Raw genomic sequence first — 43,379 nt, forward strand, 5'->3', positions numbered from 1 at the left:
CCATTAGAAGAGAAACCCCTGGCCCCCTCCCTCCCTTTTTAGGGGGGAAAAAAAAAAAAAAACCCCCCCCCCCCCCCCCCCCCCCCCCCAAACCCCCCCCCCCCCCCCCCCCCCGCGGCTGAGTTACGTCAACGCATACGCGCAGTGTGTCAGCGCGACGTCGCCGCCCGCAGACGGACGTCGGCGCGTCGCTCGGCAGTGGCATCGCCCTCCGCCTTCGCGCGCTCCAGCTCCCGCTCCGCGCGCTGGACGTCGATCTCGTCCGAGAGCTCGGCGATCTCGGCCAGCAGCGACAGTTTGTTGTCCGCGAACGAGATGAAACCGCCGTGCACCGCGGCGACGACCGTTCCACCTTCACTCGTACGGATGGTCACCGGGCCCGACTCCAGCACACCCAGCAGCGGCTGGTGACCGGGCATGACGCCGATGTCGCCGGACGTGGTGCGCGCGACGACCAGGGTCGCCTCGCCGGACCAGACCTGACGGTCGGCGGCGACCAGCTCGACATGCAGCTCAGCAGCCAAAGGTGGCTCCTCGGGTCACCACCCGGTGGGATCACCGGGTGTTGGATACAAGTCTAATGGGCGTGAGTGAGGGGGCGGGACGCGCCCGCCCCCTCACACGAACTCAGGCGAGTTCAGGAGACGCCCAGCTCCTTGGCGTTGGCCTTGAGGTCCTCGATGCCACCGCACAGGAAGAACGCCTGCTCCGGGAAGTGGTCGTACTCGCCGTCGATGATCGCGTTGAAGGCCACGATCGACTCGTCCAGCGGCACGTCCGACCCGTCGACGCCGGTGAACTGCTTGGCGACGTGGGTGTTCTGGGACAGGAAGCGCTCCACGCGACGGGCCCGGTGGACGACGAGCTTGTCCTCCTCGCCGAGCTCGTCGATACCGAGGATCGCGATGATGTCCTGGAGGTCCTTGTACTTCTGGAGGACCGTCTTCACGCGCATGGCGGTGTTGTAGTGGTCCGCCGCGATGTAGCGCGGGTCAAGGATCCGGGACGTGGAGTCCAGCGGGTCCACGGCCGGGTAAATGCCCTTCTCGGAGATCGGACGGGACAGAACCGTCGTCGCGTCGAGGTGGGCGAAGGTGGTGGCCGGGGCCGGGTCGGTCAGGTCGTCCGCGGGGACGTAGATCGCCTGCATCGAGGTGATCGAGTGACCGCGGGTCGAGGTGATGCGCTCCTGGAGGAGACCCATCTCGTCGGCCAGGTTCGGCTGGTAGCCCACCGCGGAGGGCATCCGGCCGAGCAGGGTCGAGACCTCTGAACCGGCCTGCGTGAAGCGGAAGATGTTGTCGATGAAGAACAGCACGTCCTGCTTCTGCACATCGCGGAAGTACTCCGCCATGGTCAGACCCGCGAGGGCCACGCGCAGACGGGTGCCCGGGGGCTCGTCCATCTGGCCGAAGACCAGGGCGGTCTTGTCGATGACGCCCGAGTCCGCCATCTCCTCGATGAGGTCGTTGCCCTCACGCGTGCGCTCGCCGACACCGGCGAACACGGAGACACCGTCGTGGTTGTTGGCGACGCGGTAGATCATCTCCTGGATGAGCACCGTCTTGCCGACGCCGGCACCGCCGAACAGACCGATCTTGCCGCCCTTGACGTACGGGGTCAGCAGGTCGATGACCTTGACGCCGGTCTCGAACATCTCGGTCTTCGACTCGAGCTCGTCGAAGTTGGGGGCCTTGCGGTGGATGGACCAGCGCTCGCCCGTGTACTGCTCGTCGACGTTCAGCACCTCACCGAGGGTGTTGAACACCTTGCCCTTGGTGAAGTCGCCGACCGGGACGGTGATGCCGTCGCCGGTGTCGGTGACCGGGGCCTGGCGGACCAGACCGTCGGTGGGCTGCATGGAGATCGTGCGGACCAGGCCGTCACCCAGGTGCTGGGCGACCTCCAGGGTCAGGATCTTCTTCTCGCCGGCGTTGGCCGGGTCGGCCACCTCGACGTGCAGCGCGTTGTAGATCTCCGGCATCGCGTCGACGGGGAACTCCACGTCGACGACCGGGCCGATGACCCGGGCGACGCGGCCCGTGGCCGTCGCGGTCTCAACAGTGGTGGTCATTAGCGGTCACTCCCCGCGGTCGCGTCGGCCAGGGCGCTGGCGCCACCGACGATCTCGCTGATTTCCTGGGTGATTTCGGCCTGGCGGGCCGCGTTGGCAAGCCGGGAGAGCGTGTTGATCAGCTCGCCCGCGTTGTCGGTCGCCGACTTCATCGCGCGCCGCGTGGCGGCGTGCTTCGAAGCGGCCGACTGGAGGAGCGCGTTGTAGATACGGCTCTCCACATAGCGCGGCAGGAGGGCGTCGAGGACGTCCTCCGCCGAGGGCTCGAAGTCGTACAGCGGAAGGATCTCGCCCGGGGGCCTCTCCTCCGCGACCTCTTCGAGGCGCAACGGCAGCAGTCGGGCGTCGAGCGCCGTCTGCGTCATCATCGAGACGAACTCGGTGTAGACGATGTGGAGTTCGTCCACGCCGCCGTCCGCCGTCTCCTTCTCGATGGCCTCGATCAGGGGCGCCGCGACCTTCTTGGCGTCCGCGTACGAGGGCTCGTCGGTGAAGCCCGACCACGACTCCACGACCTTGCGCTCGCGGAAGTTGTAGTGGGCCAGACCACGGCGGCCGACGATGTACGTGTCGACCTCCTTGCCCTCCGCCTCAAGACGCGCCGTCAGCTGCTCGGCGGTCTTGATGGCGTTGGAGTTGAAGGCGCCGGCCAGACCGCGGTCGCTCGTGAGGAGCAGGACCGCGGCACGGGTCGGGTTCTCCGCCTCCGTGGTGAGCGGGTGCTTGGTGTTCGAACCCGTACCGACCGCCGTGACCGCGCGGGTGAGCTCGGTCGCGTACGGCGCGGAGGCCCGCACCTTGCGCTGCGCCTTGACCACGCGTGAGGCGGCGATCATCTCCATCGCCTTGGTGATCTTCTTGGTCGCGGTGACGGATCGGATGCGACGCTTGTAGACCCGGAGCTGGGCTCCCATGAGTCAGGTCCCTTCCTTACGTCACTTGGCCGCGGCCGGGGCGTCCTCGCCGAGAAGCTTGCCGTCCGAGGTCTCGAACTGCTTCTTGAACTCGGCGATCGCGTCGGCAACAGCGGTGAGGGTGTCGTCCGACATCTTGCCGCCCTCCTTGATGGAGGTCATGAGGCCCTGCTCCTTGCGGTGCAGGTACTCCAGGAGCTCCTTCTCGAAGCGGCGGATGTCGGAGACCGGGACGTCGTCCATCTTGCCGGTGGTGCCGGCCCACACGGAGACGACCTGGTCCTCGGTCGGCATCGGCTGGTACTGAGCCTGCTTGAGCAGCTCGACCAGTCGGGAACCACGCTCCAGCTGCGACTTCGACGCGGCGTCCAGGTCGGAACCGAAGGCGGCGAACGCCTCCAGCTCGCGGTACTGGGCGAGGTCCAGACGGAGGCGGCCGGAGACCTGCTTCATCGCCTTGTGCTGCGCGGAACCACCGACTCGGGAGACGGAGATACCGACGTTCAGCGCGGGGCGCTGACCGGCGTTGAACAGGTCCGACTCCAGGAAGCACTGGCCGTCGGTGATGGAGATGACGTTGGTCGGGATGAACGCCGAGACGTCGTTGGCCTTGGTCTCGACGATCGGCAGACCGGTCATCGAACCGGCGCCCATCTCGTCGGACAGCTTGGCGCAGCGCTCCAGCAGACGGGAGTGCAGGTAGAAGACGTCACCCGGGTAGGCCTCACGGCCCGGCGGGCGGCGCAGCAGCAGCGACACGGCGCGGTAGGCGTCGGCCTGCTTCGAGAGGTCGTCGAAGATGATGAGGACGTGCTTGCCGTCGTACATCCAGTGCTGGCCGATGGCCGAACCGGTGTACGGCGCCAGGTACTTGAAGCCGGCCGGGTCGGACGCCGGGGCGGCGACGATGGTCGTGTACTCCAGCGCGCCGGCCTCTTCGAGGGCGCCACGCACGGAGGCGATGGTCGAGCCCTTCTGGCCGATGGCGACGTAGACGCAGCGGACCTGCTTCTTCGGGTCGCCCGAGCGCCAGTTGTCACGCTGGTTGATGATCGTGTCGACGGCCAGGGCGGTCTTGCCGGTCTGGCGGTCACCGATGATCAGCTGGCGCTGGCCGCGGCCGACCGGGGTCATCGCGTCGACGGCCTTGTAGCCGGTCTCCATCGGCTCGTGCACCGACTTACGGGCCATGACGCCCGGAGCCTGCAGCTCCAGGGCGCGGCGGCCGGACGTCTCGATCTCGCCGAGGCCGTCGATCGGGTTGCCGAGCGGGTCGACGACGCGGCCGAGGTAGCCCTCGCCCACCGCGACGGAGAGGACCTCACCGGTGCGCTGCACCGGCTGACCCTCCTCGATGCCGCTGAACTCACCGAGGACGATGGCGCCGATCTCGCGCTCTTCCAGGTTGAGCGCGAGGCCGAGGGTGCCGTCCTCGAACTTCAGCAGTTCGTTGGCCATGGCCGAGGGCAGGCCCTCGACCTTCGCGATGCCGTCGCCGGCAAGGGTGACCGTACCGACCTCCTCGCGCGAGGCCGCGTCCGGCTTGTACGACTGGACGAAGTTCTCCAGCGCGTCCCGGATCTCCTCCGGCCGGATCGTGAGCTCCGCCATCTGGGTTCCCTGCTCTCCTTGTTGGGCCCGAAGTTTCACTTGGGGGGTCTGGGGGCGACCCCCAGGATTCTTCATGTACGGCCCAACCCGGGCCGTCGTAAGGACGTACTGCTTGTTCTCGACTACCGAGGTGCTAGCTCGCCATGCGGCGGGCCGCGTCCTCCAGCCGGTCCGCGATCGAACCGTTGATGACCTCGTCACCGACCTGCACCCGGATCCCGCCGACGACCTCGGGGTCGACGTCGAGGTTGAGGTGCATCGTGCGGCCGTAGAGCTTCGCGAGGGCTGCGCCCAGGCGCCGCTTCTGCGGCTCGCTCAGCGGAACCGCCGAGGTGACGATGGCGACGACGCGGCTGCGGCGCTCGGCGGCGAGCTTGGAGAGGGCCTCCAGGCCCGCTTCCAGGCTACGTCCCCGCGGCGCGGTCACAAGGCGCGTGACCAGACGCTCGGTGACCGGCTTGGCACGGCCGCCGAGCAGCCGGTGCAGCAGCTCGGTCTTGGCCGGGGTGCCGGCCTTGCGGTCGGTGAGCGCGGCGCGCAGCTCGGTGCTGGAGGAGACGATCCGGCCGAAGCGGAACAGCTCGTCCTCGACGTCGTCCAGCGTGCCGGACTTCTCCGCGGCCGTGAGGTCGGCGGTGTTCGCCAGCTCCTCCAGCGCGTCCACCAGGTCGCGGGGCTGCGACCAGCGGGAACGGACCAAGCCGGACACCACGTCGACGGTGGACTCGCCGACCTGGCCGCCGATCAGGCGCCGGACCAGCTCGGCCTTGGCCTCGCCGGACTGCGCCGGGTCGGTGAGGACCCGGCGCAGGCCACCCTCGCGGTCGAGCAGCGTGGTGACGGCCGCCAGCTCGTCCGCGAGCCGCGTCGCGTCCACGGACGTCGAGTCCGTCAGCGCGTCGAGACGCTCACGTGCGGCTGCCAGTGCGTCGCGGCTCGCTCCGTTCATCGGGCCGCCTCGGCCTTCTCCTCAAGCTCGTCGAGGAAGCGGTCGATCACGCGGCTCTGCCGGGCGTGGTCCTCCAGGGACTCGCCGACGAGCTTGCCGGCCAGGTCGGTGGCCAGCTGGCCCACGTCCTGACGCAGCGCCTGCGCGGCGGACTTGCGGTCGGCCTCGATCTGGGCGTGACCGGCGGCGACGATCTCCTCACGCTGCCGCTGGCCCTCGGCGCGCATCTCGGCGATGAGGGTGGCGCCCTGCTCCTGAGCCTCCTGGCGCAGGCGCGCGGCCTCGTGCCGGGCCTCGGCCAGCTGCGCCTTGTACTGCTCAAGGACGCTCTGGGCCTCGGTCTGCGCGGCCTCGGCCTTCTCGATACCGCCCTCGATCGCCTCGCGGCGCTGCTCCAGAACCTTGTTGATGTTCGGAAGGAGCTTCTTGGCGAGGAAGCCGAAGACGATGACGAAGGCGATGAGGCCGATGACGAGCTCTGGGATCGGCGGGATGAGGGGGTTCTCGGCCTCCTCCGCCGCCAGCTGAACCAGGGGGCTCATATCAGTGCCTTTCGTCTAAACGTGCGCTGCGGTCGGGTCAGGAGGCCGGGTAGACGAACGGCATGACCAGACCGATCAGGGCGAGCGCCTCACAGAAGGCGAAGCCGAGGATCTGGTTGGCGCGGATCAGGCCGGCCGCCTCGGGCTGGCGGGCGAGGGCCTGGGTGCCGTTACCGAAGATGATGCCGACGCCGACGCCCGGGCCGATCGCGGCGAGGCCGTAACCGATGGAGCCGAGGTTGCCCTTGATCTGGACAGCGGCCAGGGTCTCGTGCAGAACGGACATGCCGGTTCTTCCTTCTCTTTCAATGACCGGTGGGGGTTGGCCACCGGATGCCTGGAGTGGGTGGTCGGGTTGGCGCTCAGTGGGACTCGGCGAGCGCGCCCTGGATGAAGCTGCAGGTCAGCAGTACGAAGACGTATGCCTGGACAGCCTGGATGAAGAGCTCGAAGGCGGTCATCACGAGGACCATCACGAACGAGACACCGGAGTAGGCGATGCCGACGCCGTTGAGCATGTACCAGCTGGCAACCGTGAAGAGCAGCAGCAGGGTGTGGCCGGCGAACATGTTCGCGAAGAGCCGGACGGCGTGGGTGAAGGGCCGCACGAGCAGGTTCGAGAAGAGTTCGATCGTCATCGAGAGCGGAAGGACCGCGCCGAGCGACTTGTCGTAGCCGGTGAAGTTCTTGAAGGCGCCGACGAAGCCGTGCCGCTTGAAGGTCAGCGAGACCCACAGGATGTAGACGATCGCTGCCAGGGCGGCGGGGTACGAGATGATCGCGGTCACCGGGAACTGGGCGATCGGGATGATCGACCAGAGGTTCATCATCCAGATGAAGAAGAAGAGCGAGACGACGAGCGGGACGTACTTCTCGCCTTCCTTCTTGCCGATGGTCTCGTAGACGACACCGCGGCGGACGAAGTCGTATCCGGCCTCGGCCACCATCTGGAGCTTGCCCGGGACGACCTTCGGCTTGGCGAAGGCGGCCCAGAAGAAGCCGATGACGATGATCGACCCGAGCAGCGCCAGCAGCATCGTCTTGTTGAAGTACACGTCGCTGTCCGCGCCGCCCCAAAGCGGCTTGAACAGGAACGAGTGCAGGCCCGGAGCGACCGTGTCGAAACCGCACCCGTCGTTTCCGAACAGGTGACAGCTCGTGTCGAAAGCGAGCGTCTGCGTCGGGTCAGCACTCACCGCGGGCTCCTTCAGCGTGGCGCATAGGTACGGCAACCTCGTTGTGTCGGCGCGGCGCATGGCCGCGGTTCGGCACGGGACTGGTGTTACGGATATGGGGGCGGCTGGGGGGCATCTCGCCTCGCGATTGAGCAGGCGTCAGCTCAGATGCCCGCGCCCGCGATGCCGCAGTTGGCACCGGACGATAGCAGCATCTCTCGTGCGCCTTTATCCCGGGCCTACCTCTCACGACGAATGCCCGGCCTTCTCGGACTTCTCGGACTTCTCCGGCTCGACATAGAGGATCTTGGCCTTCATGTGGGCGCGGGTCTGTGCGGCGATCCACACGAGCGTGGCGACCACCAGCACGAGGGCGAAGGCCCGGGGATTGAACAGCGTCGTGTTCTTGAACGCGGCCATGAAGATGAACAGCAGCAGAAGCTGGGCCGCGTAGAGCATCAGGCCCATCATCTGGAAGAGCTGCGGCATGGATTTGGCCGTGCGCTGCAGGACGTAGAGACCGGCCCCCATGAAGAGGATCACGAGCACCGTCGCGACGACGGCCCCGATCGCCCCCTTGCCGCCCGCGACCACTGCGCTGACGACGGCAGCGAGCACGCCGACGGCGGCCGTGGGTACGGCGGCCTGGGCCAGGATCCGGGCGTCATTGGACGGCATGGCGGCAACTCCGCTTTCACAGGGGGGCAGGTGTCGTCATGGACGAGCGTAGTCCCGGTCGGAGGGTCGAAGACCTCACGCTGACGGACCGACGCAGTCGGCTCCGTCGACTCTGTCCCGGGTTCTCGTGAACCGTATCACAAACTATTTGATGAGGTCTTTACCTGGTAGGTGTGGTCGCTGTCACACATGAGAGTGAACATGCCCGTCTGAGCGAAAACCGAGTCGTTGTGTCTGGTATTAGGGGTCTTTGCTCCCCCACGACTTGGCAATGCTCTAGTCAGATTCTTACCTTGCGAGGGTCGGCACAGGGTCAGCGCGAGGTTTCGGAGGTGTGCCGGTCCAGGATGCGCGACCGGGGGCCGATGGCCGTCGCGCCGTTGACCCGGGCCACCCCGGCGGTCACCGCGGGGCGGTGCCCGTCACACGGTTCCCCGGCCTCCTCCGGCACATCGGGGACGGCTGCCTGGAGATCCTCGGCAGCAGTCGCGGCCGTCGGCTCGGCGGCCTCCGGGGCGCGCCCGCGGCGCCGGTAGCGCGGCGGCACGAACCGCTGGGCCCACACCGGCACGCGCGGGGTGAACCGCGGCAGCAGAAGCAGCCCCAGGCCGATCGCGCTGAGGAAGACCACGCCGAGCACGATCCACATGGACGCGGAGTTCACCGAGTACGCCAGCGCCCCGAAGCCGATCAGCGCCGACCAGAAGTACATGATCAGGACGGCCCTGCTGTGCGAATGGCCGATCTCCAGCAGCCGGTGGTGCAGGTGCCCCCGGTCCGCGGCGAACGGCGACTGGCCGCGCCAGGTGCGCCGCACGATCGCCAGCACCAGGTCGGCGGCCGGCACCGCGATGATGGTCAGCGGCAGCAGCAGCGGGATGTAGACGGGCACCATCTGGTGCACCGCGTTGCGCTCGGACCCGGCGAACAGGTTCATGACGTCCGGGTCGAGCTGGCCCGTGATCGAGATCGCACCGGCGGCCAGCACCAGGCCGATCAGCATCGAGCCGGAGTCGCCCATGAAGATCCGCGCCGGATGGATGTTGTGCGGCAGGAAGCCCAGGCACATGCCCATCAGGATCGCCGAGAACAGCGTGGCCGGGGCGGCGGCCTCGATGCCGTACGAGTACCAGATGCGGTACGCGTACATGAAGAACGCCGCGGCCGCGATGCACACCATGCCGGAGGCCAGGCCGTCCAGGCCGTCGACGAAGTTGACCGCGTTGATGGTGATGACCACCAGGGCCACCGTCAGCAGAGTGCCCTGCCACGGGGTCAGGGCGACCGTGCCGACGCCCGGGATGGGCAGCCACAGGATCGTCAGACCCTGCATGACCATGACGCCCGCGGCGATCATCTGACCGCCCAGCTTGATCAGGGCGTCGATCTCGAACTTGTCGTCGAGCACGCCGATCAGCCAGATCAGCGCGGCCCCGGAGAGCAGCGCTCGCGGCTCGTTCGACTTCGCGAAGACCTCGTTGAGGTTGGTCAGGTGGTCGGCGACCAGCAGACCCGCGCACAGCCCGAAGAACATCGCGATCCCGCCGAGCCGCGGAGTGGGCTCCCGGTGCACGTCACGGGCCCGGATCTCCGGCATGGCCCCGGCCACGATCGCGAACTTCCGCACCGGCCCTGTCAGCAGATACGTCACCGCGGCCGTGATGCAGAGCGTCAGCAGGTATTCACGCACAGGCTTCCCCACAGGTCTCGCTGGCCATCACAGCCCCACACCCTAGCGACGCTCGCATATGTATGGGGACTTCCGGGTAGCGACGATGGTTGCACGCATGGCTGTGAGGCGGGCGTACAACGGCTCTACGACGCTGCGCCTACCCCGTCTCCACCGGGATACGGCGGAAATCTACCGGTGAGCTCGCGCACCTCGTCACGCACCCTCCCCGGGTCCGTCGTACCGCGCAGCACCTCCGCCAGCATCTCCGCGATCCGGGTCATCTCCCCCGCCTCCATGCCCTGTGTGGTCACGGCGGCGGTGCCCAGCCGCAGGCCGCGCGCCTCACCGTGCGGCAGGGCGCAGCTGTCCAGGACGATCCCGGCGGCGCCGAGCCGGCCCCGGGCGGTACGTCCGTCGACGCCGAGGGGTGCGGGGTCGGCGGTGATCAGATGGGTGTCCGTGCCCCCCGTCGTGACCACCAGCCCCTGGTCCGCGAGGCCGGCCGCGAGAACCCTCGCATTGGCGACCACCTGATGGGCGTACACGGTGAACGCCGGCGTTGCCGCCTCCCCGAACGCGACCGCCTTGGCGGCGATGGTGTGCATCTGCGCACCGCCCTGTGTGAAAGGGAACACAGCCCGGTCGAGACGCTCGGCCAGCTCGGGCGCACCGCACAGCAGCATCCCGCCGCGCGGCCCGCGCAGCACCTTGTGTGTGGTCGCGCACACCACGTCGGCGTACGGCACCGGGTTCGGCGCCGCTCCCCCGGCGACCAGCCCGATGGGATGGGCCGCGTCCGCGATCAGGTACGCGCCCACCTCGTCGGCGACCTCGCGGAAGAAGGCGTAGTCGATGTGCCGGGGATAGGCGATGGACCCGCACACGATCGCCTTGGGCCGGTGGGACCGGGCCAGCGCCCGCACCTGGTCGTGGTCGATGAGCCCGCTCTCCGGGTCGACCCCGTACCCGACGAAGTCGAACCAGCGGCCGGAGAAGTTGGCCGGCGAGCCGTGCGTGAGATGACCGCCGTAGGGCAGCCCGAGGGCGAGCACGGTGTCGCCGGGGCGCAGCAGGGCGGCGTAGGCGGCCAGGACGGCGGAGGACCCGGAATGGGACTGCACATTGGCGTGCGCCGCGCCGAACAGGGCTTTGGCACGGTCGACGGCGAGCCGCTCGGCGACGTCCACGATCTCGCAGCCGCCGTGGTGCCGGGCGCCCGGATACCCCTCGGCGTACTTGTTGGCGAGCGGCGAGCCGAGGGCGGCCAGCACGGCCGGGGAGGAGAAGTTCTCGGCGGCGATCAGCTGCAACGACGTCGACTGCCGCGCCAGCTCCCCCAGCAGGATCTCCGCCAGCTCCGGATCCTGCCGCCGCAGCGGATCGGCCTCGACGAGGGTAGGGCTGACCGGCATGACGGGCTCCGGGCGGTCGACGGTGACGTACGTCCAATGTAGGCCCGGGGTGGGTGGGGTGCGCGGTGTGTACGGCGCCTCGGGTTACATCCGCGCCGGGACGCCCGTCAGCGCCGTGACCACGGGGTCCAGGGCCTCGTGTATCTCGTCGCCGATGGAACGGAAGAACGGCAGCGGGGCGCCGTACGGGTCGTAGACCTCGTCCGCCTCCGCCGTGGGGGCCAGCAGCCATCCGCGCAGCGCGGCCGCCGCACGGACCAGCGCACGGGCACGGATGACCACGCCCTCGTGCAGCGGGGGCAGCGTCGCCGGGTCGATCGCGCGGACCAGGCGGGTGAACTCCTTCAGCGTGAAGGTACGCAGGCCCGCCGAGTGGCCCATGGAGATGACCTGGGCACGGTGGTCACGGGTGGCGGTCAGCACCAGGTCGGCGCGGATGACGTGCTCGTCGAGCAGCTCCCGCCCCACGAACCCGGTCGCGTCCGCGCCGAAGTCGGCCAGGACCGCCTCCGCGTTGGCCTCCATGGGCGCGCCCTCATGGCCCCAGGTGCCCGCGCTCTCCACGATCAGGCCGCCGCCCAGAAAGGTGCCGAGCCGGTCCGTCACGAGATGGCGGGTCAGCCGCTCGGTGATCGGCGAGCGGCACACGTTGCCGGTGCTGACGTGGAGGATGCGGAAGCTGTCGCGCGGAAGCCCCACGAACGTGGTCGTGATCTCCGATGCGCGCTCCCCGTTGCCTATGCCACGCCCCGCGTCAGGGGCTGTCAATTCGCCACCTCGAGGTCGGGTACGACCTTGCGCAGCTCCTCTGCCGAGATCGCGCCGGCACGCAGCAGCAACGGCACCTCACGGCTGACGTCGACGATCGACGAGGGGACGTTGCCCGGGGTCGGACCGCCGTCGAGGTAGACGGAGACGGAGTCGCCGAGCATCTCCTGCGCGGCGTCACAGGTCTCCGGGGACGGGTGGCCGGTGAGGTTGGCGGAGGAGACGGCCATCGGGCCGACCTCGGTGAGCAGCTCGATGGCGACCGGGTGCAGGGGCATGCGCACGGCGACCGTGCCCCGGGTGTCGCCGAGGTCCCACTGCAGGGACGGCTGATGCCTGGCGACCAGGGTGAGGGCGCCCGGCCAGAACGCGTCGACCAGCTCCCAGGCCAGCTCGGAGAAGTCGGTGACGAGCCCGTGCAGCGTGTTCGGGGACCCGATCAGCACCGGAGTGGGCATGTTGCGGCCCCGGCCCTTGGCGTCGAGCAGGTCGGAGACCGCCTCCGCGGTGAACGCGTCGGCGCCGATGCCGTACACCGTGTCCGTGGGCAGCACCACCAGTTCGCCCCGGCGGACGGCGGACGCGGCTTCGCGCAGACCCGTCGCGCGGTCGGTCGCGTCGTTGGTGTCGTATCGCCGTGCCATGTCTAGCGGGCCTCCTCGTACACGAAGTACACGTACGTCCGGGACTCCCGGGACTTCCGGGGATCAGTCTGGGGGGTGCTCACGGCAGCGCCTTGCGGGCGGTCGCGAAGCGGGGGCGGTTGTTGAGGTCGGGGTGGTCGGCCGCGTCGGCCCAGCCCCGCTCCTCGGTGAAGATCCACGGCACCTGGCCGCCCTGGGTGTCCGCGTGCTCGATGACGACGACACCGCCGGGGCGCAGCAGCCGGTGCGCGGTGCGTTCGATGCCCCGGATGAGGTCGAGGCCGTCCTCGCCGGAGAACAGGGCCAGCTCCGGGTCGTAGTCGCGGGCCTCGGGGGCGACGTACTCCCACTCGGTGAGCGGGATGTACGGCGGGTTGGAGATGACCAGGTCGACATGGCCGTCGAGGTCGTGGAAGGCGTCCAGGGCGTCTCCCTGGCGCAGGTCGACCCGGGAGCCCGCCATGTTCTTGCGGGTCCACTGGAGCGCCTCCTCGGACAGCTCCACGGCGTGTACGCGCGAGCGCGGGACCTCCTGGGCGAGGGCCAGCGCGATGGCGCCGGAGCCGGTGCACAGGTCGACGATGCACGGCTCGACCACGTCCATGGCGCGTACGGCGTCTATGGCCCAGCCGACGACGGACTCGGTCTCCGGGCGCGGTACGAAGACGCCCGGCCCCACCTGGAGTTCGAGGTAGCGGAAGTAGGCCCGCCCGGTGATGTGCTGGAGCGGCTCGCGCTGCTCCCGCCGGGCGATGACCTCCCAGTAGCGGGCGTCGAAGTCGGAGTCCTTGACGGAGTGCAGCGCGCCCCGCTTCACGCCGTGCACGAACGCGGCGAGCTCCTCCGCGTCGTTGCGCGGCGAGGGCACGCCGGCGTCGGCCAGCCGCTGGGTGGCCTGGGCCACCTCGGCGAGCAGCAGGTTCACGCTGGTCCTCCGTGTCGTACTCAGTCGTGCATGCCTTACGCGGCCGCGAGCTTCGCGGCCGAGTCCGCGTCGACGCAGGCCTGGATCACCGCGTCGAGTTCGCCGTCCAGGACCTGGTCCAAGTTGTACGCCTTGAAGCCGACGCGGTGGTCCGAGATGCGATTCTCCGGGAAGTTGTACGTGCGGATCTTCTCGGAGCGGTCGACGGTACGGACCTGGCTGCGGCGGGCGTCGGCGGCTTCCTTCTCCGCCTCCTCCTGCGCCGCGGCGAGCAGCCTGGAGCGCAGGATACGCAAGGCCTGCTCCTTGTTCTGCAGTTGGCTCTTCTCGTTCTGGCAGGAGGCGACGACTCCGGTGGGCAGGTGCGTGATGCGCACGGCGGAGTCGGTGGTGTTGACGGACTGCCCGCCGGGTCCCGAGGACCGGTAGACGTCGATCCGGAGGTCGTTCGGATTGATCTCGACGTCGACCTCCTCGGCCTCGGGGGTCACCAGCACACCCGCCGCCGACGTGTGGATACGGCCCTGCGACTCGGTCGCCGGGACGCGCTGCACGCGGTGCACGCCGCCCTCGTACTTCAGCCGCGCCCAGACGCCCTGGCCGGGCTCGGTCGCGCCGTTGCCGCCCTTGGTCTTCACCGCGACCTGGACGTCCTTGTAGCCGCCCAGCTCGGACTCGGTGGAGTCGATGATCTCGGTCTTCCAGCCGACGCGCTCGGCGTACCGCAGATACATCCGCAGCAGGTCACCGGCGAACAGCGCCGACTCGTCACCGCCGGCCCCCGCCTTGATCTCCAGGATCACGTCCTTGTCGTCGGACGGGTCCCGGGGCACCAGCAGCAGCCGCAGCTTCTCGGTCAGCTCGTCGCGCTGCTTGTCCAGCTCCTTGACCTCGGCGGCGAAGTCGGGGTCGTCGGCGGCCAGTTCACGCGCGGTCTCGATGTCGTCGCCGGTCTGCTTCCAGGAGCGGTACGTGCCGACGATCGGGGTGAGTTCGGCGTAGCGCTTGTTCAGCTTGCGCGCGTTGGCCTGGTCGGCGTGGACCGACGGGTCGGCGAGCTTCTTCTCCAGGTCGGCGTGCTCGACGACGAGTTCCTCGACGGCCTCGAACATTTTTGGGCTCCTGATACTGCGTACGGAAGGGAAGGCGGGCGACCAAAAACGCCGGTCCCGGGCGTGCCCCCGCAGGGACACGGCCGTGGACCGGCGAAATGGGGCTCGCTACTTCTTGGAGCCGGCGGCAGCCTTGCCGAAGCGGGCCTCGAAGCGGGCCACACGGCCACCGGTGTCGAGGATCTTCTGCTTGCCCGTGTAGAACGGGTGGCACTCGGAGCAGACCTCAGCCCGGATGGTGCCGGACTGGATGGTGCTGCGGGTGGTGAACGACGCGCCACAGGTGCAGCTGACCTGCGTCTCGACGTACTCGGGGTGGATCTCGCGCTTCAAGGTGTCTCCTAGATTTCGGGAGGGCGCCGGGTCGCTGCCGCGGGCTGCGGAGCGTGAACCGGGGCCGACGTACCAGTCTGCCAGGGCTGGGCGCATAGCCCAAAACCGGGGGGAGCGGTCCGGTATTCCCAAGGGTGCGGGGGATGGTCGCGCCGAAGGGGGTGCGCCAGATTCGTCGTGCGCGAGTGCGGGTGCGTGGGGGCTTGTCGCGCAGTTCCCCGCGCCCCTTTAGGTGGGACCGGCGCAGTTACCTGGAGGCGCGGGAAACTGCGCGAGCAACGCCAACGCACCCGCGGCCGGGCTACGACGTCACGACCCCCTTGGCCTGCCCCGTCGCCGTGCCCTTCGTGGCGCTCGCCGGGATCGGCCTGTCGTTCTTCAGGGCCGTCCAGACCTGCTTGGCCTTGGCCTTGGCCACGATCACCCGGTTCGGGTTCGCCGGGTCGTACTCGACCGGCATCGTGACCATGTGCATGTTCTTGGCGCCGATGGACTTCAGACCGTTCGCGAAGTCGATCAGGGAGTTCACCGAGCCCAGGTCGGAGTCGGTGGTGACCGTCTTCGTCGCGGTGTCGGCCAGGTCGTACAGCTTCTTGGGGCTGGTGAAGACGCCCACCTGCTTGACCTGGTTGATCAGGGCCTTGACGAACGCCTGCTGGAGCTGGATACGACCCAGGTCGGAGCCGTCGCCGACGCCGTGCCGGGTGCGGACCAGGCCGAGCGCCTGCTCACCGTCGAGCGTGTGCCTGCCGGCCTTGAGGTCGAGGTGGCTCTGCGGGTCGTCGATGCTCTTGGTCGTGGTGACCGTGACCCCGCCCAGCTCGTCGACGAGCTTCTGGAAGCCCGAGAAGTCGACCTCCAGGTAGTGGTCCATGCGGATGCCGGTGACCGACTCGACGGTCTTGACCGCGCAGCTGGCACCGCCCGTGGAGTACGCGGAGTTGAACATCACGTCGGTGGCCGCGTCGTGTCTGACACCGTTCGCGTCGGTGCAGGACGGGCGGTCGATCAGGGTGTCCCGGGGGATGGAGACCACGGCGGCCCGCTTGTGGCCCTCGTAGACGTGGACGATCATCGCCGTGTCGGATCGGGCGCTGCCGTCGTCCGCGCCGCCGCCGAGCTTCTTGTTGGCACCGGAGCGCGTGTCCGAGCCGAGGACCAGGATGTTCTCGGAGCCGTTGTCGACCTTGGTGGGCCGGTCGCTGCCGAGCGCCTGGTTGATGTCGACGGTCTTGAGGTTGCCGTTGAGCTTGAAGTACACGTAGCCGAGTCCGGTGCCGCCGAGGACGAGGATGCCGGCCGCCGTCCAGGCCGTGACGCGGAGCGCCCTGCGGCCCGTACCGGGGGCCTTGCGGCGGCGGCCCTTGCTCCGGCGGCCCGGGACCTTCGGTCCGGCCTCGGGTATGGCGGGCTCCGGCGTGCTCTCGGCAGACATGGGCTCCTCTGTTCTCCTACGACTGCTCGGTTACCCCCTGCTTTCAGGGTCAGGCCCGGCGTACCAGGATCATCAGCACGTACCGGACCATCGTCGCTCCGCCTGGTCAGACGGCGAAACTCGGGAAAGGGTTGCACAACGCAGAGTGCCCACCGCGTAGGGCGATGGGCACACTGTGTAGTCGGGCGCGCGGGGCGAACCCCGCTCACCAGGTATTTCAGCCGAAGATGTCGTACTGCTGGAAACCGGTACCGAGCGACTTCCTTGTGCCGAAGATCTCACTGGTCGCCTTGCCGGTACCCGGGTAGAGGTACAGCGTGCCCCCGGTCGTACGGGCCAGCAGGTCGGCCTTGCCGTCGCCGGTCAGGTCGCCGACCGCGGCCAGGGTGTTGAAGCCGGTCCAGCCGGAACGGACCTTCACCCGGGCCGAGAAGAGGCCGGTGCCGGACTTGCCGGTGCCCTTGTACAGGTAGAGGTCGCCGCCGCTGCTCTTGCGGGCCAGCAGATCGGCCTTGCCGTCGCCGTTGAAGTCGCCGACGCCGCGCAGCTGGTTGTACTGGCTCCAGCCGCCGCCGATCCGGACGCGGGTGCCGAAGGTGCCGTTGCCCTTGCCCGGGTACAGCCACAGGACACCGCCGGAGTCCTCGGAGAGCACGTCGGGCAGGTAGTCGCCGGTGAGGTCACCGGGGATGATGGTGGCCTTGCGGGTCTTCCAGTTGGTGAAGAGCTTCGTGGTGACCCAGGAGCCGTCGGTCTGGGCGCTGTTCAGCGCGAAGTGGTACCAGTAGACGTTGCCGTTGGAGGCCAGCCGGTAGACCAGGTCCTGGAAGCCGTCCCGGTTGAGGTCGGCCTGCAGGACGAGGTTGACGCCGGTGAAGTCGCCCCAGGAGGCGCTGGAGGTGGGGGCGGTGAGCGAGGTGCCCTTCGAGTCCAGCTCGTAGCCGACGTGGGTCGACGACTTGCGGGCGAACAGGTCGGCCTTGCCGTCGTTGCGCCCGTTGAACAGGCTCAGGTTGGAGTCGGCGATCTGCGCGTAGGCGGCACCGACGTAGGTGCTGACCTTCGTGAAGACGCTGTAGGCGCCCTTGGCGACACAGTCCTCGACGCCCCAGGAGACCACGCCTACGATCCGGCCGCCGACGACCAGCGGGCCGCCGGAGTCGCCGTTGCAGGCCGAGGTGGTGCCGGTGTCGGAGCCGGTGGCGGGCTTGCCGGCGCAGACCATGTGGCCCTTGACGAAGTCCGTGCTGCCGTAGGCGGCGGTGCAGGTGGTGTCCGAGTCGATCGGCAGCGTGGCCGTCTTCAGCGTCTCGGAGATGTCCTGCGTGGTGGAGCTGGTGCGGCCCCAGCCGTAGACCTTGGCGCTGGTGTTCGTCTTGTAGGAGGTCGTGTCGGTGTTGGTCGTCATCCGGATCGGCGTGGCCTTGACCGGGGCGGCCAGGGTGAGCACGGCGATGTCGTTGTTGGGGGCGCCATGGCTCGACACGGTGTACGACGGGTGGTTCCACTGGCGCAGGACGGCGGAGACGGTGCCGTCAGTGTTGGTGGTGGGCAGCGAGGCGGTGCCGGTGATCACCACGGACTTGGTGGTGCTCCACTTGAAGCCCTTGACACAGTGTGCGGCAGTGAGGATCTTCGTGGGCGAGATCACCGAGCCGCCGCAGAAGAAGGCGACGTCGTCACTGGTGCTGGTGGTGCCCTTGGTGTCGTCGTACCAGAGCTGGGCCATCCAGGGCGCCGAGGAGATGGTGGTCGTACCGCCACCGATGATCTTCGGTGAGACGGCGGAACCACTGCTCGACGTCTTCGTCGTGGTGGTCTTGCCGTTGACGGCGGCGACGGCGTCGGCCGCGCGCTGCCTCAGCGTGGCCTGCGACGGCGAGCTGGCGACCGGCTTGACCGTGGGCGTCGGCTGGGTGGCCGCGCTGGCGGACGTCGAGATCAGCGCGGCGGTGACGGCCGCCGCGACACCGGCCGCGGCGACGGGCAGCGCGAACCGTATCCGGCGTCTGTGCCGACCGCTCCCGGACGTGGGTGTACCCACCTAAGTCCCCCCTCGGGATCAGGATTTCGAGATTCGGACAACCGACCGAAGAGCGAGATCGTACACCGGCACGGACAACGCCAGCAGGAGTGCCTCCGGGTGGGGAGCCGCCCCCTCACAGGAGGGGGCGGCCGTGCTCATCGGGCGGACATGCCGAAACGCAGCCCGGCGGCCGGGAGGCCACCTGTGCCCGGTGCGTAGGTGGTGACCGGCTGTGCCGTGCCTCCGGTCACGTTCGCCCACGGCATCACGTACAGGGAGCCATAGGCCCCCGGTCCGTAGGGCATTCCGATGTAGAGGCTGGACCGAGTGCCGTACAGGCTGGTCCCCGTGCTCTGCGCGGCCGTCGGGGTGCCCGGCATGCCAGAGGCGTTGCCCGCCTCGATCCACCGGTCGGTGACACCCGGCGCGCTGCGCAGACCGAAGACCATCACGGCGCCCGCGTCGGCGACCGTGCCGATGTCCTCGCCCGGCACGCCGACGGCCATCACCAGGCTGGAGTCGGTCGCGGTCGTCCCCGGGTCCCGGTTGACGACGGACACCTGGGCACCCATGCGGTCACCGGCCTCGGGTGCTCCGGTGACGTCGTCGGGGGCCTGGTCGTAGCCACTGTTGATCTCCAGGATCGCCGGAGAGGCGTTCTTCTCCACCCTGACCACGACGGCCCGTCCGGCGTCGGCCTTGACCGCTCCCCCGTAGGTGACGTCCTTGCCGGGTATGCCGATGGCGATGTAGGTGGCGCGCCTGGGCCACGGCAAGCCCTGGAGGAACAGCGCCTGGGTGGCCGACACTGATGCACCGAACTGGTCCCCCGCCTCGGCCGCACCGCTCACTGCCGGGCTGGCCTCGTCGACGGTTCCCACCTGGGCCGGGACTCCGCTGTCGTTCAGTGCATGGGTCATCACGTCGACCTGACCCGCCGCCACCTCGGACGGGTTCGGGCTCGGGCCGGGCACAACGCCCTCGCCAGGTATGCCGACCACCACGTACTCGGGGCTCGCGGCGACGGAGGAACCGAACTTGTCGCCCGCCTCCAGAGTTCCCGCCACACCCGAACTGCCCTGGACCAAAGTCCGGTTGATGCTGCCGCGCAGATAGAAGACGGCTCCTGCGTCCGTCTTGCCGTCGATGTCCTCACCCGGGACACCGATGACCAGGTACGGCTCCTGGTCGAGCGTGAGGCCGGCGGCGACGGCGGCGCCCATGCGGTCCCCGGACTCCGAGGCGGCGGCGAGGATGCCCTCCGCACCCGTGCCCTGCTCGAGGTGGAGTGCCGCCTTTCCGGTGCCGAGGCCGCCGGAGGCTCCGTAGATCACGTCCACGGTGCCGGCGTCCGTGGCACTGCCGATGTCCTCCCGTGACGTGCCGACGACGAGGTCGGTGCAGCCGTCCATGTTGTAGTCGACGGTGGCGAGGGAGTCACCGAAGTAGTCGTTCGGCTCGGCGTCGCCGGGCACCGAAGCCAGATCCTGGTTCAGCTCGGACGTGCCCTTGGCACCGCCGTAGACGACCCGCACGAGGCCGGCCTTGGCGTCACCGCCGACCGCCGCCTCGGGGTCGGCAACGGCGATATCCTCCTTCTTGTCGCAGTTGAAGTCATTACCGGTGGTCGCCGGCTGAACGGTCGCGCCAAGCGCCTGGGCGACGTTGATGCGGGGTGTGTCGGCGCCCGTGTAGGTGATGGACTTTCCGCTGCCTTCGAGCCGCGACTCCAGGTTCGCGACGCTGTCGTTCGGGAACGCCTGCCGCAGGATCGCGAGGGAGCCGGCCACGTGCGGCGCGGCCATGGACGTACCGCTCTTCGAGGCGTACCCGCCGCCCGGGACCGAGGAGACGATGCTGGTGCCAGGGGCGAGGAGGTCCAGCAGCGGGCCCCGGTTGGTGAACGCGGACAGCTGGTCGTCGTCGGTGGTGGCACCGACCGTGACCGCTGAGGTGACGCAGCCGGGGGCGCTCACCGCGTCGGTGTACCCGTTGTTGCCGGCCGCTACCACGGTGGCGACCCCGGCGGCGAGCAGGTTGTCGATGGCCGACTTGCGCGCGTCGTTGTCGCAGGCGGTGGCGTACCGGCCGGATCCAAGGCTCAGGTTCGCTGCCACCACGGGTGTCCCGGATTGTCGCAGTTGCAGCACCTTCTCCAGGGCGGCCAGCTGGGCGCTGGTGAAACTGCCCACGCAAGGTGTGGCGCCGGCGCCGCAGTAGTCCTCGGAGTCGAACTTACTGAACACCTGGAGGGCGATAATGTTCGCGCCGGGGGCGACACCCCGCTTAGGGGCCCCGGTGATGCCCTCGCCGTTTCCGGCGATGATGCCGGCCACGTGAGTCCCGTGATCGCATTCGGCGATGGTCGCGCAGGGGCCGGTCCCGGAGTCGGCCGTGCCCGTCCCCTCCTGGTGGTCAGTCCCGTCAGGACAAAGGCTGGTGGCGTTGAGGTCGGGGTCGGTCGTCGAGAAGCATGCCTCGGAGATGACCCGGTCCTTGAGGAACGGGTGGTGGGTGGCGATCCCCGTGTCCAGGACGGCCACCACACTGCCCGCACCGGTCATGCCCTGTGCGTAGGCTTGGTCGGCACCGATGATGGGGACGCTCTCGTCCAGCGACGGCCGCGCCGGGACGTCCTCCGTGACGCTGACCACGCCCGGCTGGGCGGCCAGCTGGTCCAGCCCGCCGCGGTCGACCTTGAGGGTGACGACCGGCAGGGTCGTGAACGACTGCACCGTCTGACCGGCCGACGCCGCGGCGGAGAGGTCCGTGCGGTTCTCGGTGACGACGTTGACGCGGGCGATGCCGCCGGACGAAGTCGCGTCGTACAGTGGCGGATCAATCGGATCACCGGTCGTCGCGGCCGCCGCGGCGGCGCTGTGCGGCACAGCGGCCTGGGCCGGCACGGCGCCGAGCGTCGCGGCCGCCACCACGGTGACGACCGTGATCCATAGGGGTTTTTTCACTGAAACTCCGGTGGGAAGCGGGCATGGCTGAGCCCGCTGACGCGTATGTGAGGAAGAGCCGAGCGCGAAAAGGCCGGACGGCGAAAGGTTCCGTCGTCCGGCCAGACCGCTCGTAGGCGTGATCGGTCAGAAGGCGGTGCCGGGGATCAGGTGGCGTTGGCGCCGTTCTTCGGGTTGCCCTTCAAACCCACAGCCTTGTAGTAGATGTACGCGTAGCTGTAGCAATCAGGCCTTGACAGGATGAAGTAGGCCTTGCAGCTGTATGTCTTCATCGTGGTGTGGAAGGCGTTGTCGACGTTCGACTTCTTGCTGCGGTCGAGGTAGTACTTGTAGCCCTTGTATGTGTTGCCGATCAGGCCGTAGCCGTAGTCGTGCATGTCGCACGCGCTCCGGAAGTTGAAGCCGCCCGGCTTGCTGATGTTGGGACCCGGGGTGCTGCAACCGTCGTTGTTGATGCCCACCACCCAGTTGCCGGTCGGCGTCTGCTTCCAGAGCGGCTTGTGCCAGCCGTAGTGCGCGGCCCACGCGGCGCAGCCGTCCTCGAGGTACCACAGCCAGTCCGTCGCGCGGTTGCAGTGGCGGGGGTAGGCCTCCGGGTCGGAGATCTCCCCGCTGGTGAAGTCCGCCGCCGGCGGGGCGGTGGCGGCCGGGTTGGTGATGTCGGCCGCGCCCACGAAGGCCGACTCGGCGGTCGGACGCGCGGGGCCGTCGGCCTCGACGTTCGGGGCGGCCGAATCGCCCGGGAACGTCAGCTCCCAGGCGCCGTTGGACGGCGAAGTGACGTCGGAGACCCGGCCGGTGGAGTCGTAGGCGTACGAAGCGACCGGCTCGGTGGCCTCGACCGGGTTGACCACTGAGCGCAGCAGACCCGAGGCGTCGTAGGAGTACCGCGCGAGCGTCTGCGTGGTGGTACCGACAGTGAGGCTGATCTCCTTGGCGCGGCCCGCGAACTCACCGGGGGTCGTGCCCGTGGCGGTGGTAGCGGTCGAGTACTTGACCGACAGCGACTGCGCGGGAGTGTCCCCGGCGGCGGCCTCGTTGACGGTGGAGATCCGGCCCTGGGCGTCGTAGCCGGCGGTGGAGAGGCTGCCGTCGGCAACGTTGCCAACGCCGGTGACGCGCCAGGTGTCGGTGGCCCCGGCGACCTGCTTCCAGGTGTAGGCGGGGGTCAGCGTGGCGATGCCGACGGGAGCGCTGCCGTCGGTGTCGGCGGACTGATCCGCGTCCACAGCCGACGCCGGCGCGCCGATGACCTCGGAGGCGGTGGACACCAGGGTGCCGGTCGCCTCGTCGAACTTGGTGGTCACGGTGAGCTTGCCGCCCGCGGTGGTCGCGTACTTCTGGACTCCGCCACCGCTCGGGAAGTCGACACTGCTCGTCAGGGTGTAGGTGATCGGAACGTTCGCGTTGAGGTCGGTGACGACGACGGAGTCGGCCTTCTGCTCCAGCTTGCGGTTGAGCTGGCCCCCCATGAACTCGGCTTCCCAGCCTGGGCCGAAGACGCCCATGTCCGGGCGGGTCGCGGGTGCGGACTCCGGCTTGGCGACACCACCCGCCTGGGCGTTGACCGTGTGGCTGCGGCTCATGAGGCCTTCTGCCACATCTGTCTCGTAGATCTCGAAGGACTTGTCCGCGGTCGAGTAGACCCCGGGACCGACCTGCTCGGTTTCGCCCTCCGCCAGCGGCGGATCGACAACTGTGGCCGTCAGACCGAGCGATGAGCCCGTGGGTGCCGCCCCCGCAATCCCCTGTGGAATCAGCAGCGACAAGGACAGCGCGGCGAATACGGGTACCGCAATTCTGCGCACGAGTTCCCCCCTCGTGTAGCAAAGCGTGAATGATCTGAATGATCGCTGCGGACACTAGATCAACTCTGATCACTTTCACAAGCACCAGAAACGGAATACACAATCCCGCTTCCTTTGGGCAGGCAAAGCCGGCCTGTGTAAATGAGTACGCGTACTCATGCGCGGCGCGGGGCGGCGGCCGGAGACTGCGCGCATGACACCCATCGCTGCCCCCATCAGCGCGTTCGCCCACCTTCGGCGCGCCCTCGCGGCCGCCGCCCTCGCCGCGTTGGCACTTACCGGCTGCGGAAACAACGGGTCGGGTGACAGCGGGAGTGCCACGCAGTCGACCTCCGAGCAGGCGGCGTTCGCGGTGATGCTCGACAAGGTCGCGCAGCCGTGCGCTTCGACCACCGGGTCCGCGTCCGGACCTGCGGGCACGGAACCGAGCGGTCCGGAAGGGGAGCAGAGCCTCGCCCCCGGCGAGACTCCCCCGGCTGAACCGATCGAGCCCGGCGCCCCCACGGGGCCGCAGTTGAGCGAACGGGATCGGTGTGCGAGCGTCCAGCACGAACAGCGCATCATCCAGGCGCTACAGGCAGTCTCGGAACCTACCCCCGCCAAAGTTCGCAAGAGCTTGAACGGCCTCGGCTACATCGACGAGCGCATCCACGGCCTCAAGCAGGACGGCAAGGTCACGCGCTTCTACCTCGACCTGCGCGAGAAGGGCGGCCGACTCTGCGAGGCGGGTACGGCGGCGGGCGAGGAATCGGACGTCACCCCGTGCGTAGCTCCCGCCACAGGGTCGTTCGCAGTCAGGAAGCTGTTGTCCGACGGGACGTGATCACCCGCCTTCCGCCGAGACCGGTTTTCGGCCGCACCGGCGGACCGGAGACCGCTTCACGCGAGTGGAGCCCGGCGCCGGATGCGGGGACCACGGGTGCGGACCGCCCGGGCGGCACCGATCAAAATGAGCCCATCCACGTTCGCCGCTCCCGCGGCCAACCCCTTTACCTTGGTAAAGTGAAGGTAAAGGGGTCGGATTGATTTGACTGGCATTCACGGTAAAGGACGGACCAGGGCCCTTCCGGGCACCACAGCACAAAAGGGCCGCCCCCTGCGGCTTGCAGGGGGCGGCCCTTTTCTTTGTTCTACGACAACGCTCAGTCGCCGTTGCCGGGGGTGGGCGTCGTCTTCTGAATCTGCATCAGGAACTCGGCGTTCGACTTCGTCTGCTTCATCTTGTCGAGCAGCAGCTCGACCGCCTGCTGCTGGTCGAGGGCGTGCAGCACCCGGCGCAGCTTCCAGACGATGGCGAGCTCGTCCGGAGCGAGCAGGATCTCTTCCTTACGGGTGCCGGACGCGTCGACGTCCACCGCCGGGAAGATGCGCTTGTCGGCGAGCTTCCGGTCGAGCTTGAGCTCCGCGTTGCCGGTGCCCTTGAACTCCTCGAAGATCACCTCGTCCATGCGGGACCCGGTGTCCACCAGGGCGGTGGCGAGGATCGTGAGAGATCCGCCGTCCTCGATGTTGCGGGCCGCACCGAAGAAGCGCTTCGGCGGGTACAGGGCGGTCGAGTCGACACCACCGGACAGGATGCGGCCGGAGGCCGGCGCTGCGAGGTTGTACGCACGGCCCAGACGCGTGATCGAGTCGAGCAGCACGACCACGTCGTGGCCCAGCTCCACCAGACGCTTGGCGCGCTCGATGGCCAGCTCGGCGACCGTGGTGTGGTCCTCGGCCGGGCGGTCGAAGGTCGAGGAGATGACCTCGCCCTTCACCGACCGCTGCATGTCGGTGACCTCTTCCGGACGCTCGTCGACGAGGACGACCATCAGGTGGCACTCGGGGTTGTTGTGCGTGATCGCGTTGGCGATCGCCTGCATGATCATGGTCTTGCCGGTCTTCGGCGGGGCCACGATCAGACCGCGCTGGCCCTTACCGATCGGCGCGACGAGGTCGATGATGCGGGTGGTCAGCACGCCCGGGTCGGTCTCCAGACGGAGCCGGTCCTGCGGGTACAGCGGCGTCAGCTTGTTGAACTCCGGGCGGCCACGGCCCTGTTCGGGCGCCATGCCGTTGACGGAGTCCAGGCGCACGAGCGCGTTGAACTTCTCGCGGCGCTCGCCCTCCTTGGGCTGGCGGACCGCACCGGTGACGTGGTCACCCTTGCGCAGACCGCTCTTGCGGACCTGGGCGAGGGAGACGTACACGTCGTTCGGTCCCGGCAGGTAGCCGGAGGTCCGGATGAACGCGTAGTTGTCGAGGATGTCCAGGATGCCCGCGACGGGGATCAGGACGTCGTCGTCGGTGAGCTGCGGCTCGGCGCCGCCGATCTCGTCGCGGCCACGACGGCCCCGGCGGTCCCGGTAACGGCCGCGACGGCCACGGCGGCCGCCGTCGAAGTCGTCGTCGTCCTGCGGGCCGGCGTTGCGGTCCTGACGGCCGCCGCTCTGCTGCTGCGGCTGCTGCTGACGGTCCCGGTCCTGGCGGTCGCGGTCCTGACGGTCCTGACGGCCGCCCTGGCCGGCGCCCTGCTGCTCGTCGCCCTTGTTCCGGCGGTCACGGTCCCGGCCGCGCTCACGGCGGTCACGGCGGCCACGGCCCTCGCCGTCGGCGTCGCCCTGCGGCTGCCCGGCGGGCGTCTCGGCCTTCGGCTCGCTCTTCGCCTCGGCGACGACGGTCTCGGCGCCGCCGGCGGTGGGGCTGCCGGCCTCGGCGGTGGCCCGGCGACGGCGGCGCTCGGCCGGCGCGTCCTCGCCGCCACGCTCGGCGTCACGGGCGGTGCCGCCGGCGGGCTGGCCGGGGATCTCGATCTGCTGCTGGGCCACGGCCTGCTCGGCGGGGGCCTCGGCGGCCTGCTCCGCCTGCTTCTCGGCGACCTCGCCGCCCGTACGGGCCTTGGAGGTGGCCCGGCGCTTCGGCTTGGTCTCGGTGGCGCTCTCGGTGGCCTTGGGGGCGGTGCCCCCACCGGCCTGCGCCTCCTTGATGACCTCGATCAGCTGGCTCTTGCGCATCCGCGCCGTGCCCCTGATACCGAGGCCGGACGCGACCTGCTGAAGCTCTGCCAGCACCATGCCCTCGAGGCCGGTACCGCGGCGCCGCCGGGAGCCGGCACCGGTGGCAGGCGCGGAGGCGTCCGTGGCGGGCGCGGCAGCGGTCTCCTCGACACGTGCGCCCATCAGATCGGTGGTGTCGCTCACGAAGGGTCCTTCCCTGGAGCGGACGTCGGCCTGTCTGGCTCGGCGACCGGTTGTGCTGTCCGGCTGCGGTCCTTGCTGTGTGGACCGTGCCGGGGCGGTGGTCCGCCAAAGCGGCGGAGAGAATTTCTGGTGACGGCGCTTCCTCAGCCGTGGCACCCGGTGTCACGTGGCGTGGTAGCACCAATTCCGGAGCGTGCCCAGCGGCCCGCCCAGTGCCCGCGTACGACGTACTGCCCAGGTACGACATACGAAACGCTGAGTGGCTTGGGAGACTCCCGGAAGAATGTCTGTCCCGGACGGGGACGTGAAGCACCTCGCCATGGTGGGGTCGGGTGCAGACTTGAGGTTAACACTACCGGATCCAACAAACATTCCCCCTCTCCAAATCCGGCAACCGTGCGCAGTTAAATGTCACCGGCGGGCGCAAGCGGTAGGACGCTCGCTCCCTGGACATCGAGTTTCAGCCGGTTGGCGGCCCAGTCCGAGCCCGCCAGGGCTTCGATCTTGTCGGCGCTCGCGGCGTCGGCGAGCGCCATGACGGTGGGTCCGGCCCCGGAGATCACGGCCGGGATGCCGTCGGCGCGCAGCCGCTCCACCAGTGCCGCGCTCTCCGGCATGGCCGGTGCGCGGTACTCCTGGTGCAGACGGTCCTCGGTGGCGGGCAGCAGCAGCTCGGGGCGCCTGGTGAGGGCCTCGACGAGCAGGGCGGCACGGCCCGCGTTGGCGGCGGCGTCGACGTGCGGCACGGTGCGCGGGAGCAGTCCGCGCGCGGTCTCGGTGAGGACCGGCTTCCCGGGCACGAAAACCACCGGAACGATGGAATCGGCGGGCTCCATCCTGATCGCCCGGGCGGCGCCGGACTCCATCCAGGAGAGCGTGAAGCCGCCCAGCAGACAGGCCGCGACGTTGTCGGGGTGGCCCTCGATCTCGGTGGCCAGTTCGAGGAGCGCGGCGTCGTCGAGCCTGGCCTCGCCGCCTATGGTCACGGCACGCGCGGCGACGATGCCGGCGCAGATGGCGGCGGAGGAGGAGCCCAGGCCACGGCCGTGCGGGATGCGGTTGGCGCACACGATCTCCAGGCCGCGGGGCTGTCCGCCCAGCAGGTCGAAGGCGGTGCGCAGGGAGCGTACGAGGAGGTGGCTCTCGTCACGCGGCAGCGTCTCGCTGCCCTCACCCGCGATGTCGATGTGCAGCCCGGAGTCGGCCACCCGTACGACGACATCGTCGTAGAGCCCCAGCGCGAGGCCCAGGGCGTCGAAGCCCGGACCGAGGTTGGCGCTGGTGGCGGGGGTGCGCACCCGGACGGCGGCGGCGCGGAACGCTGGACCGGCCATCGCTCGATGACTCTCCTTGAGCTGCGTGATGGTCGAATGACACTCGATAGGTACCTGAGGGAACCTCGGGCCGCGGAGGCGGCACGGCACCGCGCCATATGCGGAGGCATATGCAGCGGGCGGGTTCGGTACAGCCTATCGAAGGAAGGTTCTGTCGCGACATAGGGCGCACAGGAGGCGCACGATGCGTGTCGTAAGCCCCCCGTGCCCCTTCCTTAGGGAGTCCCCCGTTTAGGACGCCGCGGTCTGTTCACCGGTTGCCCGCCGGGGGTTGGCCGAGCGTTGCCCGGGCGCCGCTCGTGCGGTTCCCGGGCGCCGCTCGTGCGGTTCCCGGGCGCCGCTCGTGCGGTTCCCGGGTGCCGCTCTAGTGGTTCCCGGGCGCCGCACGAGCGGTTCTCTAGGCGAGCCCGAGCCGCTCGGCCGCGGCGGCCGCGTCGACGGGCACGGTGACCGGCTGCGGAGCGCCGGCGACGGCCCAGTCGGGGTCCTTCAGGCCGTTGCCGGTGACCGTGCAGACGATGCGCTGGCCCGGGTCGACCTTGCCCTGCTCGGCGGCCTTGAGCAGACCGGCCACGGAGGCGGCGGAGGCGGGCTCCACGAAGACACCCTCCTGAGCGGCCAACAGCCGGTAGGCGCGCAGGATCTCACGGTCCGTCACCTCGTCGATGAAGCCCTCGGACTCGTCCCGGGCGGCGAGCGCGAACTGCCAGGAGGCGGGGTTGCCGATCCGGATCGCGGTGGCGATGGTCGAGGGGTCCTTGACGATCTCGCCGCGCACGATGGGCGCGGAACCGGAGGCCTGGAATCCCCACATCCGGGGGGTCCCGGCGGCGATCCCGTCCGCGGCGTACTCCTTGTAGCCCTTCCAGTACGCGGTGATGTTGCCCGCGTTGCCGACCGGCAGGACGTGGATGTCGGGCGCGTCGCCGAGCATGTCCACGATCTCGAAGGCGGCGGTCTTCTGCCCCTCGATGCGCACCGGGTTGACCGAATTGACCAGCGCCACCGGGTAGTTCTCGCTCAGCTTGCGGGCGAGGGTGAGGCAGTCGTCGAAGTTGCCGTCGACCTGGAGGATCTTCGCGCCGTGCACGAGGGCCTGGCCCATCTTGCCGAGCGCGATCTTGCCCTGCGGCACGAGCACGGCCGAGACCATGCCGGCGCGTACGGCGTAGGCCGCGGCGGAGGCGGAGGTGTTGCCGGTGGAGGCGCAGATGACCGCCTGCGCACCCTCCTCCTTGGCCTTGGAGATGGCCATGGTCATACCGCGGTCCTTGAAGGACCCGGTGGGGTTGGCGCCCTCCACCTTCAGGTGGACCTCGCACCCCGTGCGCTCGGAGAGCACCTGCGCGGGCACGAGGGGCGTGCCGCCCTCGCGGAGCGTCACGACCGGCGTGGTGTCGGAGACGGGCAGCCGGTCCCGGTACTCCTCGATGATTCCGCGCCATTGGTGGGTCATTGCTGGTTACTCTCCTTCAACCCGCATGATGCTGGCGACACCCCGCACGGTGTCGAGCTTGCGCAGCGCCTCGACGGTCCCGGACAGGGAGGCGTCGGAGGCCCGATGGGTGACGACGACGAGGGAGGCCTCGCCGTCCTTGCCCGTCTGCCGAACCGTATCGATGGAAACCCCGTGCTCGGCGAACACGGTGGCGACCTGGGCGAGAACACCCGGTTTGTCGGCGACGTCGAGGCTGATGTGATAGCGCGTGACGACATCGCCCATCGGCGACACGGGCAGGGCGGCGTACGCCGACTCGCCGGGCCCCGTTGCCCCGCTGAGCCGGTTGCGGCAGACGGCGACCAGGTCGCCGAGGACCGCGGAGGCGGTCGGGGCGCCGCCGGCGCCGGGACCGTAGAACATCAACTGGCCGGACGCGTCGGACTCGACGAAGACGGCGTTGTACGCGCCGCGCACGGAGGCGAGCGGGTGGGTCAGCGGAATCATCGCGGGGTGCACACGCGCGGTGACCGAGCCGCCGTCCGCCGCCCGCTCGCAGATGGCGAGCAGCTTGATGGTGCAGCCCATGTTCTTGGCGGAGGCGAAGTCGGCGGCGGTGACCTCGGCCATGCCCTCGCGATAGACGTCGTCGAGACGCACCCGCGAGTGGAAGGCGATCCCGGCGAGGATGGCGGCCTTGGCGGCGGCGTCGAAGCCCTCGACATCGGCGGTGGGATCGGCTTCCGCGTACCCGAGCGCGGTGGCCTCGTCGAGGGCCTCCTGATAGCCGGCCCCCGTCGAGTCCATCTTGTCGAGGATGAAGTTGGTGGTCCCGTTGACGATCCCCAGCACCCGGTTGACCTTGTCGCCGGCGAGGGACTCGCGCAGCGGCCGGATCAGCGGGATGGCACCGGCGACGGCGGCCTCGTAGTAGAGGTCCTTGCCGTTCTGCTCGGCGACCGCGTGCAGGGCGGCACCGTCCTGGGCCAGCAGCGCCTTGTTGGCGGAGACGACGGAGGCGCCGTGCTCGAAGGCGGTGGTGATGAGCGTACGGGCGGGCTCGATGCCCCCGATGACCTCGACGACCACGTCGATGTCCCCCCGCTTGACCAGCGCGGTCGCGTCCGTGGTGACCAGATCCGGGTCGATGCCCTCACGCACCTTGGAGGGCCGCCGTACGGCGACCCCGGCCAGTTCGATCGGGGCACCGATCCGCTGTGCGAGGTCGTCGGCGTGCGTCGTCATGATGCGCGCCACCTCTGAGCCGACAACCCCACAGCCCAGCAGCGCCACCTTCAGCGGACGCGTACGCATCATCCGACCTCGTTTCCTCATACCGTCTACGGTTGGACCAGTCTCACTCACCGGACGGGAGTTTCTACCCTTCGTCCGGATCGTGAGACATCTATTTCATTGTGCGGAGGCGGCAGACAGGAGATCTTCCGTCTCCGCCATCCGGTTCATCGGATGCCATCCGAGAATGCCGTCCGATCGCCGCCGAATGCCCTCGGATGCCGTTGAAGTGCCGACGGATTCCCATCGGATTCACGCCGGATTCACGCCGGATTGCCGTCGGAATGCCGTCGGCATCGGGGGTCATCAGAGGCCGTCGGATGTCATCCGACGTCATCCCACGTCGAGGCGCAGGAGGTCCTCCTCCGTCTCCCGGCGGACGACGACCCGGGACTCGCCGTCGCGGACCACGACGACGGGCGGCCGGAGCACATGGTTGTAGTTGCTCGCCATGGACCGGCAGTAGGCACCGGTGGCCGGTACGGCGATCAGGTCACCGGGTGCCAGGTCACCCGGCAGGAACGCGTCCTTCACCACGATGTCCCCGCTCTCGCAGTGCTTGCCGACGACACGGGCGAGCATCGGCTCGGCGTCGCTCGTCCGCGACACGAGAGCGACGCTGTACTCGGCGTCGTACAACGCGGTCCGGATGTTGTCGGACATGCCGCCGTCGACGGAGACATACGTCCGTAGCCCGTCGAGGGGCTTGATGGTGCCGACCTCGTAGAGGGTGAAGGCGGTCGGCCCGACGATGGCCCGTCCCGGCTCGACGGAGATACGCGGAGTCCGCAGCCGGGCGGCCTCGCACTCCCGGCTGACGATCTCGGTGAGCGCCTTGGCGATCTCGTGGGGCTCGCGGGGGTCGTCGTCGCTGGTGTAGGCGATACCGAGGCCGCCTCCGAGATCGATCTCGGGGAGCTCGACGCCGTGCTCGTCACGGATGTCCTTCAGCAGCCCCACGACCCGGTGCGCGGCGACCTCGAAGCCCGACATGTCGAAGATCTGCGACCCGATGTGCGAGTGGATCCCGATGACCTCCAGCCCGTCCAGCTGCAGCGCCCGCCGTACCGCCTCGGCGGCCTGTCCCCCGGCCAGCGGAATCCCGAACTTCTGGTCCTCGTGCGCGGTGGCGATGAACTCGTGTGTGTGTGCCTCGACGCCGACGGTGATACGGATCTGCACGCGCTGCCGCCTGCCGCGGGACTGGGCGATGTGGGCGACCCGCACGATCTCCTGGAACGAGTCGAGCACGATCCGTCCGACGCCGGCCTCGACCGCCCGCTCGATCTCCTCCGTCGACTTGTTGTTGCCGTGGAAGGCGATCCGGTCGGCGGGCATCCCGGCGGAGAGGGCGGTGGCCAGCTCGCCGCCGGAGCACACGTCGAGATTGAGCCCTTCCTCGTGCAGCCAGCGCACGACGGCCCGCGACAGGAAGGCCTTCCCGGCGTAGAACACGTCGGCGTCGGGGCCGAAGGCGGTGCGCCAGGCCTGCGCCCGGGCCCGGAAGTCGGTCTCGTCGAGGACGTAGGCGGGGGTGCCGTGCTGCTCGGCGAGGGTCTTCACGTCGACGCCGCCGACCGTGACGGTCCCCTCGGCGTCACGGGTGACGGTCTGGGCCCACACCTTGGAGTCGAGGGCGTTGAGGTCGGCGGGCGGGGCGGCGTAGTGCCCTTCGGGCAGGACGTCGGCATGACGGGGCCCGGCGGGATGTGCGGAACGGCTCATTGCTCTTCTGGCGCTCTCTTCAGAGGTGATCGGGTGCGTCGATGCCGAGCAGGGACAGGCCGCCGGCCAGCACCGTCCCGGTGGCTTCGGCGAGGGCGAGCCGGGCGCGGTGGGCGGCCGAGGGTTTCTCCTCGCCACGGGGCAGCACGGTCGGCAGGAACGGCAGCGCGGCATCGGCGAGGGTGACGAGATGCCTGGCGAGCCGGTCGGGGGCGCGGTGGGTGGCCGCGGCGGTGAGGATGCGGGGGTAGTCGGCGAGGGCGGTGACGAGGGCGCCCGGGGCGCCGGGGACGTCGCCGGGTTCGGCAGCGAAGCCGAGCCGTCCGGCACCGCGGCCGACGGCTCGCGTCCGGGCGTGGGCGTACCGCACCCGGAACAGCGGGTTGCTCTCACGCTGCACCAGGTGGTCGGCGGTGATCCGGGGCCGGTCGTGGGCGGCGGGATGCAGCAGGGCCCACTGGGCGGCGTCGGGCCCGAGCGGGGCCGGGTCCTCGGGCGCCGGCACGGGCCGGAGACTGACGGGCTCACCGTGACCGACCTCGCCGCGACCGACCTCACCGCGGCCGACCTCACCGCGGCCGCCCTCGCCGTGGCTGACCTCGCCGCGGCCGCCCTGGGTCGCGACGATCCGTACGACGGCGTCGGCGACGACCTCGGCCCGGACGTCGTACGGGACCCGCAGCGCGACCACCCGCCCGGCGAGGGCGTCGCCGTGGCCGTAGCAGGGGCCGAGGGCGCGGATCTCGGCGACCAGGGTCGCCGTGGGGGACGCGGTGGGCGTGAGGGTGATGTTCAGGAACCCGGGTCCGGTGACGACGACGTCACCGACGCCGACGGCATTCGCGAGATGGGGCACCAGGATCTCGGCGACCCGCATGGGGGGCTGCCCGGCCGGGCGGGCGAGCTGCAGCGCGATGTTGGTGGCGTAGTCCCCACACCCACCGGGCCCCGGCGGCGTGACCACGGCCCGCTCCGGCACGCTCACACTCAGCTCACCCTCGTCAACAGCACGACGCACCGCGCGCAGCACGGTACGGGAGAGCTCGACGGGCGTCACGGGACAAGCCTAGGGGAGGAGGGGGCTGGGCAGGCGACCCGGCTTGGGAGGCTGTCCGGGATGTGGACGCGGGGGCGGCACGGGCGGCAGGGGCTGCGCACCTGTGGGCTTGCGGGCGGGATGGGGTACGCAGACCTACGGGCCTAAGTGCTCACGACTTATGGCTTACGGGTCCACGGGTCCACGGGTCCACGGGTCCACGGGTCCACGGGGTTGATGCGGGCCGCAGGGTCATCGGTTGCATGGCCGCGGGTCCCTGGGGGTGAACTCACGGCTGGGGGCGAACTCACGGGTATACGGGGTTGCCCCCGGCCCGCTCCCCGGAGAACTCGACCTCGCCATCCTCGCCACCTGCGCCGCCGTCTCCCCCGCGCTCCCGCTCCTCCGACGCCTCCGGCCCTCGCCGCCGCTCCATCAACTCCTTTACGAGCCGCACCAGTTCGGAGGGTTCGAAGGGTTTGGCGAGGAAGGCGTCGACACCGACGTCGAGGCCAGTCTCGACCTCGTACTGGGTACAGGCGCTGACGATGGCGAGGGGCAAGTCATGGGTGCGGGGGTCGGCACGGAGCAGAGCGGCAGTCCGCAGACCGTCGAGCCGGGGCATGACGACATCCAGGGTGATCACATCGGGCCGCACCTGATGAACGACATCCAGACACTCGGCACCATCGGCCGCGGTCACGACCTCGAGACCCTCCAGTTCGAGATTGACCCTGATCAACTGCCGGATGACCTTGTTGTCGTCCACAACAAGCACCCGACCCGACACCCCTGGCACAACTCGAGAGTAGGTCCGGACCGGCCACCGCGTCCGGGTTTTCCGGACTTCCGCCCGCGCGGGGAGCGCCCCAGGGAAACCCGTTCCTGATCACCCCGACCGAGCTGGTAGTGTTCTACCCGTCGCCGCGAGCAAGCAGCTCAACGCCAGACGCCCCCGTAGCTCAGGGGATAGAGCAACGGCCTCCGGAGCCGTGTGCGCAGGTTCGAATCCTGCCGGGGGCACTCGCCTAGGAACAGCAGAGATCAAGCGCTGACCAGGGCGGATGCCGAGAGAAGAGGGCGGGAGTCAGTCTCACTGACTCCCGCCCTCTCTTGTTGTCTCTCAGCGGTCGCGACACACCTCCGACACACCCCTTAGGGTGGCCCGCCCTGCGAGCGGACGACTCTTGGCGCTCGCTGCGCAAGTGGCTGCCCCCTTGCCGCCCCCTACCTGGCGTTACCGCATCCACGAACCGGCCCCTCTCCCGCCGAGCAGCTCCTTGGCGCTCAGCCCACCGCCATCGGCGCCTCATTCCCCCGCCATAGCGGAGACCACACCGTCCATCACGGACCGCCGCAACCCACCCTAAGAAGATCTTCAGATCGCAGCAATTCCCGACCAAATAAACATGCCAAGCCCGCAGATAAATATCGCGATCCACACACCATGCAGAACTTTCGCCGTCTTCAAGATTGACGCCCAACCGCTGGCACCCTCATTCAAAGGTGCAACGGTTCTATCCTTCATACTTGACATATCGGGATACGGGTCGAACGGGCCGGAATTCTTCACTCTTGAGTGCCTTCTCCACTCGTACTCCACGCTAGCCATGGCAACCGGGATATTTAGGGAGCTCTCGACCGCCCGTGCGGCCATATGGCGGATTTTCACATACGAGCAACCGGCCTCGGTTACCGAGCGCCAATAACCGATCAGCCTATTCGAAAGAGCTCCGAAGAACATAGCCAACAAGCCCAAAGTAGCAAGCCCGATGTAGATCTTGTGTCCGCCAAGGTGTACCGGCTTCGCATGCGCCAACCACGGAACGACGACAGCCAGAATTGTTATAAATGCGGCGTTAGCCCCCATGAAGAGAGAATTTCTAGCCTGCCCCAGAGTGTCTTCATGGGAGTATTGCTCCCAGGCAATTTTGTATATGGTTTGAAGCCATTCATCTGACTGTACGCCGTCGACCGACTCTCCGGCCATGACCTCACTCCTTCAAGGACTGACACATACCTATGGAAACCCATGAAGCTTATTCCCGCACCTCGAGACTGGCGTGGTCTTGATCGAACGCAGTACGGCCTCCTCGACGGTCTCGTCGCCGAAACCAGGCTCGACCCCCAAACCGCCGTTACCTCAGTAAAGATCTCTAGAGGGCGGCCGGAATCCCGGGCCGCCCTCCACGTGTAACGAAGAGCGGGGACGCGCGACCTACGGTTTTGTCGTGTCGCCGTCTTCCTCCAGTGCTTTCGTAATTTTGGCGTTGGCGGCTTCCTCATGGCCGTCGATACAGCCGAGATACCGACGGTGGATCACTTCGGGCGAGTTGCCGACCCGCCGGGCCACCTCAGCGATCGGTACCCCGGCGTTCAGCCAACCCGCTCGGGCGGGAGCGCGTACTCCCGCGCTTCCTCCCACACCCGCCAGTAGGTAGAAGAGCCGACCACTCCCCCGCGCTCGTTGCCGAACACGCGTCCTTCGTTGGCCGTCACGAACTCCTTCAGGTGCACCCGGAGCATGGTGACCAGGACTGGAGGGATGGGCACCGGCCGGTTGCTGGTTGCCTCCCGCGCCTTCAGGCCCCGACGGTCGTAGCGCTCCCCGGAGTCAGTCCACTGCTTGCCAGAGACAGGCCGTGTCTCCCGCAGCGTCAGCGTGCCCCAGCCCTTCTCCGGCAGGTGGCAGTCCGACAGCCGTAGCCCGACCGCCTCAGCAGGACGAAGCCCCGCGTAGTACAGGACCGCATAGAAGGCCACCAGGCGCCGCCCACGGCAGCGATCCCATGACCAAACGTAGGAGACGGCGGTGCCCTCGTTGGTGTAGGCGGCACACTGGCCTCGTCAGTGATCACTCAAGTCCTCGCCCAGCGAGCGGAGTCGCGGAGGTCGGACCGGGAGGAACGGGTCCGCATCGCGGAGCAGCAAGCTTCTGAAGATCAGCGCAAGATCGATCAGTTGCGGAGCTGCTACGTTCAACTGAACGCCCATGATCGCTACTACAGAGACGCCATGCTGGCGTACGCCTACGCGCTCAAATCGGGATCCGCCGACGCAGAAGCGGCGGAAGTGAATAGTGCACGACGAGCTCAACGAGACACCCGTGCTGAAGCTCAGCTGGTGGCAAGCGACGCGGTACTCGAACTCGAAAGTCGAGTGAATGCCCACCTCACAACCGCCTACAAGGACCTGATGGAGGTGGCCGGCGAATCGGACCCCTCGGCTCGTCAGGTGAGGCTCAACCAGGTCATCCACCTCTTGGACTCGATAATCCCCCAGCAGGGGCACGTGCGAGCACGTATGCGCCTTGATGTGCGTGCCACTCAGGAGTTCCCGGAATGGTACGACCCCGAGATCGGTCTGACGACGCGTCATCAGACCAGCCACCGGTGATCTACAGTGACGTTGTCGGAGGCGTAGGCCACCGGACGTCCCTGGGGTCTACGCAAACGTCCGCATCGTCCTGAAGAGCCGCGAATGAAGCGTAGGTCCCCGGACATATCCGGGGACCTACAGGTCGAGCAACGCCCGTACTCACTCGTATTCGCGCAACAGCTCCTCGATCTTGCGATTGGCGATCTCCTGCCGACCGTCGATGCACTTCGCGTAGCGGCTCAGCAGGACCTCGACGCTGTTGCCTGCGCGCTCGGCGACCTCGGTCGCGTCGACGCCGGAGTTGAGCCAGGTCGACAGCGCCGAATGCCGGAGGTCGTACGGACGGACGGCGAACGGCGAGCGGCGAGCGGCGAGCGGCGAGCGGCGAGCGGCGAGCGGCGAGCGGCGAGCGGCGAGGCGAAAACGGCCGGCGGGAGCGCCAGCGCACGAGCCTCCTGCCACACCCGGAAGTACGTCGACGAGCCGACCACTCCCCCGCGTTCGTTGGTGAACAGGCGCCCATCATCCGCTACGCCGAAGGTGTCGATGTGCTCCCGCAGAATCGCAACGAGGTGAGGCGGAATCGGCACCGGCCGGACCTCTTCCGCGGGCCGGTTCTTGAGTCCTCGATCGTCGTGCGTTTCACCGGAGTCAGTCCATCGCTTGCCGACACTGGGACGAGTGCTGTTCAGCAGCGCCGTTCCCCAACCCCTTTCCGGCAGCTTCAGGTCTGCCTCGTGGTCGCGCGCCGGCGGCAACGAGCGAGGCCACCCCAACGACCCGACCTGTCAGTACGCCGGAAGATCAATGGGGTGCTGGTAAGCCAAGCACTTCTACGCAGGGGGAGCAGTGAGTGTTTGATGCAGGTGAGATTCGTTCTCGCGTCCGGGGGCCCGCCCTGGGCCCGCGATGCCCCCAGGGTCATGGCGAGGGCCCCTTGAGCTGCCCCGCTCAGCCGCCCACCCGCAGCAGTAGCTTGCCCGTGCTCGTCCGTGCCCCCATCAACCGGTGGGCCTCCGCCGCCTCCTCCAGAGCGAACTCCGCCGTGACCGGCAGCGACACCGTGCCGTCCGCCACCTTCGCGAAGGCCTGCTCGGTCAGCGCGTGAAGCTCCGCAGGAGCCGTACGCGCCAGGGTCAGGATCGAGAAGCCAGCCACCGAGAGGCCCAGCGGGTAGAGCTCCGGCTGCCCCACGCTCCACGGCTCTGCGGAGCTCGCGTTGCCGAAGGAGACCAGGCGGCCGCGGGGGGCGAGGGAGACGAGGCTCGCCTTGAACGTCTCACCGCCGACCGGGTCGAGGGCAAGGTCGACGCCGCGGCCGTCGGTCGCCGCCCGTACCGCCTCCGCGAACTCACCGACAAAGACCTCGCCGTAGCCGTGCTCGCGTGCGTACGCCGCCTTGGCCTCACCCGACACCACCCCGTACACCGCCCCGGCACCGGCCGCCTCGGCCAACTGGCCAACCGCCGTGCCGATGCCGCCGGCCGCGCCCTGCACCAGCACGGTCTCGCCCGGCTGCAGCCGGCCCACCGCGTGCACCAGGGCGTATGCCGTCGGCAGCACCGTGGGCAGCGTGGCGGCCGTACGCAGGTCGACGCCCCGGGGCAGGGGGAACACGGCTGTTGCGTCGGTGATCGTCACCTCCGCGTAGGCGCCGCCGTCCGTCAGGGCGGTCACCTCCTGTCCCACGGCCAGGCCCTCGACGCCCGGACCGACCGCCCGCACGCGCCCGGACACCTCAAGTCCCGGCACGTACGGCAACCGCGGTACCCGGTAGCCCTCCGCGCGGGCTTTGAGGTCGGCGAAGTTCACCCCGGTATAGGCCACGTCGATGCTCACCCGGCCAGGGCCCGGCTCGGGGACCGGCACCTCGACCACCTTCAGGACCTCGGGACCGCCGTACTCCTGGAACTCGACCGCGCGCATGGCACAGCACCTCTCAGCGAGTGTTCGGTAGGAAGCGAACACTCGGGAGTGTATGGTTTTCATCGAACACTCGGCAAGCGGGTGCGGCGACGGCACCGACGCGGGAGGACGGCATGACTCAGCGCGTCGGCACCAGTCACCGGGCCGCTCCGGAGCACACGCACCCCGATGACGTGCTCGTCCTCACCGCCCTCGCCGCACTCGCCGACCCCGTACGGATTCAGCTGGTACGGGAGCTGGCCGGCTCCTGCGACTGGACCCGCAGCTGCGGCAGCTTCGACGTGCCCGTCGGAAAGGCCGCCCTCAGTCACCACTTCGCGGTGCTGAGGAACGCAGGCCTGGTCGAACAGCGCGACGAGGGACCCAAGCGGGTCAACCGGCTGCGCCGCGAGGAGTTCGAGGCCCGCTTCCCCGGGCTCCTCGATCTCGTGCTGAGTCCGGATCCGCGCGACCGGTAGCGCCTGGTGCTGTGGGCCAAGATGTGCTGACACATCGGGCAGGCCCTGGTCGAGCGGCCACTGTCAGACCCTTCCGGCATGCTCGTCCCATGCTGATTGCGACGACCAACCGGGGCCACGTGGTGAAGCGCCCCTCCAAGCCGGCGATAGGCACGATGCTCGCGAACCTGCGACGGGGCGACCACATGATCCTTGAGCGGCAGGACGAGGACCGGGAGGGTGACTGGTACATCCAGGTGCTGTTCCGCGACAACAACACCTACCAACTGGAGTACCGAGACGGCGTCGCCACAGAGCACTACCAAACCCTGACCGCCTCCCCTGAGAAGGCCTCTCAGGCCCTCCTCGACTGGGCGGCCGGCAAGCCGGACTGGCAGAACGGCTACGCGTGGAACAACATCGGCGCCATGTTCGCCACCCCGATCGTCAAGGCAACGGACCAGCCCACCCTCTAGCGTCGCGCTCCTGTCGATCATGCGATCAGGTCGCCGGGAGCCGAGACCGGCCACGCCTCGGCGAAGCCCGCGCCCTCCAGAAGACCGACGGCGCTGCGACCGATTTCATGAGGCACCAGGCATTGGATGTCTTCTCGGACGTGGGCGTACCGACAGAGGGGTACCAAGACCTCGACCAATCGCGGCAAGGCACCCGAGGCCGCCGCCGTGATCCTTGGTCGCAACAGACTCCCGACCACAGCAGGGCAAGCAGCCGATTCGCCGGCAGACACACGCCTCCACGGAACGGATTCAGCACACATGAGACCGGGAAACCGCGTGAAAACGTGAGAAGCACGGAGGAGCGTTTCCCTTGGTCAGGCACACTGCGGCCTTCATCTCCGCAGGTCACAGCCTCGCCTCGGGAAAACTCCTCAAGCGGGTGTCGCAGGTTCGAATCCTGCCGGAGGCACAGAGAGAAGGGCACCTACGGATGGCCGTAGGTGCCCTTTTGCGTCCAGGTCTGGCGACCGGCTCACCCGGTGAACACGACACGGGCGCCAGGGGCCTGGCGGATGTCGACCCGGGTCTGACTGCCTCGTCAACGCCGTGGAGGTACCGGCGCCCCTCGCCCCGACCCCGGCCTCCGGGCCGCGAAGGCTGCTTCCACCAAGGCGTCCCAGAGTCACGACGACACCCTGCTACCGATCGACCGGATCGCCGCGGACCGCAACGGGTCCCCCGAACAGAGGCCCCCGTCGTTACTGAAGCCATTGGGCCGTTCGAAGGGGTCGAGGCAGCGAGAGAGCCAAGAGTGTCACGGACCGTCAGCTGCTTTTCCCCGCTCTCAGCGTGATTCCAAGCTAGGACAGGACCGGCGCCCGGGCCCCTCCCCCCGCATCAATGGCCCATACAAGGGAGAGTTACGGATATATCTGCATTTAGTAATGTGAATCGTGTCCTTGGTCTGGTGTCGCCGTGGGGGGCCACAGTGTGGGGCCTCGGCACCGAGCCGGGAATTACGGATTGCATGCCCGGCCCCAACCAGGGTCGGTATGCACGAACGTGAGGTGACAGATTCATGTCTGTTTCTCGTACGACGGTCCGCCTGATCGCCACCTGTGTGGCTGCGGGCGCACTCGTCGGCGCGGCCGCCATGCCGGCCCTGGCCGCCGGAGCCGGCCACGACCGCGACAACGGGAGGGGTTACTCGCACAGTCACAGGAGCGACCACGACCACGACGGCCGCTTCAGCGACCGTGACCGGGGCCGGGGCTGGGACCGCGACCGCGACCGCGGTTGGGACCGGGGCCGCGACCGGGGCGTGCACCACGGCTGGTACAGCGACCGGCACCGGCATCAGGACCGCTACCTCGCCCACCGCTAGCCCGCCTTGGAGGCTGTGCTGTGACGCGGAGACCCACACCCTCTGCCAGCCGTCGTCACAGCCGGCACGGCCGCTGCACCCAGCCGGAAGGCCGAAGACCGGTCCTTGCAGCCATCGGCCCTCCGGCCACATGTCGCACCCTGCGGTCGTTGCCCAGTCACCGCGCCACCCACGTCCAGTAGCGGCCGGCCTTCCAGGGAAGCAGCGCGACGATATCGCCGTCAGTGACCGATCCGTCGAGAGCTACGGATCAGAAGGCTTCTGACATCCACGGCTGACATCAACGAGGCCGGACGACTGCAACCACCAGCGCTCCCGCACGACCGTCGGACCAGCCGCCGACGACCCCAGGAGTCGGCGTGGATCGAACTCCTAAAGCGGGTGTCGCAGGTTCGAATCCTGCCGGGGGCGCCAGCGCGCAGGCCCCGGACCGACCACTGTCCGGGGCCTTTGACATCTACTTCTCCTTCTGACATCAACGGCGTCGGTCACTGACGACCGGGACGCCTCTGCGGCAGCCGGTCCATGCGGCTCATGGCCTCGCACTGTGTGTTCCGGACGACGTGCGCGTAGACGTCCATGGTGATGCTGATCCGAGAGTGGCCGACGATCTCCATCATGATGCGGGGTGCTACTCCGGCCGCCGTGAAAAGAGCGGCTGTGCCGTGCCGGGCATCGTGCAGCCGGATCACGCGAAGGCCGGCGGACTGGGCAACGCGGGTGAAGGAGCGATAGAGATTGCCTGTCTCGACCGGGCGGCCGGTCCGGGTGGTGAAGACCTAGTCCGACTCCCGCCAGGTCTCCCCCGCTCTCGCCCGAGCCGTCACCTGCCGCATACGGTGCCAGCGCATGGGCGCGATGCAGAAGAGGGGCAGCGGAACTGCGCGTTCGTGTGTCAAACGAGCCCTCCAATAGGGTGACTCGTTTCAGTGGCCACCCTCGACGTCGCGGCATGGTGCTCGGCCTCGCAGGCTCATGGGCCGGAGCGCTCACGAGGCTGGCCAATCAGCGAGCGCAGCACCGGCACCGTAGAGCCGGCCGCGGTCAGCCCCGCCAGCACAGTGCCCGCGAGGGACACATCCGTCAGCGCGGTGAGGCCGCCGACGACCAGCCCGAGCACGAGCGCGGTCAGCAGAACGACGGTGGTGTGCAGGGACAGAAACGGCGGCTCCGCTTCAGAGCCGCTCCGCCCGGGCTGCGCCGGCGGCGGTGTCATCTGGGTCATGCCAGAACCATCACCCCAAACATGCCGCTCGCCTGCATCAATCGAACAAGCTGAGTGCTAGGCCGATCAGGACCGCCCACCACCGAACACATCACCGTCGGGTTCCGGGTCGTTTCGCTATGTTCAGTGCCGTTCAGGCGGGTCTAATCCGCTGGCCACACGCACGCACCGGGGGGATGACGTGGCAGCCAATGGCGGAAACGGTGGAGGCAGTTACGCGGCAATGCTGCAGGAGCTGGCGGCGGCGTTCACCGAGCTGAAGCGGGATCGTGAAGCCCCCTCCTACGACCGCATCATCGCGCGCGGAAAGAAGGTGTGCGGCGAACGGCATGCGATGTCGAAGGCCTCGGTGAGCGAGGTGTTCGCCGGACGGCGGGGCCCGGCCTCCTTGGACCGACTGCTGTGGCTAGTGCGCGCCCTGCTCTCCTATGACGACGGCGAAGAGGTCAACCCGCCCGAACGGCGTGACCCCGAATTCCGGGTCTGGAGGGACCGTTGGCGCACTCTGGAACGCGCCCGAGCCGCCGCCCGCCGTGCGTCTTCGGATGACGCGGAAAGAGTGCTCGCGGCCGGCCGGAACTCGGTTGCGGCCACCTCCCTGGTGGAAGGCATTGAGCCCGACGGCACATTCTTCCGGTCCGGAAGGCATCAGCGCGGAAGCACCTTCGAGCTCCTGAGCGATCGCCCCGCACCCGCCGCGCTACCCGTGGGAGATGACAGCGCAGCGCCAGCCAGTCGGGAGGCGCCGCCACCGGATACCTCGCTCGCCACACCCTCGCCCCTACGCCTCGCGGACGAGCCTCAGCCGACGACGGTCGGGCTGCCACCGAGGCTCGCGGAGGCGTTCGCGGCGCCGGAAGTCCGCGTGGACGTGGCTTGTCTGACCGCGGAGACGCTGATGCTGGCGCTGGGTGAACCGGTGCGGCTGATCCACGAAGGCCGCATCTTCCCCCGGTCAATCGAAGTACGGATACTGCTGCCCTCCCGAGAGATCAACCTGGCGTTCCCGATCTCTGCAAAGAGCCCCGGGGACGCATCTGTGAAGGTCCCCAACGACAACCTGATTCATCGGCGCTGGCTCGAGCAGCGCAATGCCCAAGGGCACGTCCTGCGTCACAATCTGCTGGCGCTGCGCTCGACGCACGGCATCGATGTCCGGGTAAATTTTCGTGCACTGCCCTTCACTCCTCCCGTGAAGCTGTACCTCCTCAACGGGACGGTGGCCCTGATGGCGTACTACATGCTCACCAAGCGGGAGGAGAAGGTGGAGAGCCAGGCCCTGGAGACGTACGACACCATCGGCGCCGCTTCGCTCCTCTTCTCCTTCGAGCGTCGGGCAGGCATGCGGGACGCGGCATTCGTTGACCAATCGCAGCAGTGGTTCGACGCCCTCTGGGAAACCATTGCGACGGACCTAAGACTCTCCTAGGGCCTGTCTGACAATTCCCGTCGTCGCCCGGAGGGCGGCCTCGCGGCGTCAGGTGCGTGCTCTCGGCGTGCCGGGCGTAGGCCCTCGTAC

35 protein-coding genes, 2 tRNA genes and 4 pseudogenes are annotated in these 43,379 nt (G+C 68.8%); 8 read left to right on the top strand and 33 right to left on the bottom strand.

Annotated features, from left to right (window positions below; all coding sequences use genetic code 11):
* Window positions 1-149 precede the first annotated feature (149 nt).
* From ACZ5K7_RS46795 to ACZ5K7_RS46890, 20 genes are all read right to left on the bottom strand, one after another.
* Window positions 150-524, bottom strand: a complete 375-nt coding sequence (locus ACZ5K7_RS46795) for a F0F1 ATP synthase subunit epsilon (protein ID WP_351710510.1) — start codon at window positions 522-524, stop codon at window positions 150-152.
* 113 nt (window positions 525-637) lie between these two features.
* Complete coding sequence (gene atpD / locus ACZ5K7_RS46800) at window positions 638-2,074, bottom strand: F0F1 ATP synthase subunit beta (RefSeq protein ID WP_468924528.1); 1,437 nt, start codon at window positions 2,072-2,074, stop codon at window positions 638-640.
* Entirely contained in the window at window positions 2,074-2,988 is a 915-nt protein-coding gene (locus ACZ5K7_RS46805) for a F0F1 ATP synthase subunit gamma (RefSeq protein WP_351710506.1), read from the bottom strand. Before ACZ5K7_RS46805 ends, atpD begins: the two co-directional genes overlap by 1 nt.
* Before the next feature lie 21 nt (window positions 2,989-3,009).
* On the bottom strand, window positions 3,010-4,599 hold the full coding sequence (gene atpA, locus ACZ5K7_RS46810; protein WP_351710504.1) for a F0F1 ATP synthase subunit alpha: 1,590 nt from the start codon (window positions 4,597-4,599) through the stop codon (window positions 3,010-3,012).
* Between the two features lie 133 nt (window positions 4,600-4,732).
* Window positions 4,733-5,548, bottom strand: coding sequence for a F0F1 ATP synthase subunit delta (locus tag ACZ5K7_RS46815; RefSeq protein WP_351710502.1), 816 nt, complete (start codon window positions 5,546-5,548; stop codon window positions 4,733-4,735).
* Window positions 5,545-6,090, bottom strand: a complete 546-nt coding sequence (locus ACZ5K7_RS46820) for a F0F1 ATP synthase subunit B (protein WP_351710500.1) — start codon at window positions 6,088-6,090, stop codon at window positions 5,545-5,547. Before ACZ5K7_RS46820 ends, ACZ5K7_RS46815 begins: the two co-directional genes overlap by 4 nt.
* Window positions 6,091-6,127: 37 nt before the next feature.
* Window positions 6,128-6,376, bottom strand: coding sequence for an ATP synthase subunit c family protein (locus ACZ5K7_RS46825; protein ID WP_067003022.1), 249 nt, complete (start codon window positions 6,374-6,376; stop codon window positions 6,128-6,130).
* Window positions 6,377-6,452: 76 nt separating this feature from the next.
* Window positions 6,453-7,286 (bottom strand): F0F1 ATP synthase subunit A, encoded by an 834-nt coding sequence (gene atpB / locus ACZ5K7_RS46830; RefSeq protein ID WP_351710498.1) that lies wholly within the window; start codon window positions 7,284-7,286, stop codon window positions 6,453-6,455.
* A gap of 225 nt (window positions 7,287-7,511) precedes the next feature.
* Window positions 7,512-7,943, bottom strand: coding sequence for a hypothetical protein (locus ACZ5K7_RS46835; protein WP_351710496.1), 432 nt, complete (start codon window positions 7,941-7,943; stop codon window positions 7,512-7,514).
* A gap of 313 nt (window positions 7,944-8,256) precedes the next feature.
* Window positions 8,257-9,633, bottom strand: a complete 1,377-nt coding sequence (locus tag ACZ5K7_RS46840) for an MraY family glycosyltransferase (RefSeq protein ID WP_468924536.1) — start codon at window positions 9,631-9,633, stop codon at window positions 8,257-8,259.
* A gap of 125 nt (window positions 9,634-9,758) precedes the next feature.
* Window positions 9,759-11,027 (bottom strand): serine hydroxymethyltransferase, encoded by a 1,269-nt coding sequence (locus tag ACZ5K7_RS46845; RefSeq protein WP_468924539.1) that lies wholly within the window; start codon window positions 11,025-11,027, stop codon window positions 9,759-9,761.
* An 84-nt stretch (window positions 11,028-11,111) separates the two neighbouring features.
* A complete protein-coding gene (locus ACZ5K7_RS46850) occupies window positions 11,112-11,795 on the bottom strand; it encodes an arsenate reductase/protein-tyrosine-phosphatase family protein (RefSeq protein WP_351710490.1) in 684 nt (227 codons plus the stop codon).
* Window positions 11,792-12,439 (bottom strand): L-threonylcarbamoyladenylate synthase, encoded by a 648-nt coding sequence (locus tag ACZ5K7_RS46855; RefSeq protein WP_351710488.1) that lies wholly within the window; start codon window positions 12,437-12,439, stop codon window positions 11,792-11,794. Before ACZ5K7_RS46855 ends, ACZ5K7_RS46850 begins: the two co-directional genes overlap by 4 nt.
* A 79-nt stretch (window positions 12,440-12,518) precedes the next feature.
* Entirely contained in the window at window positions 12,519-13,364 is an 846-nt protein-coding gene (prmC, locus tag ACZ5K7_RS46860) for a peptide chain release factor N(5)-glutamine methyltransferase (RefSeq protein WP_351710486.1), read from the bottom strand.
* Between the two features lie 35 nt (window positions 13,365-13,399).
* Entirely contained in the window at window positions 13,400-14,476 is a 1,077-nt protein-coding gene (gene prfA, locus ACZ5K7_RS46865; RefSeq protein ID WP_351710484.1) for a peptide chain release factor 1, read from the bottom strand.
* 108 nt (window positions 14,477-14,584) lie between these two features.
* Window positions 14,585-14,809 (bottom strand): 50S ribosomal protein L31, encoded by a 225-nt coding sequence (rpmE, locus tag ACZ5K7_RS46870; protein ID WP_190206740.1) that lies wholly within the window; start codon window positions 14,807-14,809, stop codon window positions 14,585-14,587.
* 301 nt (window positions 14,810-15,110) lie between these two features.
* Window positions 15,111-16,244, bottom strand: a complete 1,134-nt coding sequence (locus ACZ5K7_RS46875) for an LCP family protein (protein ID WP_468924545.1) — start codon at window positions 16,242-16,244, stop codon at window positions 15,111-15,113.
* Between the two features lie 217 nt (window positions 16,245-16,461).
* Entirely contained in the window at window positions 16,462-18,288 is a 1,827-nt protein-coding gene (locus ACZ5K7_RS46880) for a trypsin-like serine protease (RefSeq protein WP_468924548.1), read from the bottom strand.
* Window positions 18,289-18,425: 137 nt separating this feature from the next.
* A complete protein-coding gene (locus ACZ5K7_RS46885; RefSeq protein ID WP_468924551.1) occupies window positions 18,426-21,236 on the bottom strand; it encodes a S8 family peptidase in 2,811 nt (936 codons plus the stop codon).
* A gap of 146 nt (window positions 21,237-21,382) precedes the next feature.
* The gene (locus tag ACZ5K7_RS46890) at window positions 21,383-23,044 is read right to left on the bottom strand and encodes a phospholipase A2 (RefSeq protein WP_468924554.1); all 1,662 of its coding nucleotides are present in this window, start codon (window positions 23,042-23,044) and stop codon (window positions 21,383-21,385) included.
* A 193-nt stretch (window positions 23,045-23,237) separates the two neighbouring features.
* Here ACZ5K7_RS46890 and ACZ5K7_RS46895 point away from each other — a divergent pair, with 193 nt between their 5' ends.
* A complete protein-coding gene (locus tag ACZ5K7_RS46895) occupies window positions 23,238-23,867 on the top strand; it encodes a hypothetical protein (protein WP_468924557.1) in 630 nt (209 codons plus the stop codon).
* A 319-nt stretch (window positions 23,868-24,186) separates the two neighbouring features.
* On the opposite strand, the gene rho is transcribed toward ACZ5K7_RS46895, so the two are convergent.
* The 7 genes from rho to ACZ5K7_RS46930 form a co-directional block, all read right to left on the bottom strand.
* Window positions 24,187-26,226: a transcription termination factor Rho gene (gene rho / locus ACZ5K7_RS46900; protein ID WP_468924560.1), complete on the bottom strand. Its 2,040-nt coding sequence runs from the start codon at window positions 26,224-26,226 to the stop codon at window positions 24,187-24,189.
* A 404-nt stretch (window positions 26,227-26,630) separates the two neighbouring features.
* A complete protein-coding gene (thrB, locus tag ACZ5K7_RS46905) occupies window positions 26,631-27,560 on the bottom strand; it encodes a homoserine kinase (protein WP_351710476.1) in 930 nt (309 codons plus the stop codon).
* Between the two features lie 397 nt (window positions 27,561-27,957).
* A complete protein-coding gene (thrC, locus tag ACZ5K7_RS46910; RefSeq protein ID WP_468924564.1) occupies window positions 27,958-29,016 on the bottom strand; it encodes a threonine synthase in 1,059 nt (352 codons plus the stop codon).
* 6 nt (window positions 29,017-29,022) lie between these two features.
* Window positions 29,023-30,315 carry a homoserine dehydrogenase gene (locus ACZ5K7_RS46915; protein ID WP_351710472.1) on the bottom strand — a complete coding sequence of 431 codons (1,293 nt, stop codon included), beginning with the start codon at window positions 30,313-30,315 and terminating at the stop codon, window positions 29,023-29,025.
* 309 nt (window positions 30,316-30,624) lie between these two features.
* Entirely contained in the window at window positions 30,625-32,016 is a 1,392-nt protein-coding gene (gene lysA, locus ACZ5K7_RS46920) for a diaminopimelate decarboxylase (RefSeq protein WP_468924568.1), read from the bottom strand.
* A 19-nt stretch (window positions 32,017-32,035) separates the two neighbouring features.
* Window positions 32,036-33,073: an ArgS-related anticodon-binding protein NrtL gene (gene nrtL / locus ACZ5K7_RS46925; protein ID WP_468924571.1), complete on the bottom strand. Its 1,038-nt coding sequence runs from the start codon at window positions 33,071-33,073 to the stop codon at window positions 32,036-32,038.
* Between the two features lie 286 nt (window positions 33,074-33,359).
* Window positions 33,360-33,851 carry a response regulator gene (locus ACZ5K7_RS46930; RefSeq protein ID WP_468924574.1) on the bottom strand — a complete coding sequence of 164 codons (492 nt, stop codon included), beginning with the start codon at window positions 33,849-33,851 and terminating at the stop codon, window positions 33,360-33,362.
* Window positions 33,852-34,003: 152 nt separating this feature from the next.
* On the opposite strand from ACZ5K7_RS46930, the gene ACZ5K7_RS46935 reads away from it, so the two are divergent.
* Window positions 34,004-34,075: transfer RNA gene (locus tag ACZ5K7_RS46935), tRNA-Arg, on the top strand.
* Between the two features lie 355 nt (window positions 34,076-34,430).
* Here the strand turns inward: ACZ5K7_RS46935 and ACZ5K7_RS46940 are convergent.
* Window positions 34,431-35,042, bottom strand: a complete 612-nt coding sequence (locus tag ACZ5K7_RS46940; protein WP_468924577.1) for a hypothetical protein — start codon at window positions 35,040-35,042, stop codon at window positions 34,431-34,433.
* 228 nt (window positions 35,043-35,270) lie between these two features.
* Window positions 35,271-35,866: pseudogene (locus ACZ5K7_RS46945) on the bottom strand (tyrosine-type recombinase/integrase); the annotation flags it as partial.
* 36 nt (window positions 35,867-35,902) lie between these two features.
* Between ACZ5K7_RS46945 and ACZ5K7_RS46950 the strand changes: the two are divergent.
* The gene (locus ACZ5K7_RS46950; RefSeq protein WP_468924580.1) at window positions 35,903-36,448 is read left to right on the top strand and encodes a hypothetical protein; all 546 of its coding nucleotides are present in this window, start codon (window positions 35,903-35,905) and stop codon (window positions 36,446-36,448) included.
* A 141-nt stretch (window positions 36,449-36,589) separates the two neighbouring features.
* Here ACZ5K7_RS46950 and ACZ5K7_RS46955 read toward each other — a convergent pair.
* Together ACZ5K7_RS46955 and ACZ5K7_RS46960 are read right to left on the bottom strand one after the other, a co-directional pair.
* Window positions 36,590-37,167: pseudogene (locus ACZ5K7_RS46955) on the bottom strand (tyrosine-type recombinase/integrase); the annotation flags it as partial.
* Between the two features lie 214 nt (window positions 37,168-37,381).
* Window positions 37,382-38,356: a quinone oxidoreductase family protein gene (locus tag ACZ5K7_RS46960; protein WP_351710460.1), complete on the bottom strand. Its 975-nt coding sequence runs from the start codon at window positions 38,354-38,356 to the stop codon at window positions 37,382-37,384.
* A gap of 113 nt (window positions 38,357-38,469) precedes the next feature.
* Between ACZ5K7_RS46960 and ACZ5K7_RS46965 the strand changes: the two genes are divergently transcribed.
* The 4 genes from ACZ5K7_RS46965 to ACZ5K7_RS46980 all read left to right on the top strand — a co-directional run bounded on the left by ACZ5K7_RS46965 (window position 38,470) and on the right by ACZ5K7_RS46980 (window position 40,635).
* On the top strand, window positions 38,470-38,814 hold the full coding sequence (locus tag ACZ5K7_RS46965; RefSeq protein ID WP_351710458.1) for an ArsR/SmtB family transcription factor: 345 nt from the start codon (window positions 38,470-38,472) through the stop codon (window positions 38,812-38,814).
* 89 nt (window positions 38,815-38,903) lie between these two features.
* Window positions 38,904-39,269 carry a hypothetical protein gene (locus tag ACZ5K7_RS46970; protein WP_468924585.1) on the top strand — a complete coding sequence of 122 codons (366 nt, stop codon included), beginning with the start codon at window positions 38,904-38,906 and terminating at the stop codon, window positions 39,267-39,269.
* Between the two features lie 370 nt (window positions 39,270-39,639).
* Window positions 39,640-39,720, top strand: a tRNA-OTHER gene (locus tag ACZ5K7_RS46975).
* A 609-nt stretch (window positions 39,721-40,329) separates the two neighbouring features.
* The gene (locus ACZ5K7_RS46980; protein WP_468924587.1) at window positions 40,330-40,635 is read left to right on the top strand and encodes a hypothetical protein; all 306 of its coding nucleotides are present in this window, start codon (window positions 40,330-40,332) and stop codon (window positions 40,633-40,635) included.
* A 488-nt stretch (window positions 40,636-41,123) separates the two neighbouring features.
* On the opposite strand, the pseudogene ACZ5K7_RS46985 reads toward ACZ5K7_RS46980, so the two are convergent.
* Window positions 41,124-41,522 (bottom strand): annotated as a pseudogene (locus tag ACZ5K7_RS46985) (tyrosine-type recombinase/integrase); the annotation flags it as partial.
* Window positions 41,523-41,608: 86 nt separating this feature from the next.
* Window positions 41,609-41,860 (bottom strand): hypothetical protein, encoded by a 252-nt coding sequence (locus tag ACZ5K7_RS46990; protein WP_450973653.1) that lies wholly within the window; start codon window positions 41,858-41,860, stop codon window positions 41,609-41,611.
* A gap of 757 nt (window positions 41,861-42,617) precedes the next feature.
* Between ACZ5K7_RS46990 and ACZ5K7_RS46995 the strand changes: the two are divergent.
* Window positions 42,618-43,289: pseudogene (locus ACZ5K7_RS46995) on the top strand (GntR family transcriptional regulator); the annotation flags it as partial.
* Window positions 43,290-43,379 lie beyond the last annotated feature (90 nt).

The sequence above is a fragment of the Streptomyces sp. NPDC031497 genome (assembly GCF_055580905.1).

Excerpts from the sequence above, each read along its gene's own strand:
- atpD (WP_468924528.1), bottom strand. The coding sequence starts at position 2,074 with ATGACCACCACTGTTGAGACCGCGACGGCCACGGGCCGCGTCGCCCGG.
- ACZ5K7_RS46805 (WP_351710506.1), bottom strand. The coding sequence starts at position 2,988 with ATGGGAGCCCAGCTCCGGGTCTACAAGCGTCGCATCCGATCCGTCACC.
- atpA (WP_351710504.1), bottom strand. The coding sequence starts at position 4,599 with ATGGCGGAGCTCACGATCCGGCCGGAGGAGATCCGGGACGCGCTGGAG.
- ACZ5K7_RS46815 (WP_351710502.1), bottom strand. The coding sequence starts at position 5,548 with ATGAACGGAGCGAGCCGCGACGCACTGGCAGCCGCACGTGAGCGTCTC.
- ACZ5K7_RS46820 (WP_351710500.1), bottom strand. The coding sequence starts at position 6,090 with ATGAGCCCCCTGGTTCAGCTGGCGGCGGAGGAGGCCGAGAACCCCCTC.
- ACZ5K7_RS46825 (WP_067003022.1), bottom strand. The coding sequence starts at position 6,376 with ATGTCCGTTCTGCACGAGACCCTGGCCGCTGTCCAGATCAAGGGCAAC.
- ACZ5K7_RS46835 (WP_351710496.1), bottom strand. The coding sequence starts at position 7,943 with ATGCCGTCCAATGACGCCCGGATCCTGGCCCAGGCCGCCGTACCCACG.
- ACZ5K7_RS46845 (WP_468924539.1), bottom strand. The coding sequence starts at position 11,027 with ATGCCGGTCAGCCCTACCCTCGTCGAGGCCGATCCGCTGCGGCGGCAG.
- ACZ5K7_RS46855 (WP_351710488.1), bottom strand. The coding sequence starts at position 12,439 with ATGGCACGGCGATACGACACCAACGACGCGACCGACCGCGCGACGGGT.
- prfA (WP_351710484.1), bottom strand. The coding sequence starts at position 14,476 with ATGTTCGAGGCCGTCGAGGAACTCGTCGTCGAGCACGCCGACCTGGAG.
- ACZ5K7_RS46875 (WP_468924545.1), bottom strand. The coding sequence starts at position 16,244 with ATGTCTGCCGAGAGCACGCCGGAGCCCGCCATACCCGAGGCCGGACCG.
- ACZ5K7_RS46895 (WP_468924557.1), top strand. The coding sequence starts at position 23,238 with ATGACACCCATCGCTGCCCCCATCAGCGCGTTCGCCCACCTTCGGCGC.
- thrB (WP_351710476.1), bottom strand. The coding sequence starts at position 27,560 with ATGGCCGGTCCAGCGTTCCGCGCCGCCGCCGTCCGGGTGCGCACCCCC.
- thrC (WP_468924564.1), bottom strand. The coding sequence starts at position 29,016 with ATGACCCACCAATGGCGCGGAATCATCGAGGAGTACCGGGACCGGCTG.
- ACZ5K7_RS46915 (WP_351710472.1), bottom strand. The coding sequence starts at position 30,315 with ATGATGCGTACGCGTCCGCTGAAGGTGGCGCTGCTGGGCTGTGGGGTT.
- lysA (WP_468924568.1), bottom strand. The coding sequence starts at position 32,016 with ATGAGCCGTTCCGCACATCCCGCCGGGCCCCGTCATGCCGACGTCCTG.
- ACZ5K7_RS46940 (WP_468924577.1), bottom strand. The coding sequence starts at position 35,042 with ATGGCCGGAGAGTCGGTCGACGGCGTACAGTCAGATGAATGGCTTCAA.
- ACZ5K7_RS46960 (WP_351710460.1), bottom strand. The coding sequence starts at position 38,356 with ATGCGCGCGGTCGAGTTCCAGGAGTACGGCGGTCCCGAGGTCCTGAAG.
- ACZ5K7_RS46965 (WP_351710458.1), top strand. The coding sequence starts at position 38,470 with ATGACTCAGCGCGTCGGCACCAGTCACCGGGCCGCTCCGGAGCACACG.
- ACZ5K7_RS46970 (WP_468924585.1), top strand. The coding sequence starts at position 38,904 with ATGCTGATTGCGACGACCAACCGGGGCCACGTGGTGAAGCGCCCCTCC.
- ACZ5K7_RS46980 (WP_468924587.1), top strand. The coding sequence starts at position 40,330 with ATGTCTGTTTCTCGTACGACGGTCCGCCTGATCGCCACCTGTGTGGCT.
- ACZ5K7_RS46990 (WP_450973653.1), bottom strand. The coding sequence starts at position 41,860 with ATGACCCAGATGACACCGCCGCCGGCGCAGCCCGGGCGGAGCGGCTCT.